We start from the raw sequence: 57,671 nt of genomic DNA, 5'->3' as shown, positions 1-57,671 counted from the left end.
CGCGACGAGGCCTACCGCCGCCAGTTCCGCAAGCAGTACGAGAGCAAGCTCGGAGTGCGGGTGTGGCAGCGGGACTTCTTCGACGCCGATATCGTCGACTGCCCGGACCCGACTGTGATCGGCAAGTCATTCGGCCAGGTCGGCAAGGACCGCGGCGGTCTGCACCCGGTAGACGCCTTCCTCGACCTGGTCCTCGAACACGGCCGGGCGCTACGCTGGCGCACCACTATCTCCAACCACCGGCCCGAGGTGCTCAAGAAACTGGCCGGCGACGCCGGGATCCAGATGGGCTTCTCCGACGCCGGCGCGCACCTGCGCAATATGGCGTTCTACAACTTCGGGCTGCGCCTGCTGCGGCATGTCCGCGATGCCGAGCGCGCCGGGGTGCCGTTCATGACCGTCGAACACGCGGTGCACCGACTGACCGGGGAACTGGCCGACTGGTACGGGATCGACGCCGGGCACCTGCGGGTCGGTGACCGCGCCGACGTGGTGGTGATCGACCCCACGAAACTCGATGCGACACTCGACGATTACGCCGAGGAGCAGGTCGAGCAGTACGGCGGCCTGTCGCGCATGGTCAACCGCAACGACGACACCGTCACCGCGGTGTTCGTCGCCGGTCGCGCCGTGTTCCGTGACGGTCAACCCACACCGACGCTCGGCCACCAGCGCACCGGCAGCTTCCTGCGCGCCGGGCGGTCGACACCTGCACCCACCCAGAAAGGCGAACTTGCCGATGTCCGTTGAGGTTCGGGTGGCCGACGAGGCCACTGACGTGAAAGCCACGGTTCTCGGCATGTGGGCGGCACTGTCGCGCCGCGACTGGGACGAGCTGAAAACCTATCTGTCGCAGGACTGCATCTATCTGGATATGCCGGTCGGTCCGACGGCGGCGGCGCGCGGCCCGGAAGACATCGTCAAGCGGCTCAAGATCGGCCTCGAACCGCTGGCCTCCTACGAGAACTTCACCGGACTGCTGGTCGCCGACGGCGCCGATGTCATGTACGAACATCACGAGGAATGGCATTGGGCCACTGGCGAATCGGCGGTGCTGCAGTTCGTCACCGTGCATCGCGTGGAGGACGGCAAGATCACCCGGTGGAAGGACTACTGGGATATGGGGGCACTGGCCAACCACGCCCCGCCGACGTGGCTGGCGGACTTCGCTGCCGCGGACATGTCATGGATCTTCGACGCCACCGGCCTGGTTTAGGGAGTAACGATGCTCGACCTCAAGATCACCGGCGGAACTGTCGTCGACGGCACCGGCAAAGAACGCTTCCAGGCCGATATCGGCGTCAAGGACGGTCGCATCGTCGAGGTACGCCGCCGCGGCGATACGGGGCCGGGGATAGAAACGGACGCCGTCGAGACCCTCGATGCAACGGGCCGGATCGTCGCACCCGGATTCGTGGACGTGCACACGCATTACGACGGCCAGGTCAGCTGGGACGAGACGCTCGAGCCCTCCAGCATGCACGGCGTGACCACCGTGGTCAGCGGCAACTGCGGCGTCGGTTTCGCACCCGTGCGCCCCGGTAAGGAACAGTGGCTGATCGAACTGATGGAAGGTGTCGAGGACATCCCGGGCAGTGCACTGGCCGAGGGCATCACCTGGCAGTGGGAAAGTTTCCCGCAGTATCTCGACGCCATCGAGAAGCGCCATCTCGCAGTCGATTACGGAACGCAGATCGCGCACGGGCCGGTACGCGGCTACGCCATGGGCGAACGTGGCGCCAACAACGAGGAAGCCACCGCCGACGATATCGCCGCCATGGCGCGGATCGTGCAGGAGGCCATCGAAGCGGGGGCGCTGGGCTTCTCCACCTCACGCACCGAGGCGCACCGGGCCATCGACGGGCAGGCGGTGCCAGGCACCTATGCGGCCGAGGCCGAGCTGTTCGGCCTCGGCCGGGCGATGGCTGCAGGCGGGCAGGCGGTTTTCGAAGTGGCCCCGCAGGGCACCGCGGGCGAGAGCCCCGCCGAAGCGTGCATGCGCGAAATGGAATGGATGGCAAAGCTTTCCGATGACATCAGCCTCCCGGTCTCGTTCACGTTGATCCAGGCCTCCCATGCCCCCGAGCTGTGGCGCCAGCAGCTCGACCGGGCCGAGAAGGCGCATGAGAACGGGATCGAGCTCTACGCACAGTTTGCCGCCCGCCCGTTCGGTATGCTGCTGGGCTTCCCGGGCTACCACGCCTTCACCCACCGCCCGACCTTCCGGCGGCTCAAGGCAGAACTCGGCCGCGAGGAACTGGCAGAGCAGCTGGCGAATCCTGCGGTCAAAGCCGCGATCCTGGCCGAGGAGGATGTGGCGCCTGCTCCCGGCGTGCTGCTCGACGGGCTGTTCGCGCTCGCGCAGTACAGCACCGACCGGCTCTATGCGATCGGCGATCCGCCGGATTACGAACCGACTCCGGACAAGACGGTGGCAGCCATCGCCACCGCCAGAGGCCAAGATCCGCTGTCCACCATGTACGACCTGATGCTGGAATCGAATGCCGGCGCCATGTTGATGCTGCCGTTCTTCAACTACGCAGAGGGTGACCACAGCGCGATCTACGAGATGATGCAGAGTCCCGCGGCGGTGTCGGGCCTGTCCGACGGCGGCGCGCACTGCGGTCTGATCTGCGACGCCTCCTACCCGACCTTCCTGCTGACCCACTGGGCAAGGGATCGCCATCGCGGGCCGAAGTTCTCGCTGGAATATGTGGTGCGTAAGCAAACTCTAGATACCGCAAAGCTTTTCGGGCTGTCGGACCGCGGTGTCATCCAAGTTGGCAAGCGGGCTGATCTCAATGTCATCGACATGGCCGCCCTGACTCTGGACGTACCCCGGATGGCTTACGACCTACCGGCCGGTGGCCGTCGGCTCATCCAAGGGGCCAGCGGGTATGACGCCACCGTGGTCAACGGGGTGGTGACCCGGCGCCACGGTGCCGACACCGGGGCCCGGCCGGGCCGGTTGCTGCGCGGCGTGCGCTAACGCTCACACACTCCAAGCCAACCGGAACTTCGCGGCCAGCTCATCGGGAGTGAGATCGCCGTAGTTGTCCTGCTCGTGGCGCCGGACCGTGACCAGCATGTCGACTACCGGATCACCGAGGATGCTCCGAATCAGATCGGAATCATCAAGGGCGGCGAGAATATCCGTCTGTTGATCGGGTAGTTGTACCGTAGCCGCCTCGGCGCGCTGCTGCACCGTCTGGGTGGCCGGGTCCACCGTGGTCTCGCTCGGCAGGGGCGCATTGCGCTCGATCCCGTCGAGGGCAAGCCCGAGGATGGCGGCCGTGGCGAGGTAGGGATTGGCCGACGGGTCGACGATCTTCACCTCGACGTTGGCGCCGTGCGGGTTGCCAGAGCCGCCAGCCAGGAAGCGAACCGCGGCTTCGCGATTCTCACTCCCCCAGCACACATACGCACCAGCCCAGTGCCCGGGCTGCATGCGCAGACCCGACAGGATCGAGCCGGACAGGACGCCCTGGGCAGCTGGCAGGCCTGCGAGTACACCGGCGATCGCGCTCGCCCCCTGCGGTGTCATTCCGTGCGGGCCGGACCCGCCGGAGAACACGGGGCTGCCGTCTCGAGTGAGCGAGAAGTGTTGATGTGCGCCGGAACCGACCGCCCCGGCGAACGGGACCGGGGACAGGCTGACCCGCAATCCGTGTTGGCGCGCCACCCGGCCGATGATGATGCGCATCAGCACCAGATGGTCGGCCGCGGCAACCGGCGTGCGGGGGCGCAGCGAGATCTCGAACTGGTTGAGGCCGTATTCGGGGTGGAACTGTTCGATGCCCACCCCGGCGGCGGTCGCCGCCGCCATCACATCGCGGGCGAAGTCCTCGTGCTCGAGCAGGCCCGCCAGTCCGTACTGGGCCCAGAGATTCGACGGCAACGCGGCGCCGTCAGGCCCGACCAGGACGAATTCGATCTCGTGGCCGATCCGCGCGGCCAGCCCGTGCTCAGCCAACCTGGCCTCGATCCGCGCCAGGGTGCCGCGGCTGCACATCGCAATCGGGTTACCCGCCTGATCGTAGAAAGATCCTGGCGCCCAGGCCATTCCGCCACCGAGGATGGCCAGGGCCGGAAGGTCGATGCGGATCCGCTCGTCGCCGACGACGCCGATATCGTCAGTGAACGCGATACCGGTCTGGTCGATGGTGAATCCGTGCCAGACCGGACTGGCGCCCAGCCCGGGGTCGGCGAAGGCGTTCACCCGACTGAAGGGCACGGTTTTGGCGTGGGTCAGACCGGACGGGCTGATTACGGTGCCGATGACGGCGATGACATCGTTAGCGTCAAGTGCTGCGGTGGCGGCTGTCATGCAGCCATCTTGCCCCGATTTCAGCGGGCGGGAATGGTGAGCTTGCAGGTCTGCCCGAGGTCCAGCGTGCGCAGCACTCGGCCCATGCCCACCCAGAGCGCGCACGACAACGCGAGATCGGCCAGCAGCTCGTCGGAGAACTGCGCCTTCGCGCGCTCCCAGAAGTCCTCGTCATCACGCAGTGCGGTGTGCTCGGTGCCGAAGCGGTGCGCGAACTCGGCGGCAATCCGTTCCTGCTCGCTGTAGCCCGGCCAGGTCCGCCACTCCGAAGCGTGGTCGTAGAGCTCCTCGTCGACACCCGCCGCGGGGCCGTCCTCGTCGCGGGTGTTAACGCAGACCGCGCACTCGTTGTCCTGCGCGATCACCATCCGCGCCAGTTCCCGAACCCGCATCGGCAGCCGGCCCTTGTCGTAGACCGCCTTCTGGAACTGGTAGAGGCCACCGCCGAGGTCGGGCGCTTTCACGAACCAGCCGGCGAGGTCATCGTCTGCGAAGTCTCCGATTCGACTCATGGCGCGATGCTACGCCCGGCCGGCTGCAATTGGAACACGTTCTAGTTTGCGGATGCGCGCGGCAGTGCCACCGTCCGGTCGGCGTCGTCATCCCAGTTGCGCTGCACCAGCATCCGATGCGCCACGCGCTCCAGAGCATTCTCGACCTCGAGGCGATCGGGGCCGGTCTCGAATTCCGTCGAGCGGCTGAGCTGTTGCATGATTCGCGCGACGACCAGCGACGACACGAAATCCACCTGGCGCAGGCCGCGGCCGGTAGGCCAGTATTCACTGCCGGTGCGGAACGCGTAGCCGGTGTCGACGAGTCGAACGAACGTAGGTTCGAGCACCTCGGCCGGTACCCGTAATCGGTCGGCGATATCTTCGACCCGCGCCGACCCTGTCGCCTGGACATACCGGTTGATCTGCATGAGTGCCCACAGGCGGGCGATATCGAGTTCGCAGCCCGGATAGCGGACGAAGTTACGCAGTCGAATGTCGGGATCGTCGCGGAACATCCGGCCGATCGACATCTCGAGGATTTTCTCCGGGGACTCGGTGGTGTGCATACCGAAGGCTTCGCCGAGGTCGACGGCGACGTTGTCCATCTCCTGCAGGGGAACTTCCTTGAGGAACAACGCGACGATGAACCCGACGACGGCGACGGGCACGGCACAGATGAAGACCGTGCCGAGCGAGTCGGCGTACGCGCTGACGATGGGCGCAGCCATCTCCGCGGAGAGCCGGTGCAGTGCCGCCGGTGAGTTCGTCGCTTCCGGAGGCGCACCACTGGCGGCCAGGGCCGGCCCCAGACGGTCGGCCAGGAAGTTGGAGAACAGCGAGCCGAAGATGGCCGCACCGAACGAACTGCCGATGGTGCGGAAGAAGGTCACCCCCGAGGTCGCGACGCCGAGATCCTCGAACCGCGCGGTGCTCTGCACGATGATGGTCAGCACCTGCATGCTCGAACCGATGCCGGTGCCGAGAATGAACAGATAGATCGACTGCTGCCAGGTCGGGGTGCCCGCATCCATCGTGGACAGCAGGAAGAAAGCCACCGCCATGATCGCGGTCCCGGCCACCGGAAAGATCTTGTACCGGCCGGTGCGGCCGACGATCTGTCCACTGCCGATCGAGGTGATGAGTAGCCCGGCCACCATCGGCAGGGTGCGTAAACCGGATTCCGTGGCCGAGACGCCGTCGACGAACTGCATGAAGGTGGGCATGAAAGTCAGGGCGCCCAGCATCGCGAACCCGACGATGAAGCCGAGCACACAGCACATCGTGAAGACTCGGTTGCGGAACAGCCGCATCGGCAGGATGGGCTGGCTGGCTTTCGTCTCGGCCCAGACGAACAGGCCGATGGAGACCAGTGACAGAACGAAGAGCCCGATGATCATCGGCGAGGTCCAGGCGTATTCGCCGCCGCCCCAGCTGGTGGCCAGGGTCAACCCGGATGCGCCGAGGCCGATGAACAGGATGCCCAAGTAGTCGATCGCCGGCTTGGTGGTGCTGCGGGCCAGGGCGGGGATGGCGACGGCGCTGACCAGGAGCACGACCAAGGCCACCGGCACGTTGATCCAGAAGGCCCAGCGCCAGGTCAGGTGGTCGGTGAAGAAGCCACCCAGGAGCGGGCCGATCACTGTCGTGACCCCGAAGACCGCACCGAGTGCGCCCTGGTATCGACCACGGTCGCGGAGCGGGATGACCTCGCCGATCACCGCGGTGGCGGTCACCATGATGGCGCCACCGCCGATGCCCTGCACCGCACGGGCCGCGACGAGCATGGTCATGGACTCGGCCAGCCCGCACAGCACCGACCCGGCCATGAAGAACCCGACGGCCACCTGGAAGACGACTTTGCGGCCGAACAGATCACCCAGCTTGCCGACGACGGCGGTCACGATCGTCGAGGCCAGCAGATAACTGGTGACAACCCAGGACTGGTGTCCGGCGCCACCGAGATCGGCGACCACGGTCGGCAACGCGGTGGCGACGATTGTCTGATCCAGCGCCGACAGCAGGATGCCGAGCAGCAGCGCGATGAAGATCAGGTTGCGCCGTTGGGGCGTGATCATCGCGCTGCCGGACTCGGGGTCCGCGGCTTTCACGGGGGCAGACTGGTTGCTCATAGGGGATTTATCGCCGAGGATCGCGAATTTGTTAGTCAGACTAGGAAAATCTTGGCGGACTGGCCCAGCGTCAGCGTCCGGGCCTGGTGATACTGCTCGAGAACCTGGGGAGTGGACTCGGCGGTGAAGGTCGCCACCCCCTCGAGCGGCCAGGCCGGTGGCTCGTCACTCTTGGTCAGCGCCCACGCCGCCTGCCGGGCGGCGCCGCGCGCCACGTACTCCCCTGGCGTTGGCACGTCGACGGGTCTACCCAGAACAGCCGGCGCTATAACGCGCACGGCCGCCGAGTGTGCGCCGCCGCCGACGAGTAGCACGCGCTCGACGTCCACACCCTGGTCGGCGATCTTGTCCAGGCAGTACGCCATCGAACTCAGCAGGCCTTCGACTGCAGCCCTGGCGACGTTGGCCGCCGTGAGGTTCGTCGTCGTCGTGCCCTGCAGGGCTCCCCGCGCGTCGGGCAGGTTGGGCGAGCGCTCGCCGTCGAAATACGGCACCCAGACCAGACCTTCAGACCCGGCCGGGGCCGACAGTGCCAGCTCGGCGAATCGGGAGAGATCGACGCCCAGCATCGCGGCGACGGCGGCGAGAACCGGCGCGCCATTGAGGGTGCACACCAGCGGAAGCTGTCGGCCCGTCGCATCGGCGAAGCCGGCGACGATACCGTCCGGATCGTGCGGTGCCGCCTCGCCGACGGCGCTGACCACCCCGGACGTCCCGAGCGACATCACGCAGTCACCGGATGCGGCACCCAATCCGAGCGCGGCCGACGCGTTATCGCCGGCCCCTGGACCGAGAATCGCGGCACCGCCGGCGAACTGGCCGCCGGCGTCGTGCGGCCCGAGCACCACCGGCAGTCGTGGCTGGCGGCCTCGCATCGCGAGCGTCAACAGATCGGTCCGATACTCGTCGGCCTCGGCCGAGTAGTAACAGGTGCCGCTGGCATCGCTACGGTCGGTGCGCAGGTCCGCGAGGTCGGAACTGCCGGACAACCGCCATGTCAGCCAGTCGTGCGGAAGACAGACCGCGGCCGTCCGATCGGCGTTGGCGGGCTCGTTGTCGGCCAGCCAGCGCAGCTTGGTGGCCGTCATCGAGGCAACTGGAACCACCCCGATCTCCTTGGCCCATCGGGCCGGGCCGCCGAGGTCGTCGATCAGCTCCTGTGCGGCGGTCGCCGAGCGAGTATCGTTCCATAGCAACGCATTTCGTACGACTGCACCGGATTCATCGAGGCAGACCATGCCGTGCTGCTGAGCCCCGACCGACACGGCGGCGACATCGTCGAGACCACCGACCCCGCCGATGGCCGTCTGCAATGCCTGCCACCAGGCCTGCGGATCCACTTCGGTACCGCCGGGATGCGGAGCCGACGCCGAGCGCACCACGTCACCGGTGTCCGCATCACAGACCAACACCTTGCAGGACTGGGTTGACGAGTCGATTCCGGCGACGAGGGTCATGCTGCCGAGGCTAGCCGCCAGAACCACCAGAACCGCCGCCCGGGGGCCGCGATACACACTGAGCCGAGTAGAGCTCGACGCCGAGGGTGTCCATCAACTGAAGCTGCGTCTCGAGGTAGTCGATATGACCTTCCTCGTCCTTGAGGATCGTCTCAAGGAGATTCGCACTGGTCGCGTCGCCCTTCTCGCGGCACATCATCACGCCGGGGCGAAGTCGGTTGAGCACTTCGTACTCGATAGCCAGGTCGGCTTCGAACTGCTCGCGAATCGTCTGGCCGACGCGCAGCGAAAAGAGCCGTTGATAGTTCGGCAGTCCATCGAGCAGCAGAATGCGATCGGTGATCCACTCCGCATGGTGCATTTCCTCGAAGGATTCTTTGCGCGTGTGCTCGGCGAGCTCGGTGAAACCCCAGTTGTCCTGCATCTTGGAATGCAGGAAATACTGGTTGATCGCGGTGAGCTCGCTCGTCAGTTGCTCATTGAGCAGCTTGAGAACATCTGGATCGCCTTGCATCGGATCTCCTCGACAGGTGGGGCTGGCACCGTTCGGCACCCACGGTGCGCGGGGCTGTGCGCGCGCCGTTCAGCGACAAACCTAGCCGAGTTCGCAGCGCAGAGCACGCAGAAATGCCGGTGGAAATGGCGCCTACCAGGGGATTTACCATAGGCACACCTAACCAAGGTTCCCCTAACAATCTGCCCGCACTTAGGTTAGACTCCACTAATATGTACGTCTGCCTGTGCACCGGAGCGACCAGCCACGTGGTGGCTGATGCGGTGGCCAACGGGGCGTGTACCTCTAAAGAGGTCGCCATCGCCTGTGGCGCCGGCACCGACTGCGGACGCTGCCGGCACACCGTGCGATCGATCATCGAGTCCTATTTCAAGGCCAGGACTCCTGTCCCGGTGAGCTAGCCGGGTTAGCTCTCTTTCCCCTTGTTGAATTCTGCGAGTGCGTCGGCGTTGGCCGCGGCTCCCATCAATTCGGCAAAACACGCGTTCTCCCGCGCACGCGCGGCATCGACACCCGCCAGGACCGGTGCCACCATCGTGCTCTTGACGGCCATCAGCGACGAGATCGGCCGAGATGCGAGCACGTCGGCGTGCTTGCGGGCCTGCACCAGCAGCTCATCTGGTTCGCACACCTTCCAGACCAGGCCCATGCGCAGGGCTTCGTCGGCGTCCACCCATTCCGAGGACATCAGCAGCCAGGCCGCGTTCTGGCGGCCGATCAGTTGCGGCAGCAGATAGGACGACGCCGCCTCCGGGGCGACCCCGAGGCTGGTGAACGGACACTTCAGCCGGGCCGTGGTGGACATGAATGACAGGTCAGCGAAGCCGAGAATCGTTGTGCCGATTCCGATTCCGAGACCGTTCACAGCACAGATCAAGGGCTTCGGGAACGCGGTCAGCGCATCGATGAGCCCCATGAAGCCGTGCTCCCCCGGCGTGAAGCCGGGGTCGGTGATCCTGGCCTGCATCTCCGCCAGATCGGTGCCGGCGCTGAAAGCGCGACCCGTCCCGGTGATCAGCACGACCGCGACCTCGGGATCGTCGGCGGCCTCGCGCAGCGCGACTGTGGTCGCGTCGTAGAGGGCTTCGTCGAAGGCGTTGAGGGCTTCGGGCCGGTTGAGGGTGAGCGTGCGCACCCGGTTCTCGTCGGCGATGTCGAGAGTCACCCGCCCAGACTATGAACAGTTATGAATTGCTGTACACCCGGGTGGGCGTGACGAATACCAGCGTGCGGCCCTGAGCTGCCATCACCCTGTCGTACTCGTCCCAATCGTCATGGGTGCCACCGGCTGCGGTGAACACCTCGCGTAGCAGCAGCCGCAGTTGGTCTGCACCCACCAGCCACTCCGCCGGATCATCGGGGCCGGCGAGTTCCGCCGGGCCTTCGACGGTCGCCCACTGCCAACCGTTGCGGAAAGTGGCAGCCAGGTTGGGCCGCGCCCGCAGGTTCGCCAGCTTGACCTTGCCGTAGGTGACGAACCCCAGCACCTGCTCACCCGTTGCGGGGTGGGCGATCACGCCGGCGTTCACCAGCGAGGCCTGCACCGTGCCGTCTGCGCGCACCGTCGAGATCACCACCAGCCCACTGTCGTCTTTGGCCAGCGCGACGGCGTCGTCCAGGGTGGTCATGACGCGAAGGGTGAGCGTAGGACGTAGCGGCTGGTGGGCACGGTGTCGACGTTTTCGTTGGCGCCGAAGGCCGCCGTGCTCGCCACCATCTTGCCGATCCGCGTCGTGAGGTCGGCGTCGTCAGCGGCACCGAAGAACGCGGAGATATCGGAGACGGCCTCGGCCGGGAACAGCTCCTCGACGATCGCAGCCAGGGTGGGCGCCTGCGGTGTCAGCGGTCGCACCACCGCGTTCTGGATGTACCCGAACGTCGCCTGGGTGTCGATGGCCACCGAAGTGTGGTCGAGCTGCCATCGGCGCCGCCAGGTTTCCTCGGTCAAGGTGTCCGGTCTACGCAGCAGTGCGACGTTCGCCATCCCCGTCGTCCGCTCGCCAGGTTCGGTCCGCGGTGGGGCCAGCGGAACGGATTCGGTGACCAGGTAGGCGAACACGTCGTCGCACTCCTTTTCCAGCAACGCGATGGCGGCCGTCACCTGGTCGCCGTAGGACTGCTGGGTCCACAGGCTGACGAATCCGCTCACCGGGGGATCCAGCGTCGTCAGCGTCATCAACGATTCCCGCACCGCGTCGTCCTTGACGTTGATCGTCAGTCCCGGCAGATCCAGGTCGAGCAGTTCCTGTGCAAGCGGACCGCGCACCCGGGCACACCATTGTTCTTGGGGTTCATCGCCCCTTGTGCTGCGCAACGCCAGGATCACCTTCTCCATGACGTGAACTTACCGCGCCCTGTGTGGCCATAATGACTGCATGATCAAGGGCCTCGCCCTGCGGCTGTCCTGGCCGTATGTCGGCGAGGTGGCCAGGAGCCTGTTGGGCGTGGTGCTGGCGGTCGCGGTGGCGCTGCATTGGGGGTCGGCGCCGGCGGCGATCGCTGCGGGCGGCAGCGCTGCGATAGCGGGTGCGACCGCGCTGCAGGACGGTACTCGCAGCCGAATCCAGCTGGTGGTCGCGGTGTCCCTGGCCATGGGTGCCGCGGCTTTTCTCGGTGCCCTCAGTGCGCCGCACGCTCCGATTTTCGTTGTGGTGGTTGGACTTTGGTGTCTTATCGCCGGCCTGGTGTGGACGTTGGGGTCGAATGCCGGCCTGGTCGCCGCCGCTGCCGCCGCACTGCTGGTCACCTCGTCCGCTGTCGCGCAACCCTTCGCGGACGTGGTCACGACGACCGTCCTCACGGTGACAGGCGGGCTGACGCAGGCGGTCCTGGTGGCCGCGTGGCCGCGGCAGCGGTGGCAGATTCAGCGCCTGGCGCTGACGAACGCCTACCGCTCGGTGGCCCGCCATGCGCGGCTGCTCGCCACCGAACCCGTCGACGCCGCAGGGTCTGCTCTGTCCTTCGACCCGACTCCGCTGATCTCGTTGCGGGATGCGTTCACCGGTTCCGATCGTCAGGCCCGCCGTCGACCGCCTGCCTTTCGGGGGCTGTACGGCTTACCGGAACGGATCGCCATGACGCTGGCCGCGCTCGGGCCGTCGGCGGGCACCCCGGAGGTGGCGGCGGTCCTGGCGGCCGCCGCAGACGTACTCGACGGCATCGCCGGGTCGGGGCGCGGGGCACACGATGTCGCACAGCGGGAGCTGCTCCGCCTCGACACTGCCGTCGCCGCAATCACCGGATCCCCGGCTGCCGCGGGCCGGCGGCTGCAGACCCAACTCTGGGAAGCGGCGACGCTCCGGTTCACCGGCTCCGCCGTGCCGGCCGGGACCGTGCAGGAACTTCGTCGGCCACCGGTCTCGGAATTGGCTGCCGCGGCCCGGGCAACGCTGCTGACGAACCTGGATTGGGAGTCGCCGATCCTGCGGCATGCGGTCCGGCTGGCGGCGGCCGCGGCGATCGGGACCGCCGCGGCCAGGGGCACCGGGATGTCACATGGTTACTGGATCGCCTTGACCGTGGTGATGGTGCTCCGGCCGGAGACGGCACACACCTATACCCGGTGCATCACCAGGATTGCCGGAAACGCCGTCGGGGTCACGGTCGCGACGGGGATCACGGCCGTGCTGCATCCCTCGGGCGTGGTGTCCGCGCTGCTCGCGGTGGCGTTCGTCGGGATCGCCTACGCGGTGTCCGGCATCGGGTACGCGGCCCTGAGCGCCGCGCTGGCCGCCGCCATCGTGTTCCTGCTCGACATCTCCGGCGCCGCCGACAGTGCGACGATCAAGGAGCTCCTGATCGCCACGGTGATCGGCGGAGCGCTGGCCGTGGCGAGTCATCTGCTGCTGCCCGATCGCTCCCTGATCCGGCTACGGCAACGCGCGGGCGAATTACTCAAGGCCGAAATCGATTATGCAGCAGCGGTGCTGCGGGCCTTCGTCCATCCTCTGCATGATGCGGCGGAGCTCGACGCCACGCTCACCGGGGCCTGGCAACGGGCAACCAGGGCACGGTCGGCATTCGAGGCCGCCAGCGGTAGCGTGCGCGCCGAGGCGCCGGAGGTCCGGCGCTGGCTGATGACGTATCGCGGCGCACTCAACGCGGTGACGGGCGCCTGCGCGACGCTGGAATCGCACCTGCCGACCCCCGACGTCGCAGTCGACCGCAGATTCGTCGTCGCCGTCGACGACTACGTGGACTCGTTGCGCGGCGACCTGCCCTCGGCAGGCCAGCCGTGGACGGTCGACGCCGCGCACCTGACGGAGGCGGACCAACAACTCAAGCAGGCGGCGGCTCTGCTGGCGATCGATAACGCTGGTCAGCGCGTGCTGGTCGCCGAGGTTGCCACCATCACCCGACATCTCCTGGCGATCGCCCCTCCAGTAGGATTCACCCGCGTAGGGTGACCACCGTTACGTCTCCAGAAATGAGGGATCATGGCACCCGAAAAGCACCTGGCGCGGGAACAACTCCCCATCCCGGATGTCAAGCATGTCGGGCTCACCACCTATGACGCCAAGGATCCCAACACCAGCTATCCGCCCATCAGAGAACTGCGGCCACCCAAAGGTGCCCCCAACGTGCTGATCGTGCTGATCGACGATGTCGGCTTCGGTGCGTCGTCGGCCTTCGGCGGGCCGTGCAACACCCCGGTCGCCGAACGCCTGGCCGCTAATGGTCTCAAGCTCAACAGGTTTCACACCACCGCGCTGTGCTCCCCCACCCGGCAGGCGATGCTGACCGGACGTAACCATCATTCTGTCGGCATGGGAGCGATCACCGAGATGGCGACGTCTGCGCCGGGCAACAACAGCATCAGACCGAAGGACAAGGCGCCGATCGCCGAAACCCTGAAGCTGAACGGGTATTCGACCGCACAGTTCGGCAAGTGTCATGAGGTACCCGGCTGGGAGGTGACGCCAGTCGGGCCGTTTCACCAATGGCCTACCGGTTCCGGCTTCGAACATTTCTACGGCTTCGTCGGCGGCGAGGCCAACCAGTACTACCCCGGCCTGTATGAGGGCACCACGGCGGTGGAGCCGCCGAAGTCCCCAGAGGAGGGCTACTCGCTCACCGAGGATCTGGCCGACCGCGCCATCACCTGGGTACGCCAACAGAAGGCGCTGATGCCGGACAAGCCGTTCTTCATGTATTTCGCACCGGGTGCCACCCATGCCCCGCACCAGGTGTCGAAGGAATGGTCGGACAAGTACCGGGGCAGGTTCGACGACGGCTGGGATGCCCTGCGCGAGCGCACGATCGAAGCGCAGAAGAAGCTCGGAGTGGTTCCGCAGGACGCCGAACTCACCAGACGCCACGACGAGATCCCCGCGTGGGACGACATGCCAGACGAGCTCAAACCCGTGCTGGCGCGGCAGATGGAGATCTACGCGGGCTTCCTGGAGCAGACCGACCATGAGATCGGCCGAGTGGTCGATGCCATCGACGACCTCGGATTTCTCGACGACACCCTGATCTACTACATCATCGGCGACAACGGCGCCTCGGCCGAGGGCACCCTCAACGGCTGCTTCAACGAGATGACGACGCTCAACGGTATGCCGGGGATCGAGACGCCGGAATTCCTGCTCTCGAAGATCGATGAGTTCGGCACACCCACCGCCTACAACCACTACGCGGTGGGCTGGGCGCACGGGTTATGCGCGCCGTATCAGTGGACCAAGCAGGTCGCGTCACATTGGGGCGGCACCCGTAACGGCACAATCGTGCACTGGCCCAATGGTTTTGCCGACAAGGGTGCGGTCCGAAGCCAGTTCCATCACGTCATCGACGTGGCGCCGACGATACTGGAGGCGGCCGGGCTGCCCGCGCCGACGTCGGTCAACGGCATCGCCCAGGCCCCGCTGGAGGGGGTCAGCATGATCGACACGTTGCGGGAGGCCGCGACGCCCGAATCGCACCACGTGCAGTACTTCGAGATGATGGGCAACCGCGGCATCTATTTCCAGGGCTGGACGGCGATGACCAAGCACCGGACCCCCTGGTCGGCGGACGCCCCGCCGCCGTTCGACGACGACGTCTGGGAACTTTACGGTCCAGACGACTGGACCCAGTCGCACAACCTCGTCGAGCAGCATCCCGAGAAACTGGCTGAGTTGCAACGGCTCTGGCTGATCGAGGCAGTCAAGTACAACGTCGTTCCGCTCGACGATCGCGGCTTCGAACGGATCAATCCCGATATCGCGGGCCGGCCGCAGCTCATCCGGGGCAACACCCAACTGTTGTTCTCCGGTATGCGGGTCAGTGAGTGGTGTGTGCTCACGCTGAAGAACAAGTCCTATTCGGTGACGGCCAATCTCGTCGTACCCGAAGGCGGCGCCAACGGCGTGATCATCACCCAGGGCGGCAGCGTAGGCGGGTGGTCGCTGTACGCGCACGACGGAAAACTGAAGTACTGCTTCAACTTCTTCGGCATCGAGCACTACATCACGACTGCGGACCGACCGATCCCGGCCGGGAAACATCAGGTGCGAATGGAGTTCGCCTATGACGGCGGCGGACTGGCAAAGGGCGGCGACGTCACGCTCTACTACGACGGTGAAGCAGTCGGCACCGGTCGCGTCGAGCAGACCATCCCGATGGGCTACTCGGCCGACGAAGCGTGTGACGTCGGCTCCGATACCGGCTCGCCCGCGTCACCGGACTACGGCCCGACGGGCAACCGCTTCACCGGCGAGATCGAATGGGTGCAGCTCGATATCGGAGAGGACAACCACGACCACCTGATCACCGCCGAAGACCGGTACAACCTGGCGATGGCGCGGCAGTAGTCACTCCTGCGGAGCAGGTCCGACGAGCAGCTGGGTCACCACCGGCGCCATCCACAGCGCCAGCTCGTCATGGTCGATCTCCGCGACGGCGGGGTTACGGATCACATAGCGGGTGGTGGCCAACCCGATGATGAAGGCTCCGAACAGTCCGGCGCGTTGGAGGTGGTGATCCGGCGCGATGGCCATCAGCGATGGCGCGATCTGGGTGGCGAACACCCGCCGCATCGCGTCGGCGGCCACCGGGCTCGTCATCGCCGCGCGCAACAAGGCCACGAACGTGCTGTCGTACTCCCAGACCGCGAAGAACCGGGGTAACAGCGCTTCGGCGAGCCGTTCGGGCTCGACTTTGGTCAGATCGGGCAGGTCGATGGAGAACTCCGCGGCCGCCGCGAACAGGTCCTGTTTACTGCCGAAGTACCGAATCACCAGGGCCGCATCGACACCGACATCGCCGGCGACGGCGCGCAACGTGGTTCGTTCGTATCCCTCGGCGCCGAACCGTTCTCGGGCGGCAGCGAGGATGTCCGCGCGGGTGCCCTCGGCATTGCGGGCACGGGTGGTCGCCATCAGGTCACCGTACGCATGCCGTCACGGTGGTGACACTAGTCCGGCACAAACGCCACATCCGTGCCCTGGGCCAACACGACGTACATCCGGCGCCAGGGATCGCTGCCCTTCAGCTGCCACTGGTGACCGGAGCCCGCGGTGTCCTCGGCCAGCAAGACGTCGCCGGGGTGCAACGTGAACTCTTCACCGTCACGAGTGATGAAATCCAAAGTGCCCGAGAGCGTTACGACGAGTTGGCGGACCGGCGCGGTATGCCACGCGAGTGCACCGCCGCCCGCCGTCTCTTCGACCGTGACATGGGTGGACGCCATCGTGCCCGACAGGAGGTCGTTGTTGCGGCCCGGCCGCATGTCGATGGTGCCGATCTGCACGTGGGAACCGTCATCCTGACCGGTCCACAGCCGGACGCAACGAATCATGCGGCCGATCGTAGCTGCTGACCTAGAACGGCGGTGACTCGTCGGCGTCGTCGGGCCACTGAGAAATCGCCAGCCGCACGCGAGGATCGATGGGTTCATTGACGGCCACCCCGGGAGCTTGGTGGCAGAAGTGTCACCACCAAGACCACCCGAACTGTCACCAATGTCCTGATCCAGAACTGTCACCGATGTCCCGAGACATCACACCGACGATTCTGGGACCACCGGACGCGTCTGCGCGCGCGTACCGTCGGCGGGGTGGCGCTTGCACCCGCGACCTGGCCCCGTCCACTGCTATGGGCGATCCGTACGTCGAACAAATACCTACTCAACCCCGTGATCGGCAGGCGGGCCGGCGGAAAGAACTCGTACGCCGCTGCGATCCGGCATACCGGCAGAAAGTCGGGCACGCAGTATTCGACGCCCATCGGCGCCGACCGCACGTCCGGCGGGTTCGTCATTCCGCTGGCCTACGGGACCCGGGTGGACTGGCTGCAGAACGTGTTGGCCGCCGGGCGGGCCACGGTGTCGGCCGAAGGCGAAACCCACGACGTCACCGACCCCGAGGTGATCGACGCGGCGACCGCGTTGCCCCTGCTGACGCCGAAGCGAAGACGATCCTATGAACGCATCGGCATCGCGGACTATCTCTCTGTGAAGCGAACCTGACCAAACCCGCCAGACTCCGAATCGTGATGACTGCTTGTCTTGACACCCACCTCGATATCCGGTGGCGTTGTCGCGACAGTTTCCCCACCACTAAGGTTCGACCATGACGGCTGCCACCGACGTTTCCGATCCCTACTATGATCTCGGCTCCTACCGCCGCGACGTCGAAACCCCAACGCCCCAAGCACAATTGTGGTTCAACCGCGGCCTGGTGTGGGCATATGCCTTCAACCACGCCGAAGCCGTCACCTGCTTCGAGCGGGCGCTCAGCATCGACGCGGAGCTGGCGATCGCGCGCTGGGGCATCGCTTATGCGATCGGACCCAACTACAACAAGGCCTGGGACGCGTTCGACCCCGTCGACCTGGCCGCCTCTCTGGCCCGGGCTCGGATGGAACTGGGCCTGGCCGCCGGCGGCCGGGCGAGCGCCGCCGAACGAGGTCTCATCGAGGCCCTGTCCCTCCGCTTCCCCACCGACGATCCCGACGACGCCGCCGCCCTGACCGCCGGGCATTACGCCTACGCCGACGCCATGGCCGAGCTTGCGGTCGCCTACCCCGACGACATCGACGTCCAGGCGCTGGCAGCCGACGCGCTGGTGAACGTCACCGCGTGGGCACTGTGGGACACCAGCACCGGCGAACCCGCGCCGGGCTCGCGCGTCGTCGAAGCCAAACGGATTCTCGACGATGCCCTGGCCACCGACGCGGGCAAGGCCCACCCGGGAGTCCTTCACCTCTACCTGCACACCATGGAGATGTCAGCGCATCCCGAGGTGGCGTTGCCCGCCGCGGACCTGCTGCGCGATCTGGTCCCCGATGCCGGCCACCTGCAGCACATGCCCACGCATATCGACGTGCTCTGCGGCGACTACCGCAGCTCGGTCGAGTCGAATCTGGCCGCTGTTCGAGCCGACCGAAAATTCGTGGAACACCAAGGGCCGCTCAACTATTACTCGCTCTATCGCGCGCACGACCTGCACTTCGTGGTCTACTCGGCGATGTTCAGCGGCCAGTCGCAGATCGCCTTACAGGCCGCCGATGAGCTGTCGGGACAGCTGACGCCGGATCTGCTGTCGATCGAATCGCCGCCGATGGCCGACTGGCTGGAGGCGTTCGTCCCCTTGAAGGTGCATGTGCTGATCCGGTTCGGGCGCTGGGATGCCCTGATCGCCGAACCGCTGCCCGCCGATCAGGGCCTGTACTGCGTCAGCACCGCCATCATTCACTATGGCCGCGGTATCGCACATGCGGCGAAAGGCCAACTGCCGCAGGCTCATGCCGAACGAGAGGCGTTCACCGCCGCGGTCGCCACGGTGCCGGATACGCGCTGGCTGTTCAACAATGCCTGCACCGATATCCTCGCCGTCGCCGCCGCCCTACTCGACGGTGAAATCACCTATCGCGAAGGACGATTCGACGAGGCCTTCGCGCATTTGCGGCACGCGATCGCCCTGTCGGACGGCCTGACCTATGACGAGCCGTGGGGCTGGATGCAACCCGTCCGGCACGCCTACGGCGCCCTGCTGCTGGAGCAGGGCCACGTGGAGGAGGCCGCCAAGGTCTACGAAGCCGACCTGGGGCTCGATCCGACGCTGGCCCGGCCGTGTCAGCACCCGGGCAACCTGTGGAGCCTGCACGGCTACCACGAATGCCTGCAACGGCTCGGCCGTGACGGAGAGGCCGGCATCGTGGCCAGACAGCTCGAACTCGCCAAGGCCCGAGCCGATGTGCCGGTCGACGCATCCTGCGCCTGCCGGTTGGAAACCGCACCGGCCTGCTGTGGCCGGTAGTACCGGTCATCACCGTCCCCGCGTTCGACCCGGTGCGTAAACTCCGGACCTGTGGGACTCACCGCTGAGGACGTGCAACACCTGACGCGCTGCGTGCAACTGGCCCGGCAGGCGCTGGAAAGCGGGGACGAACCCTTCGGTTCCATCCTGGTCGACGCCGACGGCAAGACGCTGTTCGAAGATCGCAACCGGGTCGGCGGCGGCGACCCGACACGGCACCCCGAATTCGCGATAGCCCGGTGGGCGTCGGACAACATCGCGCCCGTCCGGCGCATCCGCACCACCGTGTACACCTCCGGTGAGCACTGCCCGATGTGCTCGGCGGCGCACGCCTGGGTCGGGCTGGGCCGCATCGTGTATGCCACGTCGGGAGCCCAGCTCAGCGCGTGGCGCGAGGACTGGGGCGCCCCGCCGTCACCGGTGGCCCCGCTCCCCATCAGCGTCGTGGCGCCCAGAATCGCGGCCGACGGCCCGGTACCGCAGTTCGAGGACGAGATGCGCGCACTCTACGAAGCCAAGTTCCGGCCATGACCGAACCGGACTGGGTGACCCACGCGATCTGGTGGCAGGTCTACCCATTGGGATTCGTCGGCGCCTACCCGAGCGACGCCCCACCTCAGCCTGCAGAGCACCGGTTGCGCCGCCTCGTGGGCTGGCTCGATCACGCGGTCGAACTCGGCGCCTCGGGTGTGGCACTGGGGCCGGTGTTCGCTTCTCGCACACACGGATACGACACCACCGATCACTACCGAATCGATCCGCGCCTCGGGGACGACGCTGACTTCGACCAGTTGATCGAGGAATCACACCGGCGTGGGCTGCGCGTGCTGCTCGACGGTGTCTTCAACCACGTCGGCACCGAATTCCCGCACTATCTGACGGCTCTCGACGGCGGCTCGCCCCACCAGCAGGAGGCCGCCCGCTGGTTTCGCGGCCGGCCCGGAGAGTTCGGCACGTTCGAGGGCCACGGCGACCTGATCACCCTCAACCATCGCAACCCGGCGGTGGTGGACCACGTTGTCGATGTGATGTCACACTGGCTCGGTCGCGGCGCCGACGGCTGGCGCCTGGATGCGGCTTACTCGGTGCCGGAGCGCTTCTGGGCGCAGGTGATACCGCGGGTCAGATCGGTGCACCCGGATGCGTGGTTCGTCGGCGAGGTCATCCACGGCGACTACCCGGCGGTGGTGTCGGGATCAGGATTCGACTCGGTGACCCAATACGAGCTGTGGAAGGCGATCTGGAGCGGCCTCAACGATGGCAACTTCCACGAGCTGGACCATTCGCTCAAGCGCCACAACGACTTCCTGGAGACATTCGCGCCGCTGACATTCATCGGCAACCACGACGTCACCCGCATCGCCAGCCAGCTGGCCAACCCCGCGCATCCCGCCCACGCATTGGTGATCCTGATGACCACCGGCGGTGTGCCCAGCGTGTACGCCGGTGACGAACTGGGATTCCACGGTGTCAAGGAGGAGCGGTTCGGAGGCGACGACGCCGTGCGACCCGAGTTCGGCGCTCCCCCACTCCCCGTCGACGACGCCGGTGCTCAGACGTTCGCGTTGCACCAGTACTTGATCGGCCTGCGCCGCCGGCACCCGTGGCTGCACACCGCCCGCACCAGAGCGCTGCGGCTGGAGAACCGGCAGTACGTGTACGAGACCCGCAGCGGGGACAACGCACTCATCGTCGCGTTGAACATCGACGACACACCGATGCGGCTGCGGCTGGCGGAGTTGGGCCACCAGAGCGGCGTCGTCATCGCCGGAGCGGGCGCGCCGCCCGAGGAGGACGTCGCCGAGACGACGGTGGCGCCCCAGGGCTGGCTGATCCTGCGGCCGGTCCAGTAGGGCGGCCTGCGTCGGACCGAAATCAGCCCGGCAGCGTCGTAAATCCCGCGCCCGTGTGTCGACAAATCGGGCCGAATCGTAGGGCACGCCTGAGAATCCCCCTGACCTCACTGCTTTGTCCAGCCGCGCAGGCTAATCTTCAGAACCGATGACGACACCGACCGAACCGGCGGAACCGGCGGAACCTGAAACGCCGGCACGGCGACGGCGCAGAAACCGGGGTTTCCTGTCCCGCGTCAGCATCCAGTCGAAACTGCTCGTGATGTTGTTGGTGACCAGCATTCTGTCTGCGGCGGTGGTGGGCGCAATCGGCTACCAGTCGGGCCGGAACTCACTGCGCGCGTCTGTTTTCGACAGGTTGACCGAAATCCGCGAATCGCAGGCGCGCGAATTGGAATCGCAAATCTCGGATCTGAAGAACTCAATGGTGATTTACACACTGGGATCGACCACTTCCAGCGCCATCGAAGAATTCACCGCCGGGTTCAACCAACTCGCCAGTTCGACGATCAATCCGGCCCAACAGCAGTCGATCGTGGACTACTACAACAACGTTTTCGCCAAAGTCGAGGACAACCAGACCGGCAACACCGTCGACATCACCAACCTTCTCCCCGCCTCGAACGCCCAGCGATACCTCCAGGCGAACTACACCGCGCCCTATCCGAACGCCGACGACGCCATCAAGAACGACGACGCCCACGACGGCAGCCTGTGGTCAGCAGCCAACGCCCGATACAACAGCTTCTTCAGAGAGATCGTCAACCGCTTCGCGTTCGAGGACGCCCTGTTGCTCGACACGTCGGGCAACGTGGTCTACAGCGCCTACAAGAACGTCGATCTGGGCACCAACATCCTCAACGGGCCCTACCGGGACGGCAACCTGACCGACGCCTACATCAAGGCGGTGGCCTCCAATGCGAGCGACTACGTCGGCATCACCGATTTCGGCGATTACCAACCTGCCGACCAGCCAACCGCATGGCTGGTGTCGCCCGTCAGTAGCCAAGGCCGGGTAGCGGGCGTGCTCGCACTGCAATTCCCCATCTCCAAGATCAACCAACTCATGACCGCCGACCGCCGTTGGGAACAAACCGGAATGGGCAGGACCGGCGAAACGATCCTGGTGGGCGACGACACCCTGATGCGTTCGGACTCCCGGTTGTTCCTCGAAGATCCGCAAGCGTACAAGCGGGCGGTGATCCAAGCCGGCACCCCGCCCGACGTAGCAGAAGAGTCGATCCGACAACAGGGCACCACCCTGGTTCAACCGATTGACGGCGACGCCGCCCGGCGGGCGGCGCGGGGCCAGACCGGGACCGAAATCGAGCGGGATTACCTGGGCAACGAGACCCTGCAAGCCTACGCACCCGTCGACATAACCGGCCTGAACTGGAACATCATCGCCAAGATCAACACCGATGAGGCCTTCGCACCGGTCTCGGTATTCACCCGCAAACTTGTGTTGTCCACGGTGATCATCATCTTCGTCGTCTGCATCGCGGCGATGCTCTTGGCAAGACTCTTCGTCCGGCCGATCCGAAGACTGGAAGCCGGCGCCCAGCACATCAGTTCCGGCGAGTACGGAGTCACGCTGCCGGTGCATTCCAGGGACGAATTCGGCGACTTGACAGTGGCTTTCAATGATATGAGCCGCAACCTGTCGATCAAGGAAGACTTGCTCAACGATCAACGCAGGGAGAACGACCGGCTGATGCTGTCGCTGATGCCGGAGCCGGTGGCCCAGCGTTATCGCGAGGGCGAGGAGATCATCGCCCAGGACCATCAGAACGTCACGGTGATCTTTGCCGATATCGTGGGCCTCGACGAACTGTCCGCTGACCTGACTTCCGACGAACATCTGTCCATCGTGAACAAGCTGGTCCGCCAATTCGATTCAGCCGCAGAGAATCTCGGTGTGGAACAGGTCCGGATCCTGCACAACGGTTACCTGGCGAGTTGCGGGCTCAGCGTGCCGCGGCTGGACAACGTGCGCCGGACGGTCGATTTCGCGGTCGAGATGCAGCGCGTCATCGAGCGGTTCAACGGCGAGACCGGACACACCCTCAAAGTGCGAGCTGGCATCGACACCGGAACTGTCACCAGCGGGCTGGTCGGTCGGGCCAGCCTGGCCTACGACATGTGGGGGTCGGCCGTGAGCCTGGCTTACCAGGTGCAAAGTGGCACACCGCAGCCCGGTATCTACGTCAGCTCCGACGTCTACGAGGCGATGCGGGACACCAAATCGTTCGTCTCGGCGGGTGAGATCTCGGTCGACGGTGTCGAGCAGCCGATCTGGCGGCTCAGTGAGCGGTCGTCGTGACCAGCATCGTCAGCACCCCCTGGTTCTTCTGGGCCGTCGCCGTAGCCGTCGGCCTTCCGGTCGGACTGGTGGCACTCACCGAGGTACACAATGCCTTGGCGCGCAGGCAAAGCAGTCTGGCCCGCCCCGTTCACCTGCTGCGCAACTACATCCTGCCTCTCGGTGCGCTGCTGCTCCTGTTGGTGAAGGGCACCCAGGTCTCGGCGCAGGCAACGCCGGTCCGCATCGTCGCGACGGTGCTGGGGTTCGTGGTGTTGATCCTTCTACTGTCCGGGCTGAAGGCCACCCTGTTCCAGGGTGCTCCGGAAGGCAGCTGGCGTAAACGGATTCCGTCGATCTTCCTCGACGTGGCGCGCTTCGTCGTGATCGCGGTGGGGTTGGCGCTGATCTTCTCCTACGTCTGGGGCGCGAACGTCGGTGGCCTGTTCACCGCATTGGGCATCAGCTCGATCGTGCTCGGCCTGGCACTGCAGAACTCGGTCGGTCAGGTCATTTCAGGTCTTTTACTGTTGTTCGAACAGCCCTTCCAGATCGGCGACTGGCTGGACACGCCGTCGGCTCGGGGACGCGTCATCGAGGTGAACTGGCGGGCAACGCATATCGACACCGGCGGCGGCCTGCAGATCATGCCGAACTCGGTGCTGGCCGCCGCGTCCTTCACCAACCTGAGCCGCCCACCAGGTGCCCACTCGATCTCGGTGGTGACGGTATTTGCGGCCAACGATCCGCCCGACGATGTCTGCTCGATGTTGACCCAGATGGCCTCGAACCTGCCGCAGGTGCGCGCGGGAGCTGTCCCCAAGGCGGTTCCGGTCGGCGGTAACGAGTACAAGACCTCGATACCTCTGCAGTCCCCGTCCGAGGACGGTAGTGCGCGAGCCACTTTCCTGAAGTGGATCTGGTACGCCTCCCGACGGGCCGGGCTGCACCTGGACGAGGCGGACGACGACTTCAACACCGAGGAGCGGATCAAGAGTTCGTTGCGGGAGATCGCCCCGATGTTGCGGCTCAGCGAATCGGACCGCGAGCATCTGCTCCCGTACGCCAGGCTGGCGCGGTACGGCGCCGAAGAGACGCTTCAGGCGGCCGGGCAGGTACCCAAACGGATGACATTCCTGGTACGTGGTCGGATCCGGCTGTCCGTGAAAGGCGAGGCTGGGACCGTCATCCCGGTCCGCACTCTCGACGCCGGCGACTTCATCGGACAGACCGCTTTGACCCGAGAACCCTTGCGCACCACAGCGAACGCACTCGAAGAGGTCACCGTGCTGCAGATCGAACGCGAACACATCGAGGAGCTGGTCCTGCACCGGCCTTTGCTGCTGCAGGAAATCGGCCGCGCCATCGAAGAGCGCAGCAAGGATGTCCGCCGGGCCCTGGCTTCCGTCGGCGAATGAGTTCCTGAATCAGCCCTGCGCAGTCGGGCGGATCGTCATATCGCCGATCTCCACGTCGTGGGGTTGCTCTATCGCGAACGCGATCGCCCTGGCCACCGCATCCGCGGGGAGGCCGAAATCAGTCGGATTGAAATCGGTGCGTACGTAGCCGGGTGAGATGGATGTGGTCCGGATGACGCCGTCGGTGGACTCCTGGCGGAGCGCCTCCAGAAAGGTGCGGATCGCATTTTTGGTGGCGGCGTAACCGGCCATGGTGGGCACGATCTTCAACCCGGCAGTCGACACCGTCGTGACGAAATGACCGCCACCTTGGCGCTGAAACACCGGCATCGCGGCGGCGATGCCGTACAACACGCCACGCAGATTGACGTCGATCATGTTCGCCCAGCCGTCGACATCGCCGTCGCTCACCGGGCTGAGATGGGCGACGCCCGCGTTGGAGACCAGCACGTCCAGGCGGCCAAACTCGTCGGTGGCGCGTCCGACCAGCCGCTCCAGATCGGCGCGGACCGTCACGTCCGTGGAGCTGGTGATGACGGAGGCACCTGCCGCACGTAGTTCTCCGGCGATCTCCTCAAGCCGGTCGCCCCGCCGGGCGCCCAGCACCAGCGCGTCACCCTTCGCTGCGAGCAGTCGGGCGGTCGCCTCGCCGATACCACTGCTCGCTCCTGTGATGGCAACAACTTTCACGAGATGCCCAGCACGAGCTTGCCGCGGGTGTGGCGCTGTTCGAGAGCCAGGTAGGCGTCCTGCACCCGCTCCAGCGGATACACCCCCGCGATCGGTACCTCGAGCTCACCGGCAGCGATCAGTCCGGCAAGTTCGGCCAGCACGGCGACGTTGGCCGCCATCGCACTGCCTTCCAGCTTGACGCCGAATTTCTCGACGGCCGGGAAATCGATGATGGTGTCGATCCGGTCGGGTTCGACGCCCAGCTCGTCGACGGCCAGTTCGACGTATCCGCCGCCGAAGAGGTCGAGGAAGGCCTCGACGCGGCCCGACGGACTGGCCTCCCGCAGCCGGTCCGCCAGCCCGTCGCCGTAGTTCACCGGGATCACGCCGTGGGCGGCGAGCCAGTCGTCGTTCGACGGTCCAGCGACGCCGAGAACTGTTGCGCCGGTTCGCTTCGCGAGCTGGACAGCGATGGAACCCACCCCGCCTGACGCGCCGGATACCGCGACGGCGTCACCTGGTGTCAGATTCACCGAGCGCACCGCCGCGTAGGCAGTCGTACCCGCGACAAACAGACCACCGGCGACCTCCCAGGGCACGCCGGCCGGCTTGCCGGTGAGCTGCTCGGCCGGCACCACGACGTATTCGGCGTGGCTGGAGCGCAGGTCCGAGAAACCGAGCACCTCGTCGCCGACGGCGAAGCCCTGTACACCGGCACCGAGCTCAGTCACTACACCGGCCAAGTCGCTGCCCTGCCCGGACGGGAAAGTGGCCGGAAACTGCTCGTGCAGCGCGCCGCGGCGAATCATGGCCTCACCAGGGTTGATCCCGGCCGCCTTTACGGCGACGAGCACCTCACCCCGGCCAGGTTCCGGGCGCGGCACCTCCCGCACCTGGAGAACATCGATATCGCCGTAGCCGTCGAACTGGACTGCTTTCATGCAGGCTATGACCGGTCAGCCGGCGCGGCTATTCCCTCACAGGGACTCCTTAGCATCCGCCCCTACGGTTATGGCGGTGAGTAGCTCGGTACGTCCGGTTCTGCAGACCGTGCTTGTGGACGTCGCACCGCCCCTGGTGGCCTATTACGGGCTGCGTGCCGCCGGGGCCTCCGAATACGTGGCATTGATATCCGCCACCGTGTTGTCGGGAGCGCGCGTCCTCTACGGCGTACTCCGAAGCCGTCGACTCGATCCGTTCGCCGCCTATCTGCTGCTCACCTTCGGGATGAGCCTGGCCGTCGGCCTGGCCACCGATGACCCCAAAACGGTCCTGATCGGCAATACCCTGGTCAACGGTATCGGCGGGCTCATCTTCCTCGGTAGCTGTGTCGTCGGGACGCCGCTGACACAGGTCGTCGGCGAGCGCTTTCGAAAATCAGATGACGAACCTGTTCGGGACGCCGATCGCTTCCGCCGCGTCCACATTCAGCTCTCGGCGATGTGGGGCATCGGCCTTCTCCTCGAAGTCGCTGTTCGTCTGGTGGTCATCGCCAACGAGTCGGTCGACGTCGCCAACGGCGTGAACTCGGCGATCACCCTGCCCGTCATCGGTTTCCTGGTGCTGGCGACCATCGTCGTCGCCCGACGGAATGCGGGGGAACAAACCGCGCCACTCTGAGGTTGAGCCGGGCAGTATCAACTTTGGAGGAAATATGGCGCAAGCCCAATCTCTGCCGGTGTTGTTCATCGCCGATCCGATCGTGCTCCCTGGCATGGTGGTCCCGATTGCGCTGGACGACGCTGCGCAGGCCGCAGTCGACGCCGCGCGTGCGAGCGAGTCCGGCAAGCTTCTGATCGCCCCCAGGCTCGACGACCGCTACCCCACCCACGGTGTGATCGCCTCGATCGTGCAGGTCGGGCGGATCGCCGGCGGCGCAGGAAGCGCCGCCGTTGTACGCGGTGAACGTCGCGCCCATATCGGTACCGGGACCACCGGCCCCGGCGCTGCGCTGTGGGTCGAGGTGGAGGAAATCGCCGACGTCGAGGTGACCGACGACGTCAAGACCCTGGCCGCCGAATACAAGAAACTGCTGCTCGCGATGCTGCAGCGGCGGGAGGCCTGGCAGATCATCGATTACGTCAACCAGCTGACCGACCCGTCGGCACTGGCCGACACGTCCGGTTATGCCTCGTATCTGACCGATATCGAGAAGCGTCAGCTGCTGGAGACCACGGATGTGGCCGAGCGCTTGCGGGTCCTGATCGACTGGACCAGCAGCCATCTGGCCGAGACCGAGGTCAACGACAAGATCGCCGACGATGTCAGGTCCGGCATGGAGAAGACGCAGAAGGAGTTCCTGCTGCGCCAACAGCTGGCCGCGATCCGCAAGGAGCTCGGCGAGGGCGAACCCGATGGGTCAGATGACTATCGCGCCCGTATCGAGGCTGCTGACCTGCCAGAGAAGGTCCGCGAAGCCGCGCTGCGTGAGGTCGGCAAGCTGGAACGCTCCAGCGAGCAGAGCCCCGAGGGTGGCTGGATCCGCACCTGGTTGGACACCGTCCTGGACCTGCCGTGGAACGTCTCGACCGAGGATTCCACCGATCTCAAAGCCGCTCGCGACATCCTGGATGCCGATCACCATGGTCTCGACGATGTGAAGGACCGCATCGTCGAGTACCTGGCCGTCCGTGCGCGTCGTTCGCAGCGTGGCATGGCCGTCGTCGGCGGGCGTGGTTCCGGTGCCGTGATGGTGCTGGCCGGGCCTCCCGGTGTCGGCAAGACGTCGCTGGGTGAATCGGTTGCCCGGGCGTTGGGTCGTAAGTTCGTCCGCGTCGCCCTGGGTGGAGTGCGCGACGAGGCGGAGATCCGTGGTCACCGGCGGACCTACGTCGGCGCCCTGCCGGGCCGCCTGGTGCGGGCCATCGGCGAAGCCGGCTCGATGAACCCCGTCGTGCTACTCGACGAGATCGACAAGGTGGGTTCGGACTACCGCGGTGATCCGTCGGCGGCCCTGCTTGAGGTGCTGGACCCGGCGCAGAACCACACGTTCCGCGACCACTACTTGGACCTCGATCTGGACCTGTCGGATGTGGTGTTCCTGGCCACCGCCAACGTGATCGAGAACATCCCGTCAGCGCTGCTGGACCGGATGGAGCTGGTGCAGATCGACGGCTACACCGAAGACGACAAGGTCGCCATTGCCCGCGACTTCCTGCTGCCGAGGCAGCGGGACCGGGCGGCGCTGACGGCCGAGGAAGTCGCGGTTACCGATGCCGCGCTGCGCAAGATCGCGGCCGACTACACCCGCGAACCCGGCATGCGGCAGTTCGAGCGGTTGTTGGCCAAGGCGCTGCGCAAGGCCACCACGAAGCTGGCGGACAACCCACTGGTCAACCTCGTTATCGATGAGCCGGATCTGGTTGGCTACCTTGGCCGTCCGCGGTTCACCCCGGAATCCGAGGAGCGCACCGCGGTCCCCGGTGTGGCGACCGGACTGGCCGTCACCGGGCTCGGGGGCGACGTGCTGTTCATCGAGGCCAACTCCAACGACGGCGAATCCGGCCTGGCCTTGACCGGCCAACTGGGCGATGTGATGAAGGAGTCGGCCCAGATCGCGCTGTCCTATGTCCGCGCCCACGCCGAGCAACTCGGGGTCGACCCCAAGGCGCTGGACCGTCGGATCCACGTGCACGTACCTGCGGGGGCGGTGCCCAAGGACGGACCGTCCGCGGGTGTCACGATGGTGACCGCGCTGGTCTCGATGGCGACCGGCCGCAAGGTTCGCGCCGACGTCGGCATGACCGGTGAGGTCACGCTCAACGGCCGGGTGCTGCCCATCGGGGGTGTCAAGCAGAAGCTCTTGGCCGCCCAACGGGCCGGACTGTCCACGGTTTTCATCCCGGCGCGCAACGAGCCCGACCTGGACGACGTGCCAGCCGAGGTGCTCGAAGCTCTGGAGGTCAAACCGATGACCGACGTGGCCGATATCATCGCGCAGGCGCTGGAACCAGCGGCTGAGACAGTGACGGTCGCGGCTTAGTCACCAGATTGCGGTCAGGGTCGTGATTTCCTAGAAGTCACGACCCTGACTGCATTTTCGAGCGAGGAGACCGAATGCCCAGACGCGGAGAACCGTTGCGCAAGCTCGGCTTCCTGACGATCGGCCGGTTCGACGCGTCAGATCCGGGACCGGGGCTCGAGCAGACCTTGACCGTGATCGAGCGGGCCGAGGCCCTCGGCTTCGACAGTGTCTGGTTGCGCGACCGGCATCTGCAACCAGGAATCTCGTCGCCGGTGGCGATCATGGCTGCCGCTACTCAGCGCACCAGTCGCATCGAGTTGGGCACCGCGGTGATCCCGCTGGGCCTGGAGAACCCACTGCGGTTGGCCGAGGATCTGGCCACCGTCGACATTCTGTCCGGTGGGCGGATCAACCCGGGCGTCTCGGTCGGCACGCCGATGATGTACGACCATTACAAGACCGCGCTCTATCCCGAGACCCACGATCAGGAGAACTTCTCCAAGGACCGGGTGCTGCGCCTGCTCTCCTGTCTGCGCGGTGAACCCGTCAGCGATTTCGAGGGCACCGTCGGGATCGAACAGTTCACCAACTACGTGCAGCCGCACTCCGCCGGCCTGGCGGACCGGCTCTGGTACGGCGGCGGATTGTCGTCGGCGATCTGGGCCGGCCAGCAGGGCATCAACTATCTGACCAGCTCCGTGGTCAGCACGCAGGACATTTCAGAGGGCACGTCCCCCACTGATTTCGCGACCATCCAGGGGCAGCAGATCGACGCCTACCGCGAACACCACCCCAGCCCCGAAACAGCAAGGGTGTCACAGGGTTTGGTGGTCATCCCGACCGACTCAGCGAGCCCGGACCAGGTCCGGCGCTACCGCGAATACGCCGCCAGCCGGTTCGAACGCACCAAAAGTCCGCAGGGGCCAAGAGGCATGTTGTTCTCCCCCGACTACGTCGGCACCTCCGACGAACTCGCCGACCAACTCTTCGAGCATGCCGGGTTCCAGCGCGCCAGTGAGATCGCGTTCGCGCTGCCGTTCACCTTCGACGAGGACGACTACACGCAGATCATCGCCGATATGGCCGAACAGCTCGGCCCTAGACTCGGATGGCATGGCCTATGACCAGGACCTCGCCAACCGCATTAGGGAACTCCTCGGCACCGAACCCGGCGTCTCAAAATATCAAGAGAAGCCGATGTTCGGTGGCCTGGCCTTCCTGATCGGTGGCCACATGGCCGTCGCGGTCAGCAGCAAGGGCGGGTTGATGGTCCGCGTCCCGCCCGGGGACACGGCAGCACTACTGCAGCGGGCACACGTCAGTCCGATGGTGATGGCGGGCCGGGAAACCCGCGGCTGGCTGCTGGTCGCCGAGGACGGTGTCAAGACCAAACGCCAGCTCGAGCGCTGGGTGACCCGGAGTTTCGAGTACGCGAAGGGTCTGCCACCGAAATAGGCGCGCCGGCACCACAGCTGACGCGGGCTAAATTGAGAACCAGGACGGAGATGTGACCATGACCAGTTCTACGACGTTCGTCATCATCGGCGGTGGCCTCGCGGGCGCCAAGGCCGCAGAGGCTCTGCGGGAGCAGGATTTTGAGGGCAAGGTCGTGCTGTTCGCGCAGGAGGAACAGCTGCCCTACGAGCGGCCGCCGCTGTCGAAGGAATTCCTGGCCGGCAAGAAGACGCTGGCGGAGTTCACCGTCGACGATGCCGACTGGTACCGCGACCACAACATCGACCTGCGGCTGGGCACCACCGTCACGGCCATCGATCCGCAGTCGCGCACCGTCCGGCTCGACGACGGCAGCATCCAGGGCTACGACAAGCTGCTGCTGGCCACCGGATCGCGGTCGCGCCGGCCGAAGATTCCCGGTTCGGTCTCCTCAGGTGTGCATTACCTGCGCACTGTCGACGACGCCGAGGCACTGAATTCGGTTCTGACCGAAGGGTCTTCACTCGCGGTTATCGGTGCGGGGTGGATCGGCCTCGAAGTCGCAGCCACTGCGCGGGAACGTGGCGTCAACGTCACCGTCGTCGAATCCGCGAAACTGCCGCTGCTGGCCGCTCTCGGCGAGGAAGCCGCCGAGGTCTTCGCCAGGCTGCACCGCGAACACGGTGTCGACCTGCGCCTGGAGGCCTCGGTCGAGGAAATCACCACCGAGGACGGCACCGCCACCGGGCTGCTGCTCGGTGACGGTTCGACGGTCGCCGCCGACTCCGTCCTGGTCGCCGTCGGCGCCCAGGCCAACGTCGAGCTGGCCGAGGAGGCGGGGCTGGCGATGGCAGGCGGCGGTGTTCAGGTCACCTCGTCCCTGCGCACCAGCGACCCTGACATCTACGCGGTCGGCGATATCGCCGCCGCGGACAACCCGGTGTTCGACACCCGCATCCGCACCGAGCACTGGGCCAACGCCATGAAGCAGCCCGCCGTCGCGGTGGCCGGAATGCTCGGCAAGACAGCCGAATACCCCCAGGGATACCAAGAGCTGCCCTACTTCTTCACCGACCAGTACGACCTGGGCATGGAGTACGTCGGCTATTCGGTTGGCTACGAGCGCGTGGAGTTCCGCGGCGACGTACCGGGCCGGGAGTTCACCGTCTACTGGCTCGACGGTGACGACCGGGTGCTGGCCGGGATGAACGTCAACATCTGGGAAGGCCTCGACGACATCAAGGCGCTCATCCGTGAGAAGCGGCCACTCCCGCAGTAGCAGCCCCGGTCGACGTCCTGGCGATGAGCTCCGGTCGGAAGACCACGTGGCGAGGTTCGGCGCGGTCGACCGCTGCCAGCAGTAGTTCGATTGCGGTGGTGCCGATATCCGCGCTCGGCTGACGCACCGATGACAGTGGGATGGCTGCCGACCGGGCGAAATCGATATCGTCGTAGCCGATCAGCGCGATCTCGGTGGGCACCTCGACTCCGCCCTGCACCAACGCCTGCAGCATCCCGATGGCCAGCAGGTCGTTCGCACAGAATACCGCGTCGGGTCGGTCCTTAGGCCTGCGCGCACAAAGCTTTTCGCCTGCCGCCCGGCCGGCCAGCACGCTGGGCTCGTCCGTTTCGATCACTTCGAGGATCACCCCGGGGTGATCCTCGATCGCGGAGCGCGCACCGGCGAGACGGTCGGCGACCTGGCGCAGTCCGTGCGGGCCACCGACATAGGCGATGCGCGTCCGGCCTTGCTCACCCAGATGCGCCACCGCCAGGCGGCCGCCGGCGACGTCGTCGACGGCGACCGACGCAAACGGTGTCCCGGTGCCGTCACGGTCGACGAGGACCACCGGGACTCCCCGGCTGTGCAGCGCATGGAGTCGGGTGAGGTCTTCCCCCACCGGGGAGATCAGCAGCCCGAAGACGCGCTGTTCGTCGAAGGTCTCCAAATAGGCGCGCTCGCGGTCGGCGTCGTCGTCGGAAGTCCCCAGCAGCACCACCAGGTTGGCGGCAGCGGCGCGCCGTTCGGCCGACCGCGCGACGTCGGTGAAGAACGGGTTACCGACATCGAGAACCAGGAGCCCGACGCACCGCGACGATCCGGCCCGTAACTGCCGAGCGGCGTCGTTGCGGATGAAACCCAGCCGCTCGATCGCGGCGTGGACCCGCGCCACGGTGGCAGGAGCGACCCGCTCCGGCGCGTTGAGCACATTCGAGACGGTGCCGACGGACACCGAAGCTGCCGCCGCGACTTCTTTGATGCCGACCGCCATCGACGCGCTCCTCTCAGGTCGTGGCTCGTGGGGCCAATCGCACCAGCTGCGTCACATGCTGCGGCGTCAGCTCCTCGAGACTAGCGACACCGAGCAACCGCATCGTGCGTTCGATCTGACCGGCCAGAATCTGGATCGCCCGATCGACCCCGGCCTGCCCGCCGGCCATCAGGCCGTACAGGTAGGCGCGGCCCACCATGGTGAACCGCGCGCCGAGCGCGATGGCGGCGACGATATCGGCGCCGGCCATGATGCCGGTGTCGAGGATGATCTCGGTGTCATTGCCGACCTCGGCGGCTACCGACGGCAACAAATGGAACGGGATGGGCGCCCGATCAAGTTGGCGGCCGCCATGATTGGACAGCACGATGCCGTCGGCGCCGATGTCGGTCACCGCTTTGGCGTCGGCCACCGTCTGGATGCCCTTGACCACCAGCTTGCCCGGCCACTGCGTCTTGATCCAGGCCAGGTCGTCGAACGTGACGGTCGGGTCGAACATCGTGTCGAGCAGTTCGGCCACGGTGCCCGACCAGCGGTCCAGCGAGGCGAACGACAGCGGTTCGGTGGTCAGAAAGTCGATCCACCACTGCGGCCGGGGCAGCGCGTTGGCGACCGTGCGCAACGTCAGAGCGGGCGGGATCGACATGCCGTTGCGGGTGTCGCGCAGCCGCGCCCCGGCGACGGGGACGTCCACCGTCACCAGCAGGGTGTCGTAGCCGGCCGTGACGGCGCGGTCGACCAGCGCCATCGACCGGTCCCTATCCTTCCACATATAGAGCTGAAACCAGTTGCGCCCGAGCGGGTTTGCCGCCTTGACATCCTCGATGGAGGTGGTGCCCATGGTGGACAGGGCGAACGGGATACCAGCCCGGCCTGCCGCGCGCGCGCCGGCAATCTCCCCCTCGGTCTGCATCATCCTGGTGAAACCGGTCGGCGCGATGCCGAAGGGCAGGCTGACCGGGGCGCCGAGCACATCCCAGCCGGTGTTCACCTTGGACACGTCGCGCAGGACTGCGGGATGGAATTCGATGTCCTGGAATGCCTGTCGCGCTCGCGCCAGCGACAGCTCGGCCTCCGCCGAGCCATCCGTGTAGTCGAACGCAGCCTTGGGGGTGCGGCGTTTGGCGATCCGGCGCAGATCGTCGATCGTCAACGCCTTGTCGAGCCGGCGCTTGGTGGCGTCGAACTCGGGCTTCTTAAATTGCATCAGCGGCGCGAGGTCATGTCTGTTGGGTATCCGACGCTTCATATTCTTCACGCCCTTCCGGCCGTAGAATGCTGCGGCACATAGGTTTCGGTGGAGAGTGTGGTGGCTCTACTTTTCTTCAAGGTGGCCCGCAGCGCCTCCAGGTCACCGCTGAGCACGCCGTGGGCGCGGGCCTGGATCAACACATTACCGATGGCGGTCGCCTCGACCGGGCCGGCGATCACCGGCCGCCCCACCCGGTCGGCGAGCAGCTGGCACAGTAACCGGTTCTGCGCCCCGCCGCCGACGATGTGCACAGTCTCGACCGGCGTGCCCGACAGTTCGGCGGCCTGTTCGACACCCTGGGCGAAGCCGGCGGCCAGGCTCTCGACGATGGCCCGCGCCATCTCGGGCAGGGTCGCCGGCCCGGGCAGGCCGTGTTCGGCGTACCACGCGCGGATGCGGGCGGGCATGTCACCGGGCTCGAGGAACCGCAGGTCGTCGGCGTCGAACACCTCCGGTGTGCGCGGGCACTGCGCGGCCTGCTCCAGCAGATTCGGCAAGTCCACCGATATGCCCTCACGGCTCCATTGCCGGACCGACTCGCTGAGCAGCCACAGGCCCATCACATTGCGCAGGAAGCGGATTCGATTGTCGGCGCCCACCTCGTTGGTGAAGTTCGCGGCGCGGGTCGCCTCGGTGACGATGGGCCGGGGCAATTCCACCCCCACCAGCGCCCAGGTCCCGCAGGAGATGTATGCCGCGGATTCGGCGGCCATCGGCACCGCCACCACCGCCGAGGCGGTGTCATGTGAGGCCACCGTGGTCACCGGCAGACCCGGGTCCGCCCCGACCCGAGCCGCCAGCTCGGGCAGCAGCCCGCCGAGTACAGCACCGGGCTCGACCAGATCGGGGAAGAGTCGCCGGCGCAGGCCGAGCAGCGTCCCCAGATCGTCGTCCCACCGCCCGTCGACGCCCAGCAACCCGGTGGTCGAGGCGTTGGTCCGCTCGGTCCCGGTGACACCCGTCAGCCAGTAGCCGATCAGGTCGGGAACGAGCAGCGCCGTATCGGCCATGTCGATCAGGCCCTCGCCGACGTCGGCCGCCAGTTGGAACATCGTGGTGAAAGGCAGGAACTGCAGCCCATTACGGGCGAAGACCTCGTCCTGCGACAGCCGGGTATGCACCAGATCGGCGCCCACCGCACCGCGCGCGTCGCGGTAGTTGTACGGCAGGCCGAGCAATTTCCCACAGCGCAGCAGGCCGTAGTCCACCGCCCAGGAGTCGACGCCGACGCTGGTCAACCGCGAAGCCTGCCGGCCGGCCTCGGCCAGACCGGTGCAGATATGGGCGAACAGGCCGGGCAGGTCCCAGTGCATCGCGGTCCGGTTGCCGTTCCACAGGTATACCGGGTCGTTGGCGAACCGGTTCACCGCGTGCATCTCGAACGTCGTGCGGCCGACCGATGCCAGCATCACCCGGCCACTGGTGGCACCGAGATCGACAGCGACGAACTGCTGGGTTGTCATCGCACACTCATCGCAGAAAAGCCGCGGCCACACCGGCGTCGACGGGCACGTGCAGCCCGGTGGTGTGCGAGAAGTCCGATGTGCACAGCGCGAACGCGGCGTTGGCGATGTTCTCCGGCAGCACTTCACGTTTGAGCAGGGTGCGCTGCGCATAGTAGGCGCCCAGCTCCTCCTCCGGCACACCGTAGACCGCCGCGCGTTTGGCGCCCCAGCCGCCGGCGAAGATCCCCGACCCGCGCACCACGCCGTCGGGGTTGATGCCGTTGACCTTGACGCCATGCTCACCGAGTTCGGCGGCCAGCAGCCGAACCTGATGGGCCTGATCGGCTTTGGTCGCCGAGTAGGCGATGTTGTTGGGGCCCGCGAAGACCGAGTTCTTCGACGAGATGTAGATGATGTCGCCGCCCAGCTTCTGCTCGATCAGTGCCCGGGCGGCCGCCTTGGACACCAGGAACGAACCACGGGCCATCACGTTGTGCTGCAGGTCCCAATCCGCGGCCGTGGTCTCCAGCAGCGATTTCGACAGCGACAGTCCGGCATTGTTGACCACGATGTCGATACCGCCGAACGCCAGTACCGTTGCGTCGATCGCGGCCTGCACTGCCGCCTCGTCGGTGACGTCGGCGGCGATCCCGATCGCAATATCGGCGGAGCCGATCGCCTCCCTGATTTCTGATGCGGCGGCCTCAGCCTTTTCGGCGTCCAGGTCGGCGATCACGACGCAGGCACCCTCGGCAGCCAGTCGGGTGGCGATGGCCTTCCCGATGCCGGACGCGGCGCCGGTGACCAGCGCGATGCGGGTGGCCAGCGGTTTCGGCTTGGGCAGCCGGGCCAGTTTGGCTTCCTCCAGTGCCCAGTACTCGATGCGGAACTTCTCCGCCTCGTCGATGGGCGCGTAGGTGGAGATGGCCTCGGCGCCGCGCATCACGTTGATGGCGTTGAGGTAGAACTCGCCGGCAACCCGGGCGGTCTGTTTGTCCTTGCCGTAGCTGAACATTCCGACGCCGGGGATCAGCACGATCGCGGGATCCGCACCGCGCATGGCGGGCGAATCGGGCGACGCGTGCCGCTCGTAGTAGCCGGCGTAGTCGGCCCGGTACTGTTCGTGCAGCTCCGTCAGCCGAGCCTTGACGTCCTCGATCGAGGCGTCGGCGGGCAGGTCGAGCACCATCGGTTTGACCTTGGTGCGCAGGAAGTGATCGGGGCAGCTGGTTCCGAGAGCAGCCAGCCGCGGATGTTCGCTGCTGGCCAGGAATTCCAGTACCCGCGGGTCGTCGGTGAAGTGCCCGACCTGAGGTTTGTCGGTGGAGGCCAACCCGCGGATGAACGGCGCCAACTCGGCGGCTTTGGTGCCCCGTTGCTTGTCGGGCAGACCGGCGTAGCCCTCCAGTGGTGCCCCGAAGGGCGCCGGCTTGCCGTGGGTCTCGAGGTAGCGGGCGATGGTGTCGATGATCTCCAGCGAGTACGCCTCGGCTTCCGCGGAGGTCTCCCCCCAGGCGGTGATGCCGTGGCCGCCGAGGATGGTGCCGATCGCCTGCGGGTTGCGCCTCTTGATCTCGGCGATGTCGAGACCGAGCTGAAAACCGGGGCGGCGCCACGGAACCCACACCACGCGGTCGCCGAAGATCTGCTTGGTCAACGCTTCGCCGTCGGCTGCGGTGGCCAGCGCGATCCCCGAATCGGGGTGCAGGTGGTCGACGTGGTTGGCGTCCACCAGGCCGTGCATTGCGGTGTCGATCGACGGGGCCGCTCCGCCGCGACCGTGCAGGCAGTAGTCGAACGCCGCGACCATCTCGTCCTCCCGCTCGACGCCGGGGTAGACCTCGACCAGCGCGCGCATCCGGTCCAGCCGCAGCACGGCCAGCCCGTTCTCGGTCAAAGTGCCCAAGTCTCCGCCGGATCCCTTGACCCACAACAGGTCCACCGGAGCTCCGGTCACGGGGTCGACATCCGAGCCCTTGGCCGAGGTGTTACCGCCGGCGTAGTTGGTGTTCTTCGGGTCGGAGCCGAGACGGTTCGAACGGGCGATCAGCTCGGCGACGGTGCTGTTTTCGGAAAGGTTGGACATCGACTTCATGCTCCCCAGGAGGATTGGGTTCCGCCGACGCGTTCGGCGTCGATGGTGGTCTGGTAGCCGGATTCGGCGAAAGCGGACATCGGGTTGGCGGGCAGCCCGTGCTCGGTGCGCCACTGCGCCAGCCGTGGCCGGACGTCGGTGTAGAAGGCGTCCATCAGGACCTCGTTGGCGTCCAGCACATCTCCGGCTTCCTGCGCCACGGTCAGCGCCTCGACGTCGACCAGCGCCGCCCTGGTGGCCATCTCCTGCACGTTGAGGACCGACCGAATCTGGCCGGGGATCTTCGCCTCCACGTTGTGGCACTGGTCGAGCATGAAGGCGACAGGCGAGCCGTCGTCGAGGCCGCCGCCACGTAACACCTCGAACATGATGCGAAACAGCTGGAACGGGTCGGCCGCGCCGACGATGAGATCGTCGTCGGCGTAGAACCGCGAGTTGAAGTCGAAGGAGCCGAGCTTCTGCAGGCGCAGCAGCTGGGCGACGATGAACTCGATGTTGGTGCCGGGTGCGTGGTGGCCGGTATCGAGGCACACCATGGCGCGCTCCCCCAACGCCAGGGTGTGCGCGTAGGAGGTGCCCCAGTCCGGCACATCGGTCATGTACATCGCCGGTTCGAAGAACTTGTACTCCAGTACCAGTCGTTGGTCGTCACCGATGCGTTGGTAGATGGTGTTCAACGATTCGGCGAGGCGCTCCTGGCGGCCGCGGATATCGCCCTGCCCGGGGTAGTTGGTGCCGTCGGCGAGCCAGATCTTCAGATCGCGTGAACCGGTCTCGTTCATGACCTCGATACAGGCCAGGTGATGATCGATCGCCTTCTGCCGCACCGTCTTGTCGGTGTGGGTGAGGCTGCCGAACTTGTAGTCGTCGTCCTGGAAGGTGTTGGAGTTGATGGTCCCCAGCTTCACCCCGTGTTCCTCTGCATAGCCGGCGAGCGAGCGGTAATCGTCGACGGTGTCCCACGGAATGTGCAGTGCCACCGTGGGAGCCAGCCCGGTGAAGCGGTGGACTGTCGCAGCGTCGGCGATCTTCTCCTGCACGGCCCGCGGTGTACCCGGCGTGCCGAACACTTTGAAGCGGGTGCCGGAGTTGCCGAACGCCCAGGACGGCAGTTCGATCGCGAGATTGTCGAGTTGCGTGCCCATCAGGCTGCCACCTCCGTCGTGGTCGGGCTCTCCACCCGACCGTAGCGTTCGATTTCGATCTCCTGCAGGGACTTGCCCTGCGTCTTGGGTGCCCAGACGGCACCGATCACCATGGCCACCGTCAGCAATGCGACCAACAGGATTCCGACGGTGGTCAGGCCGGTGGCTGCGAGCAGCGTCGGGAAGAAGTAGCTCAGCAGACCCGTGACACTGCGAACGACGAAGAACATCACGCCCTGCGCGCTGGCGCGGTAAGGCGTGGCGAACAGTTCACTGGCCCAGAGACTGTAGAACGCCTGCGCACCGATGCCTGCGGAGACACCCCACAGCACCGCGAACACGAGCATCGTCGGAACCCCGGCATCGGTGAAGGCCACCAACACGATCCAGCCGACGATGCCCAGTGCCGCGCCGACCACATACAGCCACCGTTGCGACACCCGGTCGGCATAGCGCATGAAACCGAAGTAGGTGGCCGCGACAGTGCAACCCCAGACCAGCACCTGCAGCAGATCCTGGGCGACCGGACTGTGCAGGCCTGCGGTGTCGTAGACCCGCGGCATAAAGATGCCCGCCTGGCCGGCAACCGTGTTCCAGAACAGGTAGATGCCGCCGAGGAACAGCAGTGCGGTGATGTTGATGCGGCGGGAGAACAGTCCGCGCAGGCCGCGGGCACCCAGGGGTTCGGTCGCCTTGGCCGGCTCGCGCAGGCCCGCTATCCCTACTTCTGAAGTCCAGATCTTTGATTCCGCCAGCCCCTGGCGGATCCACCAGACGATGGCGGCGACGACGAACAGGTGACCGAAGATCAACCGGGAGCCGAACAGGCCCAGCGGCGCCATGGCGGCGGCGAGCGCGAACCCGATCAGCGGACCCATCGACCACGCCAGCTGGGCGGTGCCGACGTGCTTGGCCCGGTCCTTCGACGGCGCCTGCTCAGCGATGTAGGTCCACGACGCCGGGACGCCCGCGCCGACGGCGATACCGGTGACGATGAATGCGACCAACAGCATCGTGAAGTTAACGGCGAAGGCGGCGAGCAGGACACCGACCATGTAGACCAGCAGGTCGTAGGTGTAGATCGCCTTGCGGCCGAACCGGTCACACAGCGGGCCACCCAGGATCGCACCGATCGCCGCACCAAAAGCGTTGGCGCTCAACGCAGCCAGCAGTCCTACCGCGAAGTTGCTGATCCCGAACGCGGACTGCCAGAACCCGAGACTGGTGGCGATCGCGATGATCGATCCGGCTTCGATGTAATTAGACATCGCCACCGATATGGTGGCCCGCCATCCGGTTGTCGAGCGTGCTCCGATTTTCATGAGAGGTCCTATTCAGGCGAGATGGAAGTACTCGGCGAGGGGTGTGATCTGTTCGTCGGGATCGGCTTGAGATCCGCCCACGAAGTACTGGGCCATTCCGGCCTGCCACTTCGCGTTGATCTCGGTCTGAGCCATCCGCTGTTGGGCGAGCGCGAAATCGTCCGTTTCGAGGTAGCCGACCACCAAGCCGTCCGCAGGGCGCAGGAATAACGAGTAGTTGCCCCAGCCCGCCGCGCGCAGCGCCTCGAGCATTTCCGGCCACACCTCCTGGTGTGCCTGCAAGTAATCCTCGACCCGGTCCGGCTTGAGCTGAAGCAGGAAGCACACGCGCTGGGTTGTCGCGCCCGACATCTGAGCCTCCGATATTGAAACGTTTCAAAATGTGATGTGGGCGACTGTATGCCCGACCCATAGGGAAGTCAACACCAGCTCGCCGAGCCTGCCCCCACCCTCGCTGCCGGCGCCGATACGCGCCCGGACTCGACCGATGGACCACCGTGGCATCCTCAAGTACGTCGATGATCGGCGGCGGCTGCCCGCCGTCCACAACCTGCTGACCACGAAGAGACTCGACGAAGGGAATCAGGCGTGAGCGTCGAACCCGATGAACTCAGCGGCACCGAACAGGCGGTCCTCCTGGTACTGATGGCGCAGTCCGCGCCGGTGCGCAACCCGGATCTGGCCACACTGGGCCCCGAGCTCAAGAAGCGCGACCGGGATCGGCTGGCGGAAAAAGGCCTGGTCGATATCAATACACAGCGACGCCCGATGGAACTCGAGCTCACCGACCTGGGCTGGGCCACCTGCGCGAAGCTGATTGGCAGCGACACACCGCAACGCCCTTCGGGCCAGGGCAAGGCGCTCTACACCGTGCTGCACGCGCTTCGCCGCTACCTGGACCGCGCAGACCTGGCGCCCGGCGATATCTTCTTTGCTCCGGACGACGCCCCGGACGACGAGCCGGACCACACCGAGGCACTGGTGCGCGACGCCTACCTCCGCCTCGCCGCCCACGCGGGCGGCTGGGTGGACCTGGTCCGGCTGCGCGAGGCGCTGCCCGGGGTGTCTCGCCCCGAGCTGGATATAGCGTTGAGCAACATGTATCGGTTACCCGGCGTCAGCCTGATCCCCGAGGAGAACCAGAAAACACTGACCGAACAGGACCGGGCTGCCGCCGTCAGGATCGGTGACCAGGACAAGCACCTGATCGCGATCGAGTCGTGACGGACGACATCCCGAAAGACGACATCCTGAAAGACAGGGAGCGGGAAGCCCTGAAATCGTTGCGGCTGTCGTTCGCACCCACTGCCGACGACCTCTGGCACGCCCAAGGCGCCCACCACGTGCCGGGGGTCCACGACGCAGCCCTGGAGCAGGTGATGGCGGCGTTCGCCGACGCCGACGCCCTACCGGATTCGAGTCCGCTCGGCGTGGTCATCCGCGGACAGGCGGGGTCGGGCAAAACCCATCTCCTCGGCCAGGTCAGAGAACGGGTGCAGGCCGCCGACGGGTTCTTCTTCCTGCTGGAACTGCTTGATGCCACCAGCTTTTGGGAGTCCGCGCGCAGCAGCATCCTGGAAAGCCTCGGCCGCCCCGGCCACCAGCGTGAGACCCAGCTCAAGGAACTGCTGTGGCGGCTGGCCTCCCTGGCGCACATCTCTCGGGCCGACAGACGCGCCATCAGCGGCGAGGACGAGCTGACTCCCGAGGTGCTGACCACCTTCGTCAACGCGCTCCACAAGGCGAACCCGCAGACAGTGCGGCAGACGCATCACACGCTGCGGGCCCTGGTCCTGCTCGGCGCGACCGATCTCGGCGTCCAGGACGTCGGGCAGGCGTTTCTCAACTCGTCGGAGGATGTCGACGACACCGGCCGCAAGACGTGGTCCATCGGGATCTCGGCGATGACCCCTCAGGAATCCGTCCGCGACATCTCCCGCATCGTCGCCATGGTGGGTCCCGCGGTGCTGGCGATCGACCAGATCGACACCCTGCTGGCACAGTCTGCGACGTCGACATCCGGACGCACCAAGGACGGCGATACCGACAACCGCGATCTGGACCACGTCGCGCACGGGCTGATGGCGACCCGCCAGACGATGCGGCGCACCGCCGAGGTGGTGGCCTGTCTACCCGCAGTCTGGGAGTCGATCCGGTCGCGGGCCACGGCCACGGTGGCCGACCGGTTCCGGGAAACCCCGCCGCTCAAGGGCCTGCCCAACGCGGCCGTCGCCCGCGCAATCCTGGAGCGGCGTTTCACTGCCAGCTACCGGGCGGTCGGGTTCACCCCGCCGTACCCGAGCTGGCCGATCCTGCCATCGGCATTCGACGACGCGCCTGACTACACCCCCCGCCAGCTCCTCAAACGCGCCGACACCCACATCCGCAGCTGTCTGGACCGTGATGTCGTCGAAGAATTGCGGCATCTGAAGGCACCGTCGTCGGAGCCGGATATCCCGCATACCGACGAGGGCAACCCGAACGAGAGCACCGAGCTGGACCGGCGCTTCGCCGAATACCGTCAGCTCGCCGTCGGCATCGCCGCCCTTGACCCGGAAGGCGAAGACACGACTGTTCCCAGCCTGTTGTCTGCGGGACTCGAGGCGTGGATCACCGAACGGGGCGACGTCGAGCAGATCTTCCGGTTCGATCCGCCGCCAGGCCAGCAGGTGGTACTGCACGGTCGGCTGCGTCAGACGCTGGACCCCGCCACCGATGACGAGCGGCACTGGGCGTTTCGGGCGATCGCCAGCCCGAATGCCGTCGCTGCGCAGAACCGCATCAAGAACGCTTGGTCGGCAACGGGTTTCGGATCCCACCTGGATAAGCGCCAGCTCTTTCTGTTGCGCAATACCCAGTGGCCGAAGGGTAAGAAAATGAATCAGGTGCTGGCGGACTTCGAGGCGGCCGGCGGACGCACGCTGACGCTGCCCGAGGACGATCTCCGGACCTTGACCGCGCTGCGGGACCTGATCGAGGACAACCACCCGGACCTGCCCAGTTGGCTGGTCGCACGCAAGCCCGCACACGGACTGCAGTTCCTGCGCGACGCACTGGGCGAGGGTGCGGGACCCACGCCGGTCGACGCGCCCGCTGCACCGCCCATTCCCGAACCGCCACCGGCGCAGTCACATCCGGCGCACCAGGAGTCGTCCACAGCAGTACCGTTCGGGGTCGACGGCAGCACCGGTTCGGTGTTGAGCGTCGATCTGCTGGCCCTGCGCAAGCACACCGCGATCTTCGCCGGTTCTGGATCGGGTAAGACCGTGCTGATCCGGCGCCTGATCGAAGAGTGCGCCCGGCGCGGGGTGTCGGCCATTGTGCTGGACCCCAACAACGACCTGGCGCGCCTCGGCCTGCCCTGGCCCGCGCTCCCCGCCGGGTGGGATCCCGCCGACACCGCACGCGCCGACGACTACCTGCGCAACACCGAGGTGGTGGTGTGGACCCCGGGACGCGAGGGCGGCCGGCCGCTATCCTTCCAGTCGCTCCCGGACTTCGCCAGCGTGGTCGACAACGCCGACGAGTACACCGTGGCAGTCGAATCCGCTTTCGCCGCACTGGAACCGCGATCGGTTACAGGCAACACCGCGAAAGCCAATCACTCGCGCGCCGTCCTGTACGAAGCACTGAGCTGGTACGGGCGACAGTCGTCGACGAGCCTGCGCGGATTCACCAAGCTCCTCGCAGACCTGCCCGCTGACGTCAGCTCGATGGCAGGCGCCCGCGAGCTGGCAGTGCAGCTCAGCCAGAATCTGCGCGCCGCCATGGTGATGGACCCCCTCTTCGGCGGCGCGGGGACTCCGGTAGATCCCGGGACACTGCTGACACCCTCGGACGGCTACCGGGCGCGGCTATCGGTGATCAGCATGATCGGGCTGTCCGACGGGTCCCAGCGGGAGGCCTTCGTCAACCAGTTGCAGATGGGACTGTTCGCCTGGATCAAACGGCACCCGGCCGGCGACCGCCCACTCGGCGGGCTGCTGGTGATGGACGAGGCGCAGAACTTCGCCCCGTCGGGTCGCCAGACCGCCAGTCTGCGAAGCACTTTGGCGCTCTCGTCACAGGCGCGTAAGTACGGCCTCGGATTGGTGTTCGCCACCCAGTCGCCCCGCGGGTTGCACAACAACATCCCGGGCAACGCCGCGACCCAGTTCTACGGTCTGCTCAACTCCCCCGCCCAGATCGCCGTGGCCAAGGAGATGGCCAGGGTCAAGGGCGGGCTGGTCCCAGATATCAGCCGACTGCGGGCGGGCAGCTTCTACGTGGCGCTGGAAGGTGGTCGCTTCCACAAGATCACCACGCCGTGGTGCCTGTCCTATCACCCGCAGAGCCCGCTGACCACCGAGGAAGTTCTGGAGTTGGCGCAGTCACCCCGGCGTTAAACCAACGACGCCGTTCCGTCGGCGCGCACCTGCACCTTCGCCCCGGCCGGATCGGCGCCGTCGCCCACCATGGCCGCGGCCACCGCCGGATCGGTGAGGACGGCCAGTGTGCGGGCGTCATCCGGGGTCCGGACCGCCAGGAAAGCCTTCTGCGGATTGCCATCCCGGTCGAAGGGCGCCGTCCACGTCTCGAGAGTGCCGGTGCCCTCCCACTCACCGAGCGACCGCCGGATCGGTTCGGCGTCCACGGTGGCCTGCACGTCCTCCCAGCGGAACGCAGTGGGCGGCGGTTCGCTGCTGTAGACCCCGAAGCTGTGTTTGGTGAGGTATCCGCCGTTGGCGGTGATCAGCCCGCGCTGTCCCGGGTGCGCCACCAGCTGTTCGGCCATCGTGGCGATCGAATGCATGACGTAGTTGTTCCATGGACCGCCCGCGAAGGTCAGCCCGCCCGTCACCGTCAACGGCCGGCCCGGATCGCCGACCGGCAAACCGATTTCGGCGGCCGCGACCTGCACCGCCGACGGGAAGCAGGAGTAGATGTCAATGAGGTCGATCTCGTCGACGCCGAGGCCCGCGAGTTCCAGGGCCCGGGCGGCGGCGATCCGAATGGCCGGTGACCGGTGGTACTCGTAGCGCTCGCCGATATCGTAGGTGTCGTGCGAGTCGGCGCCCGACCACGGGAAAACCCAACGCTCGGAGGGGATTTCCAGGGATTCAGCCTTTGCCACGGACGTCAGGATGAGCACCGCGGCCTGGTCGACCATATTGTTCGAGTTCAGCAGCTTGGTGTAGGGCCAGCTGATCATCCGGTTGTCCGGGCCGGGCTGCCAGATCTCGTCCGCAGTCCACGCCTTGTTACTCCAGGCGTGCGGATTGTGTTGGGCCACTTCGTTGAACTGTGCCCACAGCGCGCCGATGCGACGGCGGTGTTGGGTCGACGACTCCCCCACGTGGACGCGGACAGCTTCCTCGAACATCGGATAGATATCCGACGGCAACCCGAGGCCGATCCGCGCCATGGCGGGACCGGCCATCTCCACGCCGTCGTCGGAACCGGGTGCAATCGGCACCGACTCGTCCTGGGTGCTCCAGGCGGGTCGAATGCCGTTGGCTTTCTGACGTTTCCGGGTCCGCCAGGTTTCCGCACCGGCCAGCAGCACCACGTCGGCACGTCCGGCCACGATATCGAGGCACGCCTGGTTGAGCAGAGTCTGCGGGACGTTGCCGCCGATGCCGGTGTACCTGGTCGACGGGTTGTCCGCCCCGATCAAACCGCCCAGCAGCAGGCCGGGATCGCGGTAGCGCCAGGATAGGAGGTTTACCACCCGGATGGCGTCCACGGCAGCCAGCACCCGCGGGGCGGCGGCCTCGCGGGCGGCGGCGGCCATCAACTCGACCGGTTCGAGCGGCTCGGGAGTGTCATCGCGCTGGTTGAGCTGGCCATAACCGACCAGCACCGGAGTCGTGGGGTCCAAAGACATGGCGAACACGATAGTTGACACCTGTCAAGCAGGTCCGACCCGGTAGACGATCGGAGCGGTCACGGTGCCCTTCAGTGCTCACGAAGTGAACAGAACACCGTCGGCGATCAGACGGTCGATATCGTCCTCGGCCAGACCGAGGACTGTGTGGCAGATCTCGCGAGTGTGCTCGCCGGGCATCGGAGCAGGCCGCAACGGGCCCGGCGGGATGTGCCGGTACCGGACGGGTCCGGTCTCGGTAGGCAGCGGATGCTCGATCAGCGGATGGGTCATATCCGTGAACAGCGGTGGGACGCCTTGCTGCGCCTCTGCGTAGACATCGCTGGCCCGATTCATCGGGCCAGCGGGGATCCCGGCCTCCTGCAGCAGTGCGCTGGCCTGCACGGGCGACCGAGCGGCAGTCCAGTCGGCCAACTCCGCGTCCCCGATCACGGTGGCCAGGGCCGTGCGGTCGGCATCGTTGCGGACCGAGATCACACACCACTCGTCGTCACCCACACAGGGGTACACCGCATGCCGGCCGGTGTCGGCGTCGACCAGATCGGGGAAGGTCGACTGTAAGCCCTGGGTGACATAGGTGGTGTCGAGCTGGTTGACGACGACCTCGGCCTGCGACACGTGGATCCGCGCGGCTGCTGGAGCCTCGTCGCCTGCGCAGTCGCGATGGATGAGTGCGGCCAACGCCCCGATGGCGGTGATCCTGCCGACCACGTGATCGGGGAAGATCGTGGTCGCGTCGTAGAAATCCCACAGCCGCGTCAGCCCGGTAGTGGCGCGCACCAGCGGTCCGTAGCCCATCCGGGTGCTCCAAGGGCCGGTGTCACCGAAGGCGCTGCTTTCGGCCAGCACCAGCCGCGGATTGAGCTCCCGCAGCCGCTCCGCCGAGAAGCCCAGCGCAGCAAGGGTTCCGGGTTTGAAGTTGGCGAAGAGCGCATCGGCTTCAGACACCAGGGCCGCGAAGATCTCGGCACCCTGCGGACTGCGCAGTTCCAGCCCGAACCCGTAGTTGTTCCGGTGCGCCCAGGCGAACGAGTCGCTGATCGGCTGCCCTTCCCTGGTCTGGCGCAGACCGTCCGGGAACTGGGCGCTTTCCACCTTGATCACCTCGGCGCCCAGGTCGCCGAAGAGCCGGCTCAGTTCGCCGCCCGCAACGATCACGCCGAGGTCGATGATGCGCAGCCCCGCCAACGGCAGCCCGCCGGACTGCTCGGCCGGGGCGATCGTTTCGGCCGGCGCTCGCCACTGGGCGGGGTCGTGACCCAATGCCGGTGCAGCGGTGCGAAATCCGGTGTGCAGCCCGTTGACCGTCAGGTAACCGACCGGCATGGTGGCCGTGATGTCGGACGCCAGTTCGGTATCGACGAGGGCACCGACGGCGGTGAAATGCTCAGAACTCAACACCTCGCCTGCCGTCAGGACGGCAGCGATCGGTACGCCGTGGGCCTGGCCGGCGCTGACCAACTCGTCCATTGTCTGGTCCGCACACAGAGCGCCGAACAGTGCGCAGATCTCCGTCCAGGCGCCGTAGCGCGCGACGATCTTGTCGAACTTCGGATCCTGGAACTGTTCGGGTTCGCCGAGCCAGGCCCGTAGGCCCCGCCATTGCCGCGGCGAGAGCAGACAGATCCGGACATGACCGTCACGACACGGGAAGATCGGGTACGGATCCTGGTTGCGGGGCCTGCCCCGCCACCGTTGCCCGCCCGGCCTGGCCAGCGTCGCCTGCCCTTGGGTACCGAACGCGGGATCCAGGGTGGTGACCACGGCATCCAGCCGGCTGAAATCGAGATAATCGCCCCTGCCGCAACGTAACCGATGGTAGTAGGCGACCAGCACCGCCCACGCGGCCTGGACCGCCGCAGTCGCCGAGGCTATTCCGTCCGGCGGCAACACCGGCGCTCCGGTGGTGGGGCCGGATCGCGACAGCGCGCCCGACAAGGCGTAGAGCACGGCATCGGTGGCCTGCCAGGTCGCGCGGGCCCCGGTCAGCCCGAAATCGGTGACCGACAGCGTCACCAAGTGTTGGAACCGGTCGGCCAGCTCCGCGCACGAGGTGCCGTAAGCCGCCAAGCTCCCAGGAACCCCGGAGTCCACGACGATGTCGGCATCGCCGGCCAACTCGATGAGGCGGCGGCGATCCGAGCCCTCTGCGGGGTCGAGTACCGTCGCGCGCTTGTTCGCATTGTGCAGCGCGAACGGAATACTGACCCCCACTACGGTGGGCGGCTCGGCCCGCGCGGGGCTGCCGTCGGGTCCTTCCACCTTGAGGACGTCGGCGCCCAGATCGGCGAGGATCCGGGTGACGGCATCCGCTCCGCCGCTCGACAGGTCGAGCACCCGGAGCGGGGCCAGAAGGTGATCGCCGGTGACCATGGCGATCACCTTAGTGCGGGGCGACTATTCGTTGTCCCCGCCGGTCGACGCGGTCGCTGCAATGGTCTGGTTGCCGACCGCGCCCCGGGCATCGGGCCACACCCAGTCACGCACATCGGGAACATCGTCGCCGTGCTCGCGGGTGTACTCGCGCGCAGCGATCCGTCGGTCGACCATGTCCTGGCGGAACGAGGCGTACTTCGTCCCCAGTGACGGCACGCGGTCGATCACGTCGATCACCAGATGGAAGCGATCCAGGTCGTTGAGCATCACCATATCGAAGGGCGTCGTGGTGGTGCCCTCCTCCTTGTAACCCCTGACATGGAAGTTGTTGGCACCGGTGCGGCGGTAGATCAACCGGTGAATCAGCCACGGGTAGCCGTGATAGGCGAAGATCACCGGCTTGTCCGGGGTGAAGACCATGTCGAATGCCTTGTTGGACAACCCGTGCGGATGCTCGGACTCATCCTGCATTCGCATCAGGTCGACCACGTTGACAAACCGGATCTTCAAACCGGGAATGTGCTGCTTGAGTAGATCGACCGCGGCCAGCGCTTCCAGCGTCGGGACGTCACCCGCGCTCCCGATGACAACGTCCGGTTCCTCTCCGAAACGCTCGGAGCCCGCCCACTCCCAGATGCCGAGACCGCGGGTGCAGTGGGCGATGGCCTCCTCCATCGTGAGGAAGTTCGGGGCGGGCTGCTTACCTGCCACCACAACGTTGACGTACTGCCGCGAACGCAGGCAGTGGTCATAGGTGGACAGCAGGGTGTTGGCGTCCGGCGGCAGGTAGACCCGCACCACCTCGGCGCGCTTGTTGACCACATGGTCGATGAAACCGGGGTCCTGGTGGCTGAAGCCGTTGTGATCCTGTCGCCAGACATGGCTGGACAGAAGGTAATTCAGACTGGCGATCGGCCGCCGCCACGGGATGTGGTCGGTGACCTTGAGCCACTTCGCATGCTGGTTGAACATCGAGTCGATGATGTGGATGAATGCCTCGTAGCAGTTGAACAGGCCGTGGCGCCCGGTCAGCAGGTATCCCTCCAGCCAGCCCTGGCACTGGTGCTCGGAGAGCATCTCGATGACGCGGCCCACCCGGGCCAGGTGATCGTCGACCTCGGGGCCGAAGAACTCGGCGTTCCACTGTTTGTCGGTCGCGTCGAACACACCCTGGAGCCGGTTCGACGCGGTCTCGTCCGGCCCGAAGATCCGGAAGTTGTCGGGGTTGAGCCGCACCACATCGGTCAGCCAGCTGCCGAGCACCCGGGTCGCCTCGGCCACTGTCGACCCCGGCGTGGGCACGTCCACGGCGTACTTACGGAAATCGGGCAGCCGCAGATCCTTCAGTAACAGACCGCCGTTGGTGTGCGGGTTGTCGCTCATCCGCAGGGTGCCTGCCGGTGCCAGGGCGGCGATCGCGGGATCCAGCGTGCCGTTCTCGTCGAAAAGTTCCTCGGCGCGGTACGAGCCCAACCAGTCGGCCAGCACCTGCAGATGTTCGGGGGTATCACGGGCATTGGCCAACGGAACCTGGTGTGCCCGCCAGGATCCCGTGGTCTTCTTGCCGTCGATATAGGCCGGTCCGGTCCAGCCCTTAGGCGTGCGGAACACGATCATCGGCCAGGCCGGGCGCTCGTCGCTGTCCGCCGCACCCACCTTGATCTCGGCGATCTCATTGAGCACGGTGTCGAGCAGTGCGGCGAAGCGACGGTGGGCGTCCGCGTGATCGCCCGCACCCTCTTCGTCGGTGACCTCGAAGAAATGCGGTGTATGTCCGTAGCCGACCATCAGGGCACGCAGCTCGTCCTCGGGAATCCGGGCCAGCACAGTCGGATTCGCGATCTTGTAGCCGTTGAGATGCAGGATCGGCAGCACCACACCGTCCTTGGCGGCGTTGGTGAACTTGTTGGAATGCCAGCTGGTGGCCAACGCGCCGGTTTCCGCCTCGCCGTCACCGACCACCGCCGCGACCAACAGGTCCGGGTTGTCGAACGCGGCACCGTAGGCGTGCGACAGCGCGTAGCCGAGCTCACCCCCCTCGTGGATCGAGCCGGGGGTCTCCGGTGCGACGTGGGACGGGATACCGCCGGGGAAGGAGAACTGCCGGAACAACCGGCGCATCCCTTCGACGTCTTGGGTGATGTCGGAGTAGACCTCCGAGTAGGTGCCGTCGAGGTAGGCGTTGGCGACCAGACCCGGACCGCCGTGACCCGGGCCGGTGACGTAGATCGTCGACTGCGACCGCGCTTTGATCGCCCGGTTCAGGTGGGCGTAGATGAAGTTGAGCCCCGGTGTGGTGCCCCAATGACCGAGCAGCCGTGGTTTCACGTCGTCACGCGCCAGCGGCGTGCGCAGCAGCGGATTGGCCAGCAGGTAGATCTGTCCGACGGACAGGTAATTGGCGGCGCGCCACCACCCGTCCAGCTGGGCGAGAACCTCTTCGGTCAACGGTTCCGTGTCGAAGCAACCCCACGCAGTGGTTGCAGAGGGCACAGCAGTGTCAGAGGTCATCACCCCATCCTTCCCCCGATTCACAGGGTTGGCACAGGGCAGCACGCGTTGTTCATCAAGGCCTTAAGTCACTCATTTCGGTCGGTACAGTGGAGTGGTTATGTCTGATCTCAGCGCAGTGGAGCCGCCTCCTCATCCGCTGCTCGGTCAGCTTGCGGCGCTGCACCATTTCCGGATCTATACCGACATCGCAATCGTCGTCGTCGTGCTGGCACTGACCAATCTCCTCGCGCACTTCACCACACCCTGGGCCAACGTCGCCGTCGTACCCGCCGCCGCCATCGGCCTGGTCGTGCTGGTCCGCTCACGCGGGCTCGGCTGGAGTGAACTCGGACTCGGCCGTGAGCACTGGAGATCCGGCGCCGGCTATGCCGCCGCGGCGGTCGGCGTCGTGCTGTCCGTGATCGCCATCGGTGCGCTCCTGCCCTGGACGCGGCCGATGTTCATGAACAATCACTATGCGACGATCTCAGGCGCGCTACTGGCTTCGATGATCATCATTCCGCTGCAGACGGTGATCCCCGAAGAGCTCGCATTCCGCGGGGTCCTACACGGCGCCCTCGACCGCGCCTGGGGTGTCCGGGGCGTCGCGGCCGCGGGCTCGCTGCTGTTCGGGATGTGGCATATCGCCACCTCGCTGGGCCTGACCAGCAGCAACGTCGGTTTCACCCGACTGCTGGGCGGGGGTTTCTTCGGCATGATCGTCGGCGTCATCGGGGCGGTGATCGCCACCGGTGCCGCCGGTTTCGTGTTCACCTGGTTGCGCCGTCGCAGCGGCAGTCTGATCGCGCCGATCGCGCTGCACTGGTCACTCAACGGCATGGGCGCTCTCGCCGCGGCGCTGGTTTGGCACCTGTCTTAGCTGGTCACCGCTCTTAGCCGGTCACTTCCCGCGTTTGCGCGCCCGGAAGTCGCGGTTCTTCAACTTGTTACCGCACGACGCCATGACGCACCAGGTTCCGCCATGGTTGCGAGACCGGTCGTAGAACGCCCACTGGCACTCGTCGTTCGCGCACGATTTCAACAGCTTCCAGCTGCCGTCCAGTTGCGCATCTTTGACAACGAGCAGGACCTCGAGCAATCGCGCCTGGACCGACGTACCGTCCGGGCCGAGCGACACCGTTCCCTCGTCGGTCAGCTCCGCCCGCGCGCGGCTCGCGGCCGCCACCTGTCGCAACGGCGCCAGGGCTTGTGCACTCGGAGCGGGTCCGCCGGTGTTGCGAATAGTCATGGCGCGCAATGCTTCCCGAACTCCGACGATGGTGTGCAGATCTTCGGCTGCAAGGTCGTCGTCTGGATCGAGCAGGTTGTTGGCGATCAGCCAGGGCGCGGCATCGGCAGGATCGGCCAACAGGTCGTCCCCGGACTCCCGGTCGAGGGTGTTGATCAGCGCCTGGACCTGCCGCAACGCACCAGGGGCCGGCTTGGTCTCCTCATCATCGAGCCATTGAGCGGCCGGTCCTGGCGGCACTGTCATGCCACCCAGCCTAGCGCCAATGACCAATAAAATCATTTGACTGGTCACTCGTGACCGGTATACGGTTTTTACCAGTCACTTACGACCTAGAGGATGCCGTCATGACTCAGAACCGGATCGAACTCGCCATCGCAGTCGCAACCCGGTTACCGCCGGGGTCGACACGCCGCATTCCCTGGTCGGCACGCTTGGCGGCGCACATGTTCGCCCGCAGATACGACCGCCAGGTTGAGAACCGGGTGCCCGCGATGCCAGGGTCCGCGTTGGCCGTCCACACGGCGCGGCTCACCGGCATGCGCGAGCGCGAAGAGTTGGCTCGCGCTTTGCGTGCGGTGCTGGACAGCGGTAGAGAACCGCGGGGCGGGGCGCTGCCCTCGCGCGGGGCGCTGCAATGCGCCAGGCTCGCGGCGGCCGAGGACATCGCCGGCCAGGTGACGCTGCGCCTGCATGCGCCGCAGCCGGTGCGGGCACGCGGCATCGCCCGGCTGCGGCTGCTTCTGGGCGACAGCGCGGGACCGCTCTACTACTCAGAGCGCGGCAGTGTCGCCGCCGAGCTGCGTGGCGTACTCGCCGCGCTGTAGCCACGCGCGAGTATCAGTCCCGGGCTAGGACTTTCTGACCAAGCCGACGATCCACAGCAGGATCACGGACCCGAGGATCGCCGTGAAGAAGGTGAACCACCAGCCACCCTCGGCCGTATCGAAAAAGAAGCTGAGCAGGAAGCCCCCGATCAGCGCGCCGACAATACCGATCACGATGTTCAGCACAATGCCCGAGCCTGCGCCCTTGACGATCTTGCCGGCGATCCAGCCGGCGAGGGCGCCGATGATGATGTACCCGATGACACCCACGCTGGTGAGCGTCGTCGAACGAGCCAGAATCTCAGTGCTCGCCTGCGAAACGAGTGCGTTATCCATGAGTTAGGTATACGCGCCGACCGTAACGATTCGGCAAGAGAAACGTGTCAGCCTTGCGGCATCATTTCGGGCACCGGAGTGGTGACCGGCACCGGCACTCCCACGGGTGCCCGTCCGGGCGGCGGGGGCGGCGCGTTCGGGTCCGGCGGCGGAGCGTTGGGGTCCGGTGGCGGCGGCGCGGGTGGCGGCGGCGCGGTCCACGGCCGGATCGAGTTGGCCAGCGCAATCGCCGCGCCTGGATCGACCGGATCCTTGGCGGTACCAAGCCACACCACGAACCAGCGCTCGGGAGTGCGCTGTCCGCGCGGCGTTCCCGGCGGCGGCGTCGAGCCGACCACGCCTGCCCAGATCTGACCGTCGGGTTTGGTCGTGTCGGTGAACTTCACCTCGTAGTAGGCCGCGCTGCCCGCCATTCCGGCGGCATCCAACGGTGCGGTCTGCTGGTTGACCCGGGTGCCGGGGAACGGCATGAAGAACTCGCCCATGTCGGAGGCCAGCCGAACGGCGGCCTTCGCATTGTCGGGCTCGGCGCCGGCGAAGAGCTTCAGATCGAGGCGACCCAGGATGATGCTCGTGTCGGTCGCGACCGGTGCCGGCTGGCCGTTGACGGCGGGGCCGGTCTCCTTGGTCAGCAGCGCCTGGCCGTAGTTGAGCTTGCTGGCGTCACCCTGAACCCAGCCGGGAGGCACCACGAAGCTGAAGCCGCCGGCGGCGTTGTCAACCCGGCCGGGCTCCGGCGGCGGGGGCGGCGCCGCATTGGGATCGGCCGGCGGCGCGTTCGGATCCACCGGGGGCGGTGGCGCGTTCGGGTCTGCCGGCGGCGGAACCGGCGCATTCGGATTCGCCACCGGTGGTGGCGCGGCGTTCGGATCGACGGGCGGCGCGGCAGTCGGAGTCGGCGGTGCCGGCGCCACCGGATCCGCAGAGGCCAAGGTTGCCGGCAGCGCCAGCGTCACCGCGCTGGCACAGGCAACCGCGGCCACCGCCAGCGATGTCCATCGCCCCCTGTGCCGCTTCACTGTCGGGTCCGGCTCATCCATGGCGACGAACCTACCGTGTTACGGCCGTGACGCAAGTGTGGGTTGCTCACCATGTGAACCATTCTCACGCTGCCGCCGGCCAACAATTATCGGTGCTCGTCAACGTCAACCGGAGTCGCTGAACACCGGATGGATGGCCACCTCCTGCGCCTTGACTGCCAGCCACAGCCGCATCCCTGCCACGACCCGCAGCTCGGCCGCCGCCTCGGGCGTGATGTCGGCGGCCAGACCGGGTGCTCCGTCAGCCTGGCTGCCCGCGCGCACCCGGATTGCCGCACCGCGGGAGTCCAGTTCGGCCACGACGACCTCGACCATGTTGCGTGGACTGCCGTGCGGTTGCTCCCGAAATACCGCGACAGCGGCAGGGGGAAAAACCGCGACGGCCCGTTGCCCGACGGCGAGGAACTCGCCACCCTCGGCGGGCACGCCGTGCCATCGGGTTCCTGACTCCGTACGCAGGACACCACCGACCTCGAGGCTCCCGTTGATCAGGTTGACCCCCGCGATGCGGGCGCCGAACGCGCTGCGGGGCGCGGTGAGCACCTGCGCTGCGGCACCGATCTCGGCAATCCGCCCCGCTTCGATGACCATCACCCGATCCGCCAGGGTGAGCACGTCGAGCACATCGTGGGTCACCAGGACCGCGGCGCGACCTTCGCTGGTGAGTACGCGGCGCAGCAGGGCTCGGATCGCCGCGGCCGCGGCGACATCGAGTCCGGCCATCGGCTCGTCGAGTAGCAGGACATCGGGTGCACCCGCCAGCGCCCGGGCGATCGCCACCCGCTGCGCCTGCCCACCCGAGAGTTGGCGGGGCTTGCGATCCACGAACTGTTCGGCGTCCACTTCCGCGAGCCAGTGCTGCGCGGCCTGCCTGGCCCCCGCTTTCCCACGGCGCCGGAGCCGCGGCGAGAACGCCACGTTCGCCGCCACGGTCATGTGCGGAAACAGCAGCGGATCCTGGAGTAGCAACCCGACCCGGCGATCATAGGTGGGGACGAATACCCCGGCGTCGGTGTCGGTCAGCACCCGGTCACCGAGGCGCACGTATCCGCGATCGGGCCGGACCAACCCCGAGATCACATGCAGCGCAGTCGATTTGCCTGCCCCATTGGGGCCGAGTATCGCGAGCACCTCACCGGCTGCGATGCCGAACTCCATATCGACGTCGCGCTCGGCCAGGACGGCACGCACCTGTAGGCCCGTCATCTAGCCCACACCGGTATTGCCCAACTTGCGGGCGCCCAGCCCGAGAACCACCACCGCCGCCACGACCACGAGCAGGATCGACAACGCGACGGCCGCATCGGCGTCGGTCTCGCGCTGAAGGTAGATCTCCAGCGGCAGCGTTCTGGTCACCCCTTCGCGCGAGCCGGCGAACGTCAGCGTCGCGCCGAATTCTCCCAGCGCACGCGCGAATGCCAGCACCGCCCCGGAGATCAGACCGGGCGCCAGCAGCGGCAGAGTCACCCGCCACCAGACCGTCGTGGGCCTGGCCCCCAACGTGGCGGCCACCACCTCATAGTTGCGCCCCGCGGTCCGGGCCGCCCCTTCCAGCGCGATGACCAGAAAGGGCAACGAGACGAAGGTCTGGGCCAGCACCACCGCGGCGGTGGTGAACGCGATGCGGATACCCGCGGCGTCCAGATACTGACCTATCAGACCGAGCCGGCCGAATGTGTAGAGCAGCGCGATCCCGCCGACGACCGGCGGCAGCACCAGGGGCAGCAGGATCAGCGGCCGCAACCAGCGCACCGGCCGGGCATCGCTGCGCGCCAGCACCAGCGCCATCGGCACGCCCAGGATCAGGCACAACATCGTGCTGGCGAACGCCGTCTTCAGGCTCAACAGCAGTGCCGCCGTCGACGAAGTACTACTGATCAGCGACCAGAAATTCGGCCAGTCGACCTTGGCTGCCATCGCGGCCAACGGCAGCACGACGAATGCAGCACCGACCGTGGCCGGGAGATAGACCCACCGCGGCAGAGCTGACGCTTGCCCCACGGGATGGCCCACGGGGCCGAACACTAGAGGATCGGGCACCCCGTTTCTCGATTCGTTTCCAGATCGCGGCCGCGTCGAGTTTCACCACCTAGCTACTGTCCAGTAACATTGCGGACGATCGACGCCAGCAGACGCTGGGTTCAGCGTTGAACACGAGGAGGTCATGGCGATGGAAGTGCTGGTCACCGGTGGTGATACTGAAATCGGCCGCGCTATTGCCGAAGGCTTCCGCGACGCCGGGCACCGAGTCGTGATCTCGGGTGCCCGCCGCGATGAGCTCGAAGTGGCCGCCAAGGAACTCGATGTCGACGCCATCATCTGCGACCCCACCGATCCCGCCAGCCTCGCCGAGGCCAGGACGCAATTCCCGCATCACCTGGACACCATCGTCAACATCCCCGCCCCGCGCTGGGAAGGTGGCGACCCCCGCACCTTCGATCTGGTCGAACACGCCACCGCGTGGCGCAACGCGCTGGATGCAACCGCCCTGGCACCGGTGCTGATGCTGCATACCCTCGGCGACCACCTCCGTTCGGGCGGCGCCGTGGTCAGCATTGTCACCGAGAGCCCGCGCGACGGTAGTGCGCAGGCCGCAGTCAAGGCCGCGCTGTCGGAGTGGACCGCCGGCCGAGCCAATCACTTCGGCACCCGGGGCATCACCGTCAACGTGGTCGCCGCCGGGCGCGGTTACGAGGCCGGCTACGACGGCCTGACCAGCGCTTCGCCATCGCTCGCCGCCGAACTCACCCGGCTCGCACTATTCCTGGCGACTCCGGAGGCCCGTCACATCACCGGGCAGACGCTGCACGTCAGCGGCGGCGCGCCCGTCAACTTCGGGTAACCACTTCGGCTGAAAATATTCCCGCTTCGCCCCGAGCGAAACGGGGTTACGGTTCCGTTTAACCGTCATTAGGGTCGGATCCCATGACGATTCGACTCGGACTCCAGATCCCCAACTTCTCCTACGGCACAGGCGTCAGCGAACTCTTTCCCACTGTCATCGCCCAGGCGCAGGAAGCCGAGGCCGCCGGCTTCGACTCCGTCTTCGTGATGGACCACTTCTATCAGCTGCCCGGTCTCGGCACTCCCGACCAGCCGATGCTCGAGGCGTACACCGCGCTCGGCGCCCTGGCCGCAGTCACCGAGAAC

At 66.5% G+C, this 57,671-nt stretch carries 50 protein-coding genes (1 of these 50 running past the window's edge); 23 read left to right on the top strand and 27 right to left on the bottom strand.

What is annotated here, in order from left to right; genetic code table 11:
- The 3 genes in view from H7J73_RS09920 to H7J73_RS09910 are tightly spaced (at most 9 nt apart) and all read left to right on the top strand, a layout consistent with a single transcriptional unit that may run on beyond the window.
- Positions 1-750, top strand: partial view of an N-acyl-D-amino-acid deacylase family protein gene (locus H7J73_RS09920; RefSeq protein WP_264067175.1) — the end only. 1,038 nt of this gene lie to the left of the window's left edge; the window shows 750 of its 1,788 coding nt (coding positions 1,039-1,788); its start codon lies beyond the left edge, outside the window; its stop codon occupies positions 748-750.
- Positions 740-1,216, top strand: coding sequence for a nuclear transport factor 2 family protein (locus H7J73_RS09915; RefSeq protein ID WP_264067174.1), 477 nt, complete (start codon positions 740-742; stop codon positions 1,214-1,216). The genes H7J73_RS09920 and H7J73_RS09915 overlap by 11 nt, the downstream gene beginning before the upstream one ends.
- Positions 1,217-1,225: 9 nt before the next feature.
- On the top strand, positions 1,226-2,989 hold the full coding sequence (locus tag H7J73_RS09910; RefSeq protein ID WP_264067173.1) for an N-acyl-D-amino-acid deacylase family protein: 1,764 nt from the start codon (positions 1,226-1,228) through the stop codon (positions 2,987-2,989).
- 3 nt (positions 2,990-2,992) lie between these two features.
- On the opposite strand, the gene H7J73_RS09905 is transcribed toward H7J73_RS09910, so the two are convergent.
- From H7J73_RS09905 to bfr, 5 genes are read right to left on the bottom strand one after another with little or no spacing between them, the layout of a single operon-like run.
- The gene (locus H7J73_RS09905; RefSeq protein ID WP_264067172.1) at positions 2,993-4,327 is read right to left on the bottom strand and encodes a type I glutamate--ammonia ligase; all 1,335 of its coding nucleotides are present in this window, start codon (positions 4,325-4,327) and stop codon (positions 2,993-2,995) included.
- A gap of 20 nt (positions 4,328-4,347) precedes the next feature.
- Positions 4,348-4,839 (bottom strand): carboxymuconolactone decarboxylase family protein, encoded by a 492-nt coding sequence (locus tag H7J73_RS09900; protein ID WP_264067171.1) that lies wholly within the window; start codon positions 4,837-4,839, stop codon positions 4,348-4,350.
- A gap of 41 nt (positions 4,840-4,880) precedes the next feature.
- Entirely contained in the window at positions 4,881-6,950 is a 2,070-nt protein-coding gene (locus H7J73_RS09895; RefSeq protein WP_264067170.1) for an MDR family MFS transporter, read from the bottom strand.
- A 35-nt stretch (positions 6,951-6,985) separates the two neighbouring features.
- Positions 6,986-8,407, bottom strand: a complete 1,422-nt coding sequence (gene xylB, locus H7J73_RS09890) for a xylulokinase (protein WP_264067169.1) — start codon at positions 8,405-8,407, stop codon at positions 6,986-6,988.
- Positions 8,408-8,417: 10 nt separating this feature from the next.
- Positions 8,418-8,921 carry a bacterioferritin gene (gene bfr / locus H7J73_RS09885; protein ID WP_264067213.1) on the bottom strand — a complete coding sequence of 168 codons (504 nt, stop codon included), beginning with the start codon at positions 8,919-8,921 and terminating at the stop codon, positions 8,418-8,420.
- 212 nt (positions 8,922-9,133) lie between these two features.
- Between bfr and H7J73_RS09880 the strand changes: the two genes are divergently transcribed.
- A complete protein-coding gene (locus H7J73_RS09880) occupies positions 9,134-9,322 on the top strand; it encodes a (2Fe-2S)-binding protein (protein WP_264067168.1) in 189 nt (62 codons plus the stop codon).
- A gap of 5 nt (positions 9,323-9,327) precedes the next feature.
- Here the strand turns inward: H7J73_RS09880 and H7J73_RS09875 are convergent, their stop codons facing one another.
- Genes H7J73_RS09875 through H7J73_RS09865 form a run of 3 tightly spaced genes read right to left on the bottom strand, consistent with a single transcriptional unit; the run spans position 9,328 to position 11,256 of the window.
- Positions 9,328-10,086, bottom strand: a complete 759-nt coding sequence (locus H7J73_RS09875) for an enoyl-CoA hydratase/isomerase family protein (RefSeq protein WP_264067167.1) — start codon at positions 10,084-10,086, stop codon at positions 9,328-9,330.
- A gap of 19 nt (positions 10,087-10,105) precedes the next feature.
- The gene (locus H7J73_RS09870) at positions 10,106-10,549 is read right to left on the bottom strand and encodes a TIGR03618 family F420-dependent PPOX class oxidoreductase (RefSeq protein WP_264067166.1); all 444 of its coding nucleotides are present in this window, start codon (positions 10,547-10,549) and stop codon (positions 10,106-10,108) included.
- Entirely contained in the window at positions 10,546-11,256 is a 711-nt protein-coding gene (locus tag H7J73_RS09865; RefSeq protein ID WP_264067165.1) for an EthD domain-containing protein, read from the bottom strand. Before H7J73_RS09865 ends, H7J73_RS09870 begins: the two co-directional genes overlap by 4 nt.
- Positions 11,257-11,296: 40 nt before the next feature.
- Between H7J73_RS09865 and H7J73_RS09860 the strand changes: the two genes are divergently transcribed.
- Positions 11,297-13,327 (top strand): FUSC family protein, encoded by a 2,031-nt coding sequence (locus tag H7J73_RS09860; protein WP_264067164.1) that lies wholly within the window; start codon positions 11,297-11,299, stop codon positions 13,325-13,327.
- Between the two features lie 30 nt (positions 13,328-13,357).
- Positions 13,358-15,712: an arylsulfatase gene (locus tag H7J73_RS09855; RefSeq protein ID WP_264067163.1), complete on the top strand. Its 2,355-nt coding sequence runs from the start codon at positions 13,358-13,360 to the stop codon at positions 15,710-15,712.
- Here H7J73_RS09855 and H7J73_RS09850 read toward each other — a convergent pair whose 3' ends face one another.
- Together H7J73_RS09850 and H7J73_RS09845 are read right to left on the bottom strand one after the other, a co-directional pair.
- Positions 15,713-16,279 (bottom strand): TetR/AcrR family transcriptional regulator, encoded by a 567-nt coding sequence (locus H7J73_RS09850; protein ID WP_264067162.1) that lies wholly within the window; start codon positions 16,277-16,279, stop codon positions 15,713-15,715.
- A 35-nt stretch (positions 16,280-16,314) separates the two neighbouring features.
- Positions 16,315-16,698 carry a cupin domain-containing protein gene (locus tag H7J73_RS09845; RefSeq protein WP_264067161.1) on the bottom strand — a complete coding sequence of 128 codons (384 nt, stop codon included), beginning with the start codon at positions 16,696-16,698 and terminating at the stop codon, positions 16,315-16,317.
- A 258-nt stretch (positions 16,699-16,956) separates the two neighbouring features.
- Here H7J73_RS09845 and H7J73_RS09840 point away from each other — a divergent pair, with 258 nt between their 5' ends.
- The 6 genes from H7J73_RS09840 (at position 16,957) to H7J73_RS09815 (ending at position 24,732) form a co-directional block, all read left to right on the top strand.
- Entirely contained in the window at positions 16,957-17,367 is a 411-nt protein-coding gene (locus H7J73_RS09840) for a nitroreductase/quinone reductase family protein (protein ID WP_264067160.1), read from the top strand.
- A gap of 103 nt (positions 17,368-17,470) precedes the next feature.
- Positions 17,471-19,159, top strand: coding sequence for a tetratricopeptide repeat protein (locus H7J73_RS09835; RefSeq protein ID WP_264067159.1), 1,689 nt, complete (start codon positions 17,471-17,473; stop codon positions 19,157-19,159).
- A gap of 51 nt (positions 19,160-19,210) precedes the next feature.
- Positions 19,211-19,690 carry a nucleoside deaminase gene (locus H7J73_RS09830; protein ID WP_264067158.1) on the top strand — a complete coding sequence of 160 codons (480 nt, stop codon included), beginning with the start codon at positions 19,211-19,213 and terminating at the stop codon, positions 19,688-19,690.
- Positions 19,687-21,012 (top strand): alpha-amylase family protein, encoded by a 1,326-nt coding sequence (locus tag H7J73_RS09825; RefSeq protein ID WP_264067157.1) that lies wholly within the window; start codon positions 19,687-19,689, stop codon positions 21,010-21,012. The genes H7J73_RS09830 and H7J73_RS09825 overlap by 4 nt, the downstream gene beginning before the upstream one ends.
- 148 nt (positions 21,013-21,160) lie before the next feature.
- On the top strand, positions 21,161-23,335 hold the full coding sequence (locus tag H7J73_RS09820; protein WP_264067156.1) for an adenylate/guanylate cyclase domain-containing protein: 2,175 nt from the start codon (positions 21,161-21,163) through the stop codon (positions 23,333-23,335).
- Positions 23,332-24,732: a mechanosensitive ion channel domain-containing protein gene (locus tag H7J73_RS09815; protein WP_264067155.1), complete on the top strand. Its 1,401-nt coding sequence runs from the start codon at positions 23,332-23,334 to the stop codon at positions 24,730-24,732. The genes H7J73_RS09820 and H7J73_RS09815 overlap by 4 nt, the downstream gene beginning before the upstream one ends.
- Before the next feature lie 9 nt (positions 24,733-24,741).
- On the opposite strand, the gene H7J73_RS09810 is transcribed toward H7J73_RS09815, so the two are convergent.
- The gene (locus H7J73_RS09810) at positions 24,742-25,422 is read right to left on the bottom strand and encodes an SDR family oxidoreductase (RefSeq protein WP_264067154.1); all 681 of its coding nucleotides are present in this window, start codon (positions 25,420-25,422) and stop codon (positions 24,742-24,744) included.
- Complete coding sequence (locus H7J73_RS09805; protein WP_264067153.1) at positions 25,419-26,345, bottom strand: NADP-dependent oxidoreductase; 927 nt, start codon at positions 26,343-26,345, stop codon at positions 25,419-25,421. Before H7J73_RS09805 ends, H7J73_RS09810 begins: the two co-directional genes overlap by 4 nt.
- A gap of 76 nt (positions 26,346-26,421) precedes the next feature.
- Here H7J73_RS09805 and H7J73_RS09800 point away from each other — a divergent pair, with 76 nt between their 5' ends.
- From H7J73_RS09800 to H7J73_RS09780, 5 genes are all read left to right on the top strand, one after another.
- Positions 26,422-27,024 (top strand): VC0807 family protein, encoded by a 603-nt coding sequence (locus H7J73_RS09800; RefSeq protein ID WP_264067152.1) that lies wholly within the window; start codon positions 26,422-26,424, stop codon positions 27,022-27,024.
- Positions 27,025-27,058: 34 nt separating this feature from the next.
- Positions 27,059-29,386, top strand: a complete 2,328-nt coding sequence (gene lon, locus H7J73_RS09795) for an endopeptidase La (protein ID WP_264067151.1) — start codon at positions 27,059-27,061, stop codon at positions 29,384-29,386.
- 74 nt (positions 29,387-29,460) lie between these two features.
- A complete protein-coding gene (locus H7J73_RS09790; protein ID WP_264067150.1) occupies positions 29,461-30,492 on the top strand; it encodes an LLM class flavin-dependent oxidoreductase in 1,032 nt (343 codons plus the stop codon).
- On the top strand, positions 30,482-30,823 hold the full coding sequence (locus H7J73_RS09785) for a TfoX/Sxy family protein (protein WP_264067149.1): 342 nt from the start codon (positions 30,482-30,484) through the stop codon (positions 30,821-30,823). Before H7J73_RS09790 ends, H7J73_RS09785 begins: the two co-directional genes overlap by 11 nt.
- Positions 30,824-30,881: 58 nt before the next feature.
- The gene (locus H7J73_RS09780; protein WP_264067148.1) at positions 30,882-32,081 is read left to right on the top strand and encodes an NAD(P)/FAD-dependent oxidoreductase; all 1,200 of its coding nucleotides are present in this window, start codon (positions 30,882-30,884) and stop codon (positions 32,079-32,081) included.
- Here the strand turns inward: H7J73_RS09780 and H7J73_RS09775 are convergent.
- Genes H7J73_RS09775 through H7J73_RS09745 form a run of 7 tightly spaced genes read right to left on the bottom strand, consistent with a single transcriptional unit; the run spans position 32,050 to position 40,685 of the window.
- A complete protein-coding gene (locus H7J73_RS09775) occupies positions 32,050-33,075 on the bottom strand; it encodes a LacI family DNA-binding transcriptional regulator (RefSeq protein WP_264067147.1) in 1,026 nt (341 codons plus the stop codon). The two genes, H7J73_RS09780 and H7J73_RS09775, sit on opposite strands and share 32 nt — an antisense overlap.
- A 13-nt stretch (positions 33,076-33,088) precedes the next feature.
- Positions 33,089-34,324 carry an alpha-hydroxy acid oxidase gene (locus H7J73_RS09770; RefSeq protein WP_264067146.1) on the bottom strand — a complete coding sequence of 412 codons (1,236 nt, stop codon included), beginning with the start codon at positions 34,322-34,324 and terminating at the stop codon, positions 33,089-33,091.
- A 5-nt stretch (positions 34,325-34,329) separates the two neighbouring features.
- Positions 34,330-35,790 (bottom strand): rhamnulokinase, encoded by a 1,461-nt coding sequence (locus H7J73_RS09765; RefSeq protein WP_264067145.1) that lies wholly within the window; start codon positions 35,788-35,790, stop codon positions 34,330-34,332.
- Between the two features lie 7 nt (positions 35,791-35,797).
- Entirely contained in the window at positions 35,798-37,858 is a 2,061-nt protein-coding gene (locus tag H7J73_RS09760; RefSeq protein WP_435405459.1) for a bifunctional aldolase/short-chain dehydrogenase, read from the bottom strand.
- Positions 37,859-37,863: 5 nt separating this feature from the next.
- Positions 37,864-39,012: an L-rhamnose isomerase gene (gene rhaI, locus H7J73_RS09755; RefSeq protein ID WP_264067143.1), complete on the bottom strand. Its 1,149-nt coding sequence runs from the start codon at positions 39,010-39,012 to the stop codon at positions 37,864-37,866.
- Positions 39,012-40,334: an MFS transporter gene (locus H7J73_RS09750; RefSeq protein ID WP_264067142.1), complete on the bottom strand. Its 1,323-nt coding sequence runs from the start codon at positions 40,332-40,334 to the stop codon at positions 39,012-39,014. Before H7J73_RS09750 ends, rhaI begins: the two co-directional genes overlap by 1 nt.
- Positions 40,335-40,346: 12 nt before the next feature.
- Positions 40,347-40,685: an L-rhamnose mutarotase gene (locus H7J73_RS09745; RefSeq protein WP_264067141.1), complete on the bottom strand. Its 339-nt coding sequence runs from the start codon at positions 40,683-40,685 to the stop codon at positions 40,347-40,349.
- Positions 40,686-40,922: 237 nt separating this feature from the next.
- Here H7J73_RS09745 and H7J73_RS09740 point away from each other — a divergent pair, with 237 nt between their 5' ends.
- Together H7J73_RS09740 and H7J73_RS09735 are read left to right on the top strand one after the other, a co-directional pair.
- Positions 40,923-41,558 carry a hypothetical protein gene (locus H7J73_RS09740; RefSeq protein WP_264067139.1) on the top strand — a complete coding sequence of 212 codons (636 nt, stop codon included), beginning with the start codon at positions 40,923-40,925 and terminating at the stop codon, positions 41,556-41,558.
- A 26-nt stretch (positions 41,559-41,584) separates the two neighbouring features.
- Positions 41,585-44,719, top strand: coding sequence for a helicase HerA domain-containing protein (locus H7J73_RS09735; protein WP_264067212.1), 3,135 nt, complete (start codon positions 41,585-41,587; stop codon positions 44,717-44,719).
- On the opposite strand, the gene H7J73_RS09730 is transcribed toward H7J73_RS09735, so the two are convergent.
- From H7J73_RS09730 to H7J73_RS09720, 3 genes are all read right to left on the bottom strand, one after another.
- On the bottom strand, positions 44,716-46,200 hold the full coding sequence (locus H7J73_RS09730) for an acetyl-CoA acetyltransferase (RefSeq protein WP_264067138.1): 1,485 nt from the start codon (positions 46,198-46,200) through the stop codon (positions 44,716-44,718). The two genes, H7J73_RS09735 and H7J73_RS09730, sit on opposite strands and share 4 nt — an antisense overlap.
- 78 nt (positions 46,201-46,278) lie before the next feature.
- The gene (locus H7J73_RS09725; protein ID WP_264067137.1) at positions 46,279-48,573 is read right to left on the bottom strand and encodes a CoA transferase; all 2,295 of its coding nucleotides are present in this window, start codon (positions 48,571-48,573) and stop codon (positions 46,279-46,281) included.
- A gap of 24 nt (positions 48,574-48,597) precedes the next feature.
- Positions 48,598-51,087 carry a phosphoketolase family protein gene (locus tag H7J73_RS09720; protein WP_264067136.1) on the bottom strand — a complete coding sequence of 830 codons (2,490 nt, stop codon included), beginning with the start codon at positions 51,085-51,087 and terminating at the stop codon, positions 48,598-48,600.
- A gap of 100 nt (positions 51,088-51,187) precedes the next feature.
- Between H7J73_RS09720 and H7J73_RS09715 the strand changes: the two genes are divergently transcribed.
- A complete protein-coding gene (locus tag H7J73_RS09715) occupies positions 51,188-51,949 on the top strand; it encodes a CPBP family intramembrane glutamic endopeptidase (RefSeq protein ID WP_264067135.1) in 762 nt (253 codons plus the stop codon).
- Between the two features lie 21 nt (positions 51,950-51,970).
- Here H7J73_RS09715 and H7J73_RS09710 read toward each other — a convergent pair whose 3' ends face one another.
- The gene (locus H7J73_RS09710) at positions 51,971-52,564 is read right to left on the bottom strand and encodes a CGNR zinc finger domain-containing protein (protein WP_264067134.1); all 594 of its coding nucleotides are present in this window, start codon (positions 52,562-52,564) and stop codon (positions 51,971-51,973) included.
- A 101-nt stretch (positions 52,565-52,665) separates the two neighbouring features.
- Here H7J73_RS09710 and H7J73_RS09705 point away from each other — a divergent pair, with 101 nt between their 5' ends.
- Positions 52,666-53,145, top strand: a complete 480-nt coding sequence (locus tag H7J73_RS09705; RefSeq protein WP_264067133.1) for a hypothetical protein — start codon at positions 52,666-52,668, stop codon at positions 53,143-53,145.
- Positions 53,146-53,169: 24 nt separating this feature from the next.
- Here the strand turns inward: H7J73_RS09705 and H7J73_RS09700 are convergent, their stop codons facing one another.
- The 4 genes from H7J73_RS09700 to H7J73_RS09685 form a co-directional block, all read right to left on the bottom strand.
- Entirely contained in the window at positions 53,170-53,481 is a 312-nt protein-coding gene (locus H7J73_RS09700; RefSeq protein WP_264067132.1) for a GlsB/YeaQ/YmgE family stress response membrane protein, read from the bottom strand.
- A gap of 47 nt (positions 53,482-53,528) precedes the next feature.
- Entirely contained in the window at positions 53,529-54,521 is a 993-nt protein-coding gene (locus tag H7J73_RS09695; protein ID WP_264067131.1) for an alanine and proline-rich secreted protein Apa, read from the bottom strand.
- A 105-nt stretch (positions 54,522-54,626) separates the two neighbouring features.
- Complete coding sequence (locus H7J73_RS09690; RefSeq protein ID WP_264067130.1) at positions 54,627-55,727, bottom strand: sulfate/molybdate ABC transporter ATP-binding protein; 1,101 nt, start codon at positions 55,725-55,727, stop codon at positions 54,627-54,629.
- Positions 55,728-56,534 (bottom strand): ABC transporter permease, encoded by an 807-nt coding sequence (locus H7J73_RS09685; RefSeq protein ID WP_435405458.1) that lies wholly within the window; start codon positions 56,532-56,534, stop codon positions 55,728-55,730.
- Between the two features lie 151 nt (positions 56,535-56,685).
- Here H7J73_RS09685 and H7J73_RS09680 point away from each other — a divergent pair, with 151 nt between their 5' ends.
- Both H7J73_RS09680 and H7J73_RS09675 read left to right on the top strand, forming a co-directional pair.
- On the top strand, positions 56,686-57,363 hold the full coding sequence (locus H7J73_RS09680; RefSeq protein ID WP_264067129.1) for an SDR family oxidoreductase: 678 nt from the start codon (positions 56,686-56,688) through the stop codon (positions 57,361-57,363).
- 83 nt (positions 57,364-57,446) lie between these two features.
- A partial coding sequence (locus H7J73_RS09675) for an LLM class flavin-dependent oxidoreductase (RefSeq protein WP_264067128.1) occupies positions 57,447-57,671 on the top strand: 225 nt, incomplete at its 3' end.

This window comes from Mycolicibacterium komossense (assembly GCF_025822605.1).
In the GTDB taxonomy this organism is placed as follows: Bacteria; Actinomycetota; Actinomycetes; order Mycobacteriales; family Mycobacteriaceae; genus Mycobacterium; species Mycobacterium komossense.
The sequence above is the reverse complement of the archived record's forward strand: the minus strand, read 5'-3'. Positions and strand labels throughout refer to the sequence as shown.

Excerpts from the sequence above, each read along its gene's own strand:
- H7J73_RS09915 (WP_264067174.1), top strand. The coding sequence starts at position 740 with ATGTCCGTTGAGGTTCGGGTGGCCGACGAGGCCACTGACGTGAAAGCC.
- H7J73_RS09910 (WP_264067173.1), top strand. The coding sequence starts at position 1,226 with ATGCTCGACCTCAAGATCACCGGCGGAACTGTCGTCGACGGCACCGGC.
- H7J73_RS09905 (WP_264067172.1), bottom strand. The coding sequence starts at position 4,327 with ATGACAGCCGCCACCGCAGCACTTGACGCTAACGATGTCATCGCCGTC.
- H7J73_RS09900 (WP_264067171.1), bottom strand. The coding sequence starts at position 4,839 with ATGAGTCGAATCGGAGACTTCGCAGACGATGACCTCGCCGGCTGGTTC.
- H7J73_RS09895 (WP_264067170.1), bottom strand. The coding sequence starts at position 6,950 with ATGAGCAACCAGTCTGCCCCCGTGAAAGCCGCGGACCCCGAGTCCGGC.
- xylB (WP_264067169.1), bottom strand. The coding sequence starts at position 8,407 with ATGACCCTCGTCGCCGGAATCGACTCGTCAACCCAGTCCTGCAAGGTG.
- bfr (WP_264067213.1), bottom strand. The coding sequence starts at position 8,921 with ATGCAAGGCGATCCAGATGTTCTCAAGCTGCTCAATGAGCAACTGACG.
- H7J73_RS09880 (WP_264067168.1), top strand. The coding sequence starts at position 9,134 with ATGTACGTCTGCCTGTGCACCGGAGCGACCAGCCACGTGGTGGCTGAT.
- H7J73_RS09870 (WP_264067166.1), bottom strand. The coding sequence starts at position 10,549 with ATGACCACCCTGGACGACGCCGTCGCGCTGGCCAAAGACGACAGTGGG.
- H7J73_RS09865 (WP_264067165.1), bottom strand. The coding sequence starts at position 11,256 with ATGGAGAAGGTGATCCTGGCGTTGCGCAGCACAAGGGGCGATGAACCC.
- H7J73_RS09860 (WP_264067164.1), top strand. The coding sequence starts at position 11,297 with ATGATCAAGGGCCTCGCCCTGCGGCTGTCCTGGCCGTATGTCGGCGAG.
- H7J73_RS09855 (WP_264067163.1), top strand. The coding sequence starts at position 13,358 with ATGGCACCCGAAAAGCACCTGGCGCGGGAACAACTCCCCATCCCGGAT.
- H7J73_RS09850 (WP_264067162.1), bottom strand. The coding sequence starts at position 16,279 with ATGGCGACCACCCGTGCCCGCAATGCCGAGGGCACCCGCGCGGACATC.
- H7J73_RS09845 (WP_264067161.1), bottom strand. The coding sequence starts at position 16,698 with ATGATTCGTTGCGTCCGGCTGTGGACCGGTCAGGATGACGGTTCCCAC.
- H7J73_RS09835 (WP_264067159.1), top strand. The coding sequence starts at position 17,471 with ATGACGGCTGCCACCGACGTTTCCGATCCCTACTATGATCTCGGCTCC.
- H7J73_RS09825 (WP_264067157.1), top strand. The coding sequence starts at position 19,687 with ATGACCGAACCGGACTGGGTGACCCACGCGATCTGGTGGCAGGTCTAC.
- H7J73_RS09820 (WP_264067156.1), top strand. The coding sequence starts at position 21,161 with ATGACGACACCGACCGAACCGGCGGAACCGGCGGAACCTGAAACGCCG.
- H7J73_RS09805 (WP_264067153.1), bottom strand. The coding sequence starts at position 26,345 with ATGAAAGCAGTCCAGTTCGACGGCTACGGCGATATCGATGTTCTCCAG.
- lon (WP_264067151.1), top strand. The coding sequence starts at position 27,059 with ATGGCGCAAGCCCAATCTCTGCCGGTGTTGTTCATCGCCGATCCGATC.
- H7J73_RS09790 (WP_264067150.1), top strand. The coding sequence starts at position 29,461 with ATGCCCAGACGCGGAGAACCGTTGCGCAAGCTCGGCTTCCTGACGATC.
- H7J73_RS09785 (WP_264067149.1), top strand. The coding sequence starts at position 30,482 with ATGGCCTATGACCAGGACCTCGCCAACCGCATTAGGGAACTCCTCGGC.
- H7J73_RS09780 (WP_264067148.1), top strand. The coding sequence starts at position 30,882 with ATGACCAGTTCTACGACGTTCGTCATCATCGGCGGTGGCCTCGCGGGC.
- H7J73_RS09775 (WP_264067147.1), bottom strand. The coding sequence starts at position 33,075 with ATGGCGGTCGGCATCAAAGAAGTCGCGGCGGCAGCTTCGGTGTCCGTC.
- H7J73_RS09770 (WP_264067146.1), bottom strand. The coding sequence starts at position 34,324 with ATGAAGCGTCGGATACCCAACAGACATGACCTCGCGCCGCTGATGCAA.
- H7J73_RS09765 (WP_264067145.1), bottom strand. The coding sequence starts at position 35,790 with ATGACAACCCAGCAGTTCGTCGCTGTCGATCTCGGTGCCACCAGTGGC.
- H7J73_RS09760 (WP_435405459.1), bottom strand. The coding sequence starts at position 37,858 with ATGTCCAACCTTTCCGAAAACAGCACCGTCGCCGAGCTGATCGCCCGT.
- rhaI (WP_264067143.1), bottom strand. The coding sequence starts at position 39,012 with ATGGGCACGCAACTCGACAATCTCGCGATCGAACTGCCGTCCTGGGCG.
- H7J73_RS09750 (WP_264067142.1), bottom strand. The coding sequence starts at position 40,334 with ATGAAAATCGGAGCACGCTCGACAACCGGATGGCGGGCCACCATATCG.
- H7J73_RS09745 (WP_264067141.1), bottom strand. The coding sequence starts at position 40,685 with ATGTCGGGCGCGACAACCCAGCGCGTGTGCTTCCTGCTTCAGCTCAAG.
- H7J73_RS09730 (WP_264067138.1), bottom strand. The coding sequence starts at position 46,200 with ATGTCTTTGGACCCCACGACTCCGGTGCTGGTCGGTTATGGCCAGCTC.
- H7J73_RS09725 (WP_264067137.1), bottom strand. The coding sequence starts at position 48,573 with ATGGTCACCGGCGATCACCTTCTGGCCCCGCTCCGGGTGCTCGACCTG.
- H7J73_RS09720 (WP_264067136.1), bottom strand. The coding sequence starts at position 51,087 with ATGACCTCTGACACTGCTGTGCCCTCTGCAACCACTGCGTGGGGTTGC.
- H7J73_RS09715 (WP_264067135.1), top strand. The coding sequence starts at position 51,188 with ATGTCTGATCTCAGCGCAGTGGAGCCGCCTCCTCATCCGCTGCTCGGT.
- H7J73_RS09710 (WP_264067134.1), bottom strand. The coding sequence starts at position 52,564 with ATGACAGTGCCGCCAGGACCGGCCGCTCAATGGCTCGATGATGAGGAG.
- H7J73_RS09705 (WP_264067133.1), top strand. The coding sequence starts at position 52,666 with ATGACTCAGAACCGGATCGAACTCGCCATCGCAGTCGCAACCCGGTTA.
- H7J73_RS09700 (WP_264067132.1), bottom strand. The coding sequence starts at position 53,481 with ATGGATAACGCACTCGTTTCGCAGGCGAGCACTGAGATTCTGGCTCGT.
- H7J73_RS09695 (WP_264067131.1), bottom strand. The coding sequence starts at position 54,521 with ATGGATGAGCCGGACCCGACAGTGAAGCGGCACAGGGGGCGATGGACA.
- H7J73_RS09690 (WP_264067130.1), bottom strand. The coding sequence starts at position 55,727 with ATGACGGGCCTACAGGTGCGTGCCGTCCTGGCCGAGCGCGACGTCGAT.
- H7J73_RS09680 (WP_264067129.1), top strand. The coding sequence starts at position 56,686 with ATGGCGATGGAAGTGCTGGTCACCGGTGGTGATACTGAAATCGGCCGC.